Consider the following 57,137-nt stretch of genomic DNA (forward strand, 5'->3'; position numbering starts at 1 on the left):
CGCGATGCGGCGGCTTATTCAGCGGCTGCGATCTTGTCTTGTGTCTTGGTGTCGAAATCGGACGCGTCGTGACGTTCGTGAAGCTGTTCGCTGGGGTCGCCAAAGGCACGGTTGACCATGCGGCCACGCTTGGCTGCCGGGCGCGCGTCAATCGCTTTGGCCCAGCGGATCACGTTTGTGTAGCTTTCGACATCCAGGAATTCGGCGGCGTTGTAGAGCCGACCCAGAACAAGCCCGCCATACCAAGGCCAGATCGCCATGTCGGCGATGGTGTAATCGGGTCCGCTGATGAAGTCGTTTTGGGCCAGTTGGCGGTCAAGCAAGTCAAGCTGGCGCTTGGTTTCCATCGCGAAGCGGTTGATTGGGTATTCCATCGGTTCTGGTGCGTAGGCATAGAAATGGCCAAAGCCGCCGCCCAGATAAGGCGCGCTGCCCATCTGCCAGAACAACCAGCTCAGCATTTCGGCGCGGTTTTCCGGTGCGCCGAGGAAGGCGTCGAACTTTTCGGCCAGATGCATCAGAATCGCGGCGGATTCGAACACGCGCACAGGCGTGTCGCCAGAGCGGTCCATCAGGGCGGGGATCTTGGAGTTCGGGTTGATGTCGACAAAATCAGAGCCGAACTGGTCGCCATCGCCGATCTTGATCAGCCACGCGTCATACTCAGCGCCGGTGTGACCTGCGGCCAGCAGCTCTTCCAGCATGATGGTGACCTTTTGGCCGTTCGGGGTTGCAAGGCTGTAAAGCTGGAATGGGTGTTTGCCGACCGGCAATTCCTTGTCATGGGTCGCGCCTGCAATGGGGCGGTTGGTGCTGGCGAATTTACCGCCGTTTTCCTTGTCCCACGTCCAGACTTTGGGGGGGGTGTAGCTGTCGGTCATGTTGACTGTCCTGATCACTGATGGCTTGACGCCAAACCTAAGGTTTGTTGGCCCACGCTGCCAGTGCAGCCGTGCAGGGCTTTTGTGCGTGTGGGTCAGAGCACGCCGATTTCAGCCAATGCGCCTGCCAGTTCTGGGGGCAACGTGTCGTCATTCAGGCGCGATTTGCCAAGATCGGGTGGCGCGTCTTCGGGTTTGAGATAGCGCCAGCCCTGAAACGGGCGTTTGGGCGCGGTGGCGGTGCGGACCAATTCGGGTGCCAGAACGATACCGCAGCGGCGGATACCGTCGTCGCCAGTGATTTCTTCCAGACCGATGATGCGTTGGCGGGCTTGCAGCAATCCTTTGACAACCCAATAGATCGATCCGCCGTTCAGCAGCTCGGCTTCGCGCTTGGGCCACATGCGTGTGAGGTGGTAATATTGGCCGTTCGCCCGCTGTTTGGAGCGGTTTTGCTGCCAATCCTCGATCTGCTCTACACTGTCGGAGCCGACAGAGAGTTTGATGAGGTGAATTGTGCCTGCCATTTGTCTGTCCCCCGTGGGTCAGATCATAGCGGGCGTGGGGCCGGGTTCAAGCGGCCCAGTCGGCTTTGGACCCGGTTACTCTGGGGTTTTTCGGGTCTTGGTTTTGGTCGCAGGCGTTTTGCCGCTGTCCGTTGCTTCGCGTTCCAACCGCGTCTTGCGCAGGCGTTGGGTTTTCGCTTCGCGTTGTTCGGTTTCCGTGTCGAGCATCTCGCGGACGACGCGAGTGGTCTTGTCCATCACGGTTTCTGCGCGTGTCTGGGGTGCCTTGAAGAGAGTGTCTTTTGTCAACTTTGCCATCATTCAATCTCCTTGACGGTGAGGGGCCATTGGGGGCCCCGTCTTGAGGGGTGACGTCGTCAAACGAAAAAGCGGGCGCTGTCCGAGAACCGCGCCCGCTTAGAAATCAGTCGTAGCTAGGCTTATGCCAGAGCAAGATTTGTCGCGCTTTCGCGGCCATCACGGCCGCTTTCAACGTCGAACGTCACAGCCTGACCATCGTCAAGCTGGTGAATTCCGGCGCGTTCCAGCGCGGAGATGTGTACGAAGATGTCCTTCGAACCATGCTCGGGTGCGATAAAGCCAAAGCCTTTTGTGCCGTTGAACCATTTCACGGTGCCATTTGCCATCGTGTTGTCTCCTAGAATTTTGTCGCCACCCGCAACATGCGATGGCCCGGCTCAGTGTCGTCGTAGGATCGCCTGAGGCCGTTAGGAAACAGAAGGTCGTCGGAAGAATCTTTGCCCGACTGATATGGGGGGGATCAGGTAGGAATACAATGTTTATTCTCGTTATGGGCGAAATAAGCCCTGCATCGCCAAAAACCGAATGCTGGTTTATCCACAGGGTTCTCCACAGGCGGCGCAGGATGTGGTAGGGTGATCGCCCACGCAATCTAGACGTTGTGGATTTGTCGATTTTTGCGCTATCTTGTCTGTCTGCTGCCACAGGGGAATCGCCGCCATGTCTCGCTTTACCGCTCCGATTGCTGAACAGATCTGGGATATGAAATACCGCCTGAAAGAGGCGGATGGTACTGCGCTGGACACCACGGTCGAGGACACGTGGCGCAGGATCGCGCGGTCCTTGGCCGAGGTGGAAGCAGAGCCGAAGGTCTGGGAAGATCGGTTTTACGGCGCGCTTGAGGATTTCAAATACCTGCCCGCCGGCCGCATCACAGCGGGTGCGGGGACGGCGCGTTCGGTAACGCTGTTCAATTGCTTTGTGATGGGCACGATCCCAGACAGCATGGGCGGCATTTTCGAAATGCTGAAAGAGGCTGCGCTGACAATGCAGCAGGGCGGCGGGATCGGCTATGATTTCAGCACGATCCGGCCCAAGGGGGCAGGGGTCAAAGGTGTGGCGGCGGATGCCTCGGGCCCGCTGTCTTTCATGGATGTGTGGGACGCGATGTGCCGCACCATCATGTCGGCAGGGTCGCGGCGCGGTGCGATGATGGCGACGATGCGCTGCGATCACCCGGATATCGAGGATTTCATCGGGGCAAAAGCGGATGCGGCGCGGCTGCGGATGTTCAACCTGTCGGTGCTCGTCACGGATGACTTTATGGAAGCGGTCAAGACGGACGGGTCGTGGGATTTGGTTTTTGACGGCAAGGTCTACCGCACTGTGCAGGCGCGCGATCTGTGGAACCGCGTCATGCGCGCGACCTATGATTATGCCGAGCCGGGCGTGATCTTTATCGACCGGATCAATCAGGCCAACAACCTGAGCTATGTCGAGACAATCGCGGCCACGAACCCCTGCGGTGAACAACCCTTGCCGCCCTATGGTGCCTGTCTGCTGGGGTCGATCAACATGGCGCGGCTGGTGACGGACCCGTTCGAGGATGCTGCGGCATTGGATGTGGACGCGCTAAACGACTTGGTCGCGACCGCAGTGCGGATGATGGACAACGTGGTAGATGCCTCGCGCTTTCCGTTGGAGGCGCAACGGGCGGAGGCACATGCCAAACGGCGCATCGGCTTGGGAGTAACCGGGCTGGCGGATGCGCTTTTGATGCTGGGCCTGCGCTATGGATCGGACGAGGCGGCGCGCCAGACCGAGCGCTGGTTGCACGCGATTGCCCGCGCCGCCTATCTGGCGTCGGTGCAATTGGCCAAGGAGAAGGGCGCGTTCCCGCTCTTCGATGCCGACAAGTACCTTGCCTCCGGCACCATGCAGATGATGGACGAGGACGTGCGCGACGCCATCCGCGAACACGGCATCCGTAACGCGCTGCTCACGTCGATCGCGCCGACGGGGACGATTTCGCTTTACGCTGGCAACGTGTCATCGGGGATCGAGCCGGTTTTTGCCTATGCCTACACTCGCAAGGTCTTGCAGAAGGACGGCACCCGCACCGAGGAAGAGGTGGTCGATTACGCGGTGCAGATGTGGCGCGAGAAATTCGGTGACTGGGCGTTGCCAGAGTACTTTGTGAACGCGCAAACTTTGGCGCCGCTAGAGCATGTGAAGATGCAGGCAGCGGCGCAGAAATGGGTGGACAGTTCGATCTCCAAGACGATCAACTGCCCCGAAGATATCAGTTTCGAGGCGTTCAAGGACGTCTACATGGAGGCGTTCGAGACCGGCTGTAAAGGCTGCACGACCTATCGTCCGAACGATGTGACCGGGTCTGTGCTGAGTGTGTCGGAAGAGAAGAAGGCCGATGCGCCAGAGGTTGTGACGTCTTCGGACGAAGAACCGCAGCAGCCGCATGGTGACGTGATTTACATGTCCGAACCGCTCGATCGGCCCAAGGCGCTGGAAGGCGCAACCTACAAGCTGAAATGGCCCGACAGCGAACACGCGATTTACCTGACGATCAACGATATTATCGTCGGTGGGCACAGGCGTCCTTTCGAGGTGTTCATCAACTCGAAGAACATGGAGCATTTTGCGTGGACCGTCGCCCTGACGCGGATGATCTCGGCGGTGTTCCGGCGCGGTGGCGATGTGTCTTTCGTGGTCGAAGAACTCAAAGCGGTGTTCGATCCGCGCGGCGGCGCCTGGGTGAACGGCAAGTACATCCCGTCGATCCTCGCCGCCATCGGTGGCGTGATCGAACAGCACATGATCGCGATCGGGTTCCTTGCAGGCGAAGGCATGGGTCTGAAGTCCGATCCGCAAGCCCAAGTGGTCAACCTGTCCGGCGGACGCGGTAAGGCGTGCCCAAGCTGCGGACAGTATGACATGCGTATGGTCGAAGGTTGCATGACGTGTGGGTCATGTGGGCATAGCAAGTGTGGGTGAGGGGGGGTCTCTCATTGTTGTCGGACCCACCAATAAATGGCCATTTTCGGGGTTTTTTGACCATCACGACACACTGAAAATGGCCATTCAAAATTGAAGATTTCAATAAATTCATATAAAACAGCGATTTGCCCGAGATCGCCGAGTTTTGGAAGCTGAGGGCCATTAGGTCAGTCGCAGAATAGTCGCGACCTCGGATGGCATACCGCCAGCAAAGACGGCCCGAAGCTGCCGTTCACCCGTTTAGCCATCGCTGCGGCTCGGGTTTCCCGAACTTGACATTCATTGCCGCTGCAGAGTTGAGGGGGCCGATGTGCAGATCCATTTTGACCCGGCGCCTTCGTGACCTTGGCTTGGCATTCCATGGTTTGGTATGGAGATTCCGAGTGACATTTGAAAGGACAGTCGGATGAAACAGCCCGTAACTTCGTTTAAGGAGAACCTTCAGAACCTGCCATCCATTGACGGGATCGAGAGGCTGGAGATGATGGATGCCGCCGGCGATGTGGTCGCGTTCATCGAGAACCAACCGGGCAAGCAAGGGTCCTTGGCGGTCTACCAATATCTGTTCGCGACCTATGGGGTTCTGAATGCCGAAGCGGCGACACATGGATTGGCAGTCTTTTCGGAGCATACCGAGGACGCGCGAAACCGGCCCGGTGCGCATCCGAACATCGACCGCCTGCTTGAGATACAAGGTGGTGGTGCGCCTTTGACCATCCGACTCGTGAAGCAGTAAGCGGCTCTGCTGCCGCTGGTAAAGCACTGACATGGTTTAAGGCTATGATGTAGGGGAGGCCGAAGGCGTGCTGCCCCGTTCGTCCAACAGCACCTCGCGGCATGATCCGGGCTCCTGCCGGGCGCCTTTGATAACCGTTGAACCCGCCGGGCCGGAGATTACCATCGACTTCATGAGAACTCAAAACCAGATGCACGCCTTCTTGCGCAGAGCAGCGGCGCTTGCCGCCTTCGTCGCCCTGCTGTGGGCGATTCAGATCGTCAATTGGATCAGTGGCTATGGCTTGAACCCAGCCTTCGGCCTGGTCCCGCGTCACGTCAGCGGGATGGATGGGATTGTCGCGATGCCCCTGCTGCACGGCAGTTTCGCCCACCTCATAGCAAACACGCCGCCCTTGCTTGTCATGGGGGGACTGCTTATGGCAACCGCGACACGGGCCTTGTTGGCTGTGAACATGATGATAGTCGCGCTCGGCGGCGGCCTCGTCTGGATACTCGGTAGCCCTGCAATTCACGTCGGCGCATCGGGGCTGATCTTCGGCTGGTTCGGCTTCCTGATTGCACGGGGCTTAGTCGATCGTTCACCCGTCACACTGGGCGCCGCAGTCGTCATCGGGGGGCTCTATGGCTCCCTCCTGTGGGGCGTGCTGCCGGGGCAACCCGGAGTGTCTTGGGAAGCTCATCTGTTCGGCGCGCTCGCGGGCGTTGCGGCGGCTCTTCTGCTAAGAAGCCCGGTCCATGCACCACGTCTGCGCGGCGTTGACCGGCCATAGGGCAAGACTTTCTTGGCTCAAAGCTGACATCCAACGACCATCTGGGATGCTGCAGTGCGGTCCGTCGAACCGGCTGTTCGCTGCGACCGCAAAGTCGGGGCACAAGCGAACTCGCGGTCTGCAGGACCGTTCGGAACCAGGCGTTTTTCCGACCAATTGCCGATATTTGCCATATCTCAAACACCGCAAAAACCGGCAATGGCGGAGAGAAGCTGTGGATGCGGGGCAGCCACCAAACATATGCAATGGCACATCAAGCAAGTGAGTTGGCGCATAGGGCATTAGGCTTAACAGCGTCCTTCCACTATCATCGGGTTCTGGAGGGGCCCATGCAGCGTTCATCTCAGAAACCGACGGTACATGTGGGAAAGGTCTGGCGGCTGATGCTCGCCGATCTTGGCCTGAGCGCCACGGCAGTTTTGCGCCGAGCGGGCCTGCCAAGCGGGCTGTTGGACGGTGACGGCAATCGCATCACACTGGATGAATTCTACGCACTTTGGGAAAGCTTTGACGCAGAGGCGCAGTCACCGACATTGGCGCTCAAGCTTGGCCAGATTGAAGCGAGCGAGTTCTTCGATCCTGCTTTCTTTGCGGCCATGTGCGCGCCCAACATGACGGTGGCGGGGCAGCGGCTTGGTGAATTCAAACGCCTTGTCGGAGCCTTCAGCCTTGATGTGGAGGTGATGCCCGCCGCGACCCGATTTACCTACCGGTGCAAGTCTCGACCTGATTTGCCAGCTACGCTTGCGGCAACCGAGATCGTCTTTCTTGTTAATTTGCTGCGCCGCGCCACGCGCAGGCGGGTTGTGCCGCAGGCTGTTGTCCTACCATCGGCACTCCAAGAGACCTCCGCCTTTGAAGACTGGTTCGGGTGTGGGGTCACTTATGGTGACACCGCGTCGTTCAGTCTCGATCCTATCGACGCCATGCGACCCTTCCTGACACATGACACTCAGATGTGGCAGTCCTTTGAGCCGGATTTGCGGCGTCGGATGGACGCCGCCCGCGAAGACCTCGGTATGCGCACCCGCGTCGAGAATGCCCTGCTGGAGCTGCTGCCAAGCGGACGGACGCAGATTGATGACGTAGCCGGTGAACTTGCCGTCAGCCGCCGATCACTCCAAAGGCGACTTTCGGAAGAGGGAACATCGTGGCTGGATGTTCTGAACGCCGCGCGTATGCGGCTGGCGCAGCACTATCTGACGAATACCAAGCTTGGTGCGGCAGAGGTGAGCTTTTTGCTTGGTTTTGAGGACCCAAATTCGTTCTTCAGGGCATTTCGTCGTTGGACAGGCTCTACACCCGAGGCGTGGCGCGAGGCACATCGGCAGAGCGCCTAAATGGCGCAAACCGCAAGTGTTGTGGCACGCCCTGCGAGTGACGCAGTCCGCCTGAGTGTCCACATTCAGATCAACGCAATCTGATCATTGTGAGGACACATGACCACATCTACTGCTATCCGCCGCCACGCCAATTCAAGTATGGCGGGCAAGAAGGTTCTCTATATCGTTTCGAACCCTGCCACCCTTATGGGGTTTCCAGTTGGATTCTTCGCAGAGGAAATGACCGGCCCATTCTTTGACCTGATGCGGGCTGGCTGCACAGTCGATATCGCTTCGCCCAAAGGGGGCAAGGTCGCGTTCGACGGCTTTTCGGACCCCGAAAATGAGGCGACGCAATATCCCAATGACCTGATCACGCTCGGGTTCAAGCACCACGCGACCTTTGGCAAACTGTTGGAAAACACCCCGTCCATCGCTGATCTCGATATCAGCCAGTATGATGCCGTCTGCGTCGCTGGCGGTGGTGGTCCGTTGGTAACGTTCAAAGACGATACCGCGTTGCACAAGCTGATCGCTGATTTCTACGAAAGCGGCAAGATCATCGGTCTGATATGCCACGGCACCTGCCTGATGCTCTGGACGACGCTGAGCGACGGCACGCTGATGGCGGATGGCAAGACTTGGACAGGCTATCCCGACAGCGAAGAACAGATGATGGATGCGGCTTTGGGGACCAAGGTGAACGAATACACCATCGAGACCGAGGCAAAGAAGAACCCCAACACCACATTTGAATCTGCGGCCCCGCTTGCGCCGTTTGCGATCCGTGACGGGCAGATCATCACTGGTCAGCAACAGAACAGCACACGGCTGTTCTCTGATCTGCTGATTGAGGCGCTGGCTGAATAGTCTGCCTAGCCTCTGCCATCATCGAAAACCCCAAGGAGTATTCAAATGACGAAAGTCTTCTTGACCGGCGCGTCCGGTTTCATTGCCAAACACATTCTGCGCGAACTGCTGGAACAGGGTTATCAGGTTCGCGCTTCAATCCGCTCTGACAAACGCAAGGCAGAATTGCAGGGGCTCTTTCCAGACGCGACACTGGAATTCGCCACATTGGACCTGACCAAGGACGAAGGCTGGCAGGTTGCCCTGCAAGGCTGTGATGTCTTGATGCACACCGCCTCGCCATTTCCGCTGACAGAGCCGAAAGATCCTCAAGACTTGATCCGCCCAGCAGTCGACGGCACGCTCCGCGCGATGCGTGCGGCCAAACAAGCCGGAATGACGCGTGTGATTTTGACGTCGTCCTGTGCGGCGATCTACAAGCAGTCGGACAAGCCGAAGATGCATCCGTCAGACGAAACCAACTGGACAACGCCTGAAGATCGTTCGGTCGGGTCCTATGAAGCCTCCAAGACACTAGCAGAAAAAGCCGCCTGGGACTTTGTCGCAGAGAACCCCAATATTGCGCTGACGACAATCAACCCCGGCGCAGTCTTTGGCCCACCGATGGATGCACGTTATGGCGCGTCGCTTGAACTGGTCGAACAGTTGGTGACCGGCAAAATCCCGATGGCGCCACCTGTCGATATGGTGGCCGTTGATGTGCGGGACGTCGCGCGGATGCATGTCGCAGCGATCAACCTTGAGGCGGCCAAAGGCGAACGCTTTGCGGCCGCAAGCGGAACCTATTCCTTGCTCGAATTTGGCAACATGCTGAAAAGCTGGGACGCCAGTCTGAAGACACCTGGCCGTGAGGCCCCCGTCTGGCTGCTACGGATCATGGGGCTGTTTTCCAAGGACGTCAAAGGTGTGCTCGAAAATGTCGGCCGCACCCTCGCTGTGTCTAGCGCGAAGGCCGAAAAGACTTTTGGCTTCACTTTCATCCCGGTCAAGGATGCGCTGGTTGCTTCGGCGACAGCTGTGCAGACTCATAAACTTAAAGGGACGTCAAAATGATCACTTCATATCTGGGGGGCACACCCAAGTGCTACAAAGTGGCCATCGATCTTGAGGAAATCCTCGCGTTCTTAATGTGGTGCTGTCGGTAATTGTGTCGACACCTGAGATATAGACTGCGATATGTCCCCTCTCTTTCTCATTTTTTTGACTCGGAGTGTATGCGGTGTTGCTCAACGTGAAAGCTTGCCTTGTTTATACCGCGCCTCAAGAGTGCGATGCGTTGCTTCAGGTGGAGCCAACGACAGATGGTGGTCAGCGCTGTGACAACCCGCGTCTTTTGCTCTTGTCGGGTTCCACCTTGCGGCTGGTCGAGGGTGAGGAATCGATAGGTATGCGCAGATGGATTACGGTGAGCAACCGGTTGGATTGCATTTTTGAAGCGCAGGTGGATGTGCGCAGAGTCGCTGCTAACCTGGACGAGCTACAGGAAACACCGCGATACCAGCTTCCCAGCGCGGTTTTGCAGTACCTTATGACGTCGCGCTACTGTCAATCGGACCTGTTTCTGGATTTCACAGCTTCCCAATTTGCTGGCTTATCGGGCGGTGCGTTGGTGCGGTCGATGAGCGATTGGGTCAAGTCAAACTTTACCTACGACATTTTCACGAGCAATCCTGGCACCACCGCGACCGACAGTTTCTCGTCCTTGCGCGGGGTGTGTCGGGACTACGCGCATGTTCTGATTGCACTTGTGCGTGCCATGGGCATTCCCGCGCGTTTCGTCAGCGCCTACGCGCCGGGCGTTAGGCCACAGGATTTTCATGCCGTGGTCGAGGTGTTTCTTGACGGCGATTGGCACCTTGTCGATCCGACTGGTATGGCAACGCCGTCGGACATCGTGCGGGTGTGTGTGGGCCGGGACGCAGCGGACGCATCATTCCTGACGTCTTATGGTGCGCTGAACCTGCAAGAGCAAAGCGTTCAGGTGGAGCGCGTGTCGACCTAACGCGCGCTTTTGTTGTCCGTCACGTCACATTGCAGCAGGCTGCGCCGAAAAGCGCGGCACCATTGTTGTATAGTCTATGTTTCGAGACTAGAGCTTACGCGCAGCCTGATGAGCCTGCGTATTCTCTTGGATCAGAAATGACTTATTGCGTCGGCCTCTACTTGAACCGTGGTCTGGTTTTCATGTCCGACACCCGCACCAATGCCGGGGTGGACAACTTCTCGACGACCAAGAAGATGTTCTCTTGGGACGTGCCAGGGGATCGCGCAATCACGATCATGACCGCGGGCAATCTTGCCACGACCCAAGCCCTTATCAGCATTCTTGAGGAACGTTCGAAAATCCCGACCGAACGCAAGCCGACGATTCTGGAATTGCCCACAATGTTCGAGGTTGCGCGTTTTGTCGGCGCGACGCTGAAGCAAGTGATTCAGGGTGGAGGCGAAGACGGCCAGTCCGCAACATCCGCCTTCAAGGCGTCCGTGATCGTGGGCGGTCAGATCAAAGGCGGGATGCCAACGCTGTTTCTTGTCTATCCCGAAGGTAACTTTATCGAAGTAACCGAGGATGCCCCGTTTTTTCAGATCGGTGAAACGAAATACGGCAAACCAATCCTTGTCCGCGCCTATGATCCAGACATGTCTTTCGAAGACGCGATCAAACTGCTGATGGTGTCGTTTGATTCAACCATCAAAGCGAACCTGTCGGTTGGATTGCCTTTGGACATGCAGTTCTATGGCAAGGATAGTTTTGCGCTTGATACCCAACCGCGTGTGACAATCGACGACCCTTATTACCAATCGATCAGCACAAATTGGGGCGACGCGCTGCGCAATGCCTTGATGCATCTGCCGAGCTACCAGCGCAAATAGGGTCGCGTCTTTAGCCCGCTATTGCGACATCCACGGCCTGCGTGTTGCTCTGACCGCCCGACGACCTTAGGTGGCCGCGCACCGGCGCAACATCGGAATAATCGCGACCGTAACCCGCGACGACGTGGTCGGTGCCGACAAGCGTGGCATTGGTTGGATCGTACTCGATCCAGCCCTGTAGCGGCCCGCACCATGCCCGCACCCAAGCGTGCATGGCATCTGCCCCCTCAAGCTTGACGCTACCGGGTGGGGGCAAAGTGCGTAGATAACCGCTCACATACCCCGACGGAATGCCCAGCGACTGGAGGGCAAGGATCATGATATGGGTGAAGTCCTGACAAACCCCGCGCTGGAGGCGGAACGCGTCCGCTGCGTCCGTATCCACAGTTGTCGCAGTTGCATCAAAGGTCATGGTCTCGTGTAGCGCTTTGCCAATGCGGATCACGGTTTCAACGGCACTTGCCTCCGGCTGGTAAAGGTCTTTCGCAAAATCCCGGATTGCGGAGTTCGGTGGCAGACGGGGGCTTGGTCCAAGGAAATGAAGAGGCGACGTTGGACCAAGATCGGTCAGGGTATCGTGGTCAGACCGCAGGCGTTGAATACTCGGAGAAAGATCCTGCCAAAGCGATGGGGCGTCCATTTCGACGTGGCAGGAAAGGCGGATCGACATCTCTTTATGTTGATCTCGGTGCGCGCAAGAATGTGTTGTGTTGCCGAAAAAATCCACCCCCTCAGCCTTTGATTCAGGCTCTGGGAAAACCTCCAGCAGATGGGTTGTCAGTTTTTGCCGCCCCAGCAGAGTTCGCGGCAATACACGGATCAGATGACGGCTGTTTGCAGCCGGGAGGTCGTAGTAATGAGCAATCGTCAGACGGATGCTATACTTCACGGGTCAAGCTAGATGATATTTGTTGAGCGTGTCGGAAATAGACCAAATGTCTTGTTTGAGCCGGTTCAGTCCCTTGGATGATATTGCTTCAGGTTCGCTGGTCGCAAGTTGTGTTTCGAGCAGCAAAACCTGACGCGCCACGTGGCTCATATGGTGGTCTTCTTGTTGGGTGGGAAGTTTGGCGATATGTTCTTTGGTGCGTGTGATGTGATAGCGGACCGCGCGTGGATTGCTTGGGTCAAGGGCCAATAGATCGGTGACGGACCTGGCATTCGCGGCAATTTGGAACCGGGTGCGATGTGAGACAACGCTGTCCCCGACTTCCAAGGCAAGATCCAAAGCGCCACTTGATGGTTCGGTTAACAGGCAAGCGGCCAGCAGGTCACACATGTTCGCTGCACGCTCAAGAGAGGTGCCAATGCTCAGGAACCGCCATCCATCAGAGCGGTACATGTTTTCATGCACAAGACCTGCAAACCCTGTGACCTGGCGCAATAGGCGACTGATCTGAACCGGCGTGTCCTCAAGCTGGACATGCTGTCGATCAAGCATCTTGGCGTCTTGAACAAGCCCACGCAGTGCCATCATCCCATCGGGCGAAAAACGGTCACTAATCCGAGACGCCGCTTGCAGTGCTAGTTCCAATGGTTCGCCAAAGCGTGCGGCGATAGCAGACGCTTTTGGCTCTACACCAGCCATCAATTGGTCGCGGATAAAAGTCGGTATGACGTCTGAGTGATCAACACCATCGCATATCCGCGCGAAATACGCCCTGAATAGCCGCATATTCTGTTCAGAGCGTTCCACGTAGCGCCCTAGCCAAAACAGGTTATCCGCGGCGCGACTAGGCAGGAGCGCATGGGGCAGACTGTGTGGTATGGCTGTTGGGGATACCGACAAAAGGCTTGGCGTCTTGACCTGCCTTGGGCTCGTGACCCAGACATCTGCCACCTTGCCGCCTCGCTGCATTGCAAGCGCTTTGGCATCATCACCAGCGCTGATCCGTGCGTAGCCACCCGGCATCACGGCCCAGCCGTCTTCGGTGCGGACCATGGAGATGCGGATACACATGGGGCGGGCGACCATCTTTCCATCATCCCAGGCCGGGGTCGTCGACAAGGTCACGGCCTCTTGCCCGACAAGGTTATGCCCGCTGGTCTTGATCTTATTTGCTAAGTGCTGTGGATATGAAACGTCGCTAATTTCACTGAAATCTCTTGTCCGCGGGTCAGCCATCAGTGGTGCTGTCGAAAAAGCGTCTCCGACCATCATCCGTTCAATGTTGGTGATGACGTGATCACGTTGGCTGTCTTGGCCGCACCACCATGTCGCAATGTTGGGTAGCGCAAGACCGCGCCCCAAACGAGCCCGCGCGATTTTTGGGATAAAGGCCATCAGCGCGCGCGTCTCAAGCACGCCCGCTCCGACCATGTTCACCGTCCTGAGAGTGCCAGTGCGGATTGCCTCGACCAATCCTGCTGCACCCAGCATGGATGATGAGTCCAACTCAAGCGGGTCGAACATTGTGCTTGGCAGGCGGTTCCAAAGCAGAGCTATGGGTTTCAATCCGCCGACCGTGCGCACCATTGCTTTGCCGTCCTGCACGATCAGGTCTTCGCCTTCGACAAGCAGAAGCCCCAAATAGCGCGCCAGATAGGAGTGTTCAGGGTAGTTTTGATTCATCGGCCCCGGCGACAGCAACGCGACTTCACCGGAGCTGCGTCCGCGCATATTCATCAATGTTTGCTGAAATTCCTGAAAGTACCCCGCCAACCTATGGATATTCGCGCCAGCAAAGAAGTTTGGAAACACGCGGCTCATCGCTATCCGGTTTTCAACGGCAAACCCGACAGAAGAAGGAGCCTCAATCAAATCGCTGATCACCCACCACTTCCCATCGGGGCCACGCCCAATTTCAAAGGACAGGGTATTTAGAAGATGCCCGCCTTGCTTACTGACCCCGACCATGGGGCGCAGCCACGCGGGGTTCCGACTTAGCAGTTTTGCAGGCAATTGACCCGAGGCGACCAACGTATTGTCGCTGTAAAAATCCTGAAGGATGTATTCCAGCAGATCCGCTCGTTCTATCAATCCGTCGGAAATGACCTGCCATTCGTCTTCGCCGATGATTACAGGAATGTGGCTAAGCGGCCATTCGCGTTCCGTCGACAGGGTCTCGTCGTACTGGCGGTACAGGACGCCAGCGTCGCGCAGATACTGGTCCCCGCGCAAAAAGCGTTTGCCCAGCTCATCGGGCGAGAGACGGCTAAGATGGTCAAAGAACGATGCCCAGACGGGTTTGACCGTCCCATCCGGAAGCACCATTTCGTCATTTAGCATTGCACCTTGCGCACAATAGGACGCGAGCAGCTCATGCCCGATTTGTCCGCTTGTGAAAGGCTGGGGTGATTGCATTGCCTACAAGCCCGCCCTGCGGCGCAGGTCCAGCGTCATAGGAAACTCAGGATGCGGCCGCTCGGGAGTCGGAGGCTGTGTTCCGGCGCTATGCCCCATTTTTTCAAACCTGCTCAACCGCCGCGCCTCTGCCTCGTTTCCATTTACGGGGAAGGTCTCAAAATTGCGCCCGCCGGGGTGGGCCACATGATACCGGCACCCGCCCAGCGCCTTTCCCGTCCATGTATCGAAGATATCAAACGTCAGTGGCGCGTCCACCTCAAGAACTGGATGCAGCGACATTGCTGGTTTCCAAGCCTTGTAACGCACTCCGCCGACTTTCGTTCCGTTGGAGGCTGTAGGCGTCAGAGGAACGGTCCGGCGGTTCGCAGTGACGGTGTAGCGATCAGGGTTGGCCCCGGTCAGCGTGACCTGGAGGCGCTCGGTTGAACTGTCGGTATAGCGCACAGTGCCGCCAATCGCACCTGTTTCGCCCATAACATGCCACGGCTCGAGGGCTTGCCGCAGTTCAAGCGTGATACCTTCATAAGTGACCTCTCCGCAGAAGGGAAAGCGGAATTCAGCCTGTGCTTTGAACCAGTCGGGATCAAAGGCCATGTCATGGGCACGAAGGTCCCCAAGCACCTCAAGGAAATCCTCCCAGATAAAGGCGGGCAGCATGAACCGGTCATGCAGAGTGGTGCCCCAACGGGTGAGATTACCGCTGATCGGATCGTCCCAACAGCGTGCGATAATCGCCCGCAGCAACAATTGCTGCGCAAGGCTCATGCGCGGGTTGGGCGGCATCTCGAAACCGCGAAACTCCACAAGACCGAGCCGCCCGGTTGGTCCATCGGGAGAGAACAACTTGTCGATACAAATCTCAGTGCGGTGTGTGTTCCCCGTCACATCGATCAGCGCGTTACGCAGCAGACGGTCTGTCAACCACGGCGGCGGGGGAGTGGCCTCCGTTGGAGGCCAGATCTGATCCAGCGCGATTTCCAGTTCATAGAGCCCGTCATGGCGTGCCTCGTCGATGCGCGGTGCTTGCGACGTAGGACCAACAAATGTGCCAGCGAATAGATAGGACAGACTTGGATGACGCTGCCAGAACAGGATCAGGCTTTTCAGCAGATCGGGGCGCCGCAAGAACGGGCTGTCATTCGGGGTCGCGCCGCCGACAACAACATGGTTACCGCCACCGGTGCCGGTATGTCGTCCATCCGTCATGAACTTATCGGCGCCAAGACGGCATTGACGTGCTTCTTCATACACCGCTTCGGTGGTGTCCACACAGGCTTCCCAACTTGCGGCTGGATGAATATTCACCTCGATCACACCGGGATCCGGGGCGATGCGCATCACCTCGACACGTGGATCGTGTGGCGGGGCATACCCTTCGATCAGGACTTTGCGGCCCAGGGATTTGGCTGCTGCCTCAACGGCTGCGATCAGCTCAAGATAGTCTTCTAGCTTTTCCACAGGGGGCATGAACACGCAGAGCCGACCGTCGCGCGCTTCAACCGAGATAGCAGTGCGCACGCGCCCGCTGAGATCACCAAGGGTTTGTTCGACCTGTTCCTGCCCTGCACTGGCTTGGGTACGTTGTGCGACAGGTTGATCCGGGTTTGCCGGGTGCGGGAGCTGTTCGCGGGGCTCTGTCGGATCTTGGGGGACAATGAAGGGATAATCGCTTTCGGGGATATGTGGCAATGTCCCTAGCGGTAGTCGGTAGCCTACGGGGCTGTCACCGGCCACCAGATACACCTTACCCCGGCGCAATTCCCATACTTCCGACATCCATCGGCTTGATGCACGGGCTTGCCAGCGCTGCACCGGTAAAACGTATCCCGCTGGGGTTGTCAGACCGCGCTCAAACACTTTGGCGATACGTGCGCGCTCTTCCGGATCTGCCAGTTTGGAGTTTTCCGGCGTCACATTTGCGGGCAAGTTGCCTTCCTTGATGATCCACTCGGCTGGGTCTTCGAAAGCTCGCAGCACGTTTTGTATCGGCACCTCAAGACCGGCTGCTATGGCCGACAAAAGTGCCTGTGCGTCGTCTGGACCAACATCTTCATGTGTGTCCTCTTTCGCCAATAGATCCGGATTGTGCCAAATCGGTTGGCCGTCCTTCCTCCAATAAAGTGAAAAGGTCCAACGCGGCAGAGTTTCGCCCGGGTACCATTTGCCCTGACCGTAGTGCAAAAGCCCACCGGTCGAGAACCGGCCCTGCAGGCGGCGCATCAGCTTGTCGGCAAGCCCACGCTTTGCAGGGCCGACAGCGTCCGAATTCCACTCAGCGCTTTCGAAATCATCAATCGAAACGAAGGTCGGCTCACCGCCCATGGTCAACCGCACATCACCCGCTTCAAGCCGTTTGTCGACAGCTTGACCAAGTTTGTTCAAAGCATCCCAAGCGTCATCCGAAAAAGGTTTGGTAATACGAGGATGCTCGGCGGTGCGCGTTACCTGCATGTCGAAAGAAAAATCGACCTCCGCCATGCTGGCGGCGCCCGAAATCGGGGCCGCATGGCGATAATGCGGTGTGGCCGCCAGCGGGATGTGGCTTTCGCCAGCAAGCAGCCCGGATGTCGGATCAAGGCCAACCCAACCCGCACCGGGTAGGTACACCTCGACCCAAGCGTGCAGGTCAGTGAAATCCTTGTCCGTCCCGGCTGGACCATCGAGCGCCACGAGGTCAGGTTTCAACTGGATCAGATACCCGGACACAAATCGTGCGGCGATACCCAAGTTTCGAAGCACTTGGACCAGCAGCCAGCTGGAATCGCGGCACGATCCAGCGGCACGCCCAAGCGTGGTTTCAGCGGTCTGAACTCCTGGCTCCATGCGGATTTCGTAGCCGATTTCATTTGCCAAACGCATGTTCAGCCCGACGAGAAAGTCGATCGTCACCATTGGCTCGCGCGAGATGGTCTTGAGGAATTGCCCGAGCAGAGGGCCAACGGGATCGCGCTGCAGATAGATGCTCAGGTCTGGTGCGATGTCGTCATCATACCTGAACGGAAAGTCCTTTGCGCTGTCTTCGACAAAGAAATCGAACGGATTGTAGACGGACATATCCGCGACCAAGTCGACTTCGATTTTGAACTCGCGCACGGGCTCGGGGAACACGAACCGGGCAAGCCAGTTGCCGTATGGGTCTTGTTGATGATTGACGAAATGATTTGCCGGCGAAACGCGTAGGCTGTGCGATATGACCCGCGTCCGCGAATGTGGCGCTGGGCGCAGGCGGATCGATTGCGGGCTTAGCGTGACCGGACGATCATACTTGTAATGCGTCAGATGGTAGATGCTTGCGGTGATTGACATGAAGGCACTCCTTAACCTTACCATGGTGAGTACGCCGCATCGCAGCAACCATGAATCCGTTGGCGTACCGGTCTTTTTCAACAAACGGCAGCGCAAGGATCGGACAATTGTACTCTTGATCTCTCTCGGCGCGCGTCAATACTCGCAGGAGTAGGTTCCACCAGCGCCCCCTGACAAAGTGCTGCGGGGCTGATCAAATTCTGCTTTGGGAAACCTAGATCGTCGCGCCGTGTCCATTGATTGGAACTGTCGCGGTTTCGTGCAGTCCCAAGTGCTCGCATAGCCAACTTTCATTTGAAAGCGCCGGGGCTTTTCCAGCGAAGAGCAGAGTGACTGTGGGCCTGTCTTTGGCGTTAGATGAACAGTTGAAATCGGTAGTCGATGAGAGTGCGTAGCCGGTTCGCCCGAAGCTTCATAAGACAATCCAATCGACAAAGACCAAAGGGCCTGCCACTTTCCTGGAACAACTGGGTGTTCCACTGGGGGAGCTATGGCAGAAATCTGGGAATGGACGGCGACCCAAATCGCGGAGCAGGTTAGGGCGCGTAGGGTGTCTGCTGTCGAGGTAACGCAGGCGCATCTTGATCGGCTGACAGCCGTGAATCCGTCCATAAATGCTGTGGTACAGGAGTTTCCCGAAGAGGCACTTGACGCGGCCCGGCTGGTTGATGCCGCCCTCCGCCGGGATGAAGACCCCGGAGTGCTTTGTGGTGTTCCTGTTACAATCAAGGTCAATGTCGACCAGAAAGGCCATGCCACGACCAACGGCCTGCGGATACAGGCGGATGTTGTTGCGTCTGACGACAGTCCAGTGGTGTCCAACATCCGCAGGGCAGGCGGGATCATTCTGGGCCGGACGAACACGCCTGCATTTTCTCTGCGCTGGTTTACGAATAACGCCTTGCATGGCCAGACCCTGAACCCGAGGAACCGCGAGATCACTCCTGGTGGGTCTTCGGGGGGAGCCGCTGCTGCAGTTGCAGCAGGGATCTGCGCCATTGGGCATGGCACCGATATCGCCGGGTCCATCCGGTATCCCGCCTATGCCTGTGGCTTGCACGGGCTGCGTCCAACCACGGGCCGCGTGCCTGCCTATAACTCCAGTGCGCCAGACCGCTTTATCGGCGCCCAGCTCATGGCGGTGTCTGGGCCGCTGGCCCGGAGCATCGACGATCTCGACATCGCATTGGCCGCCATGTCGGCGCCCGATCCAAGAGACCCGTGGTACGTGCCTGCACTGGCGACCAGCATGGATTTCCCAAAGCGGGTGGCGCTTGCGCTTGCGCCCGATGGCATGCCGGTATGTGGCGAAGTGGCCGCCGCCTTGCAGGATGCAGCTGCCCGGCTCAAAGATGCGGGATGGATCGTGGAAGAGGTGGCGTGTCCACCTATGCGCCGGGCTGCTGCGATCAATGCCTGTCTCTGGATGGCCGAAACACAGTTTGGTGCCGCTGACCTATTGGCGCGCGAAGATGAAGCGGACTCGCAGTTTGTTTTTGAATGCATGTCCGAGGATGCGGGCGAGGTCGGTTTCACGTCGCTGATGCAGGCGCTGCAGGCCCGTGCAGCCCTCGTGCGCGAGTGGCAGATGTTCCAGGAAACCTATCCCGTACTCCTATGCCCGGTCTCGGGCGAACTACCCTTCGACCAACAGATCGACGTCCAATCTAAGGAAAGCTTTGCCCGTGTGTTCGAAGCGCAGCTGACGCAGCGCGCGCTTCCGACGCTCGGTATGCCAGGGCTTGCTGTTGCGACCGGGGAGGAGATGGGCCGCCCCGTGGGCGTTCAGCTTATCGGCCCGCGGTACCGCGAGGACATCCTGCTTGCCGCTGGACGCGATATCGAGGCTGTGGGCAACCCGATTGCTGTGTCCGATCCGTCTTAAGAAAGGGGCGTTGCGTCCAGTTTGCTGATGCAAATCAGAACCCCCAAACAGGGCCGAGCCGAACTACGCGGACAGGGCCTCAAGCCGGTTTGGCGCGTCGTCGCGGGTCCAGCCATTGCGGCAGGATGTCGGCGATCAACACGTACAGCACGCAAAACGCGACGATCTGGAACTGGTCTAATAGCCCAGTGAACTCCTTGTTGCAGGCGATGGCTACAGTTGTCGCGTTCCAGATGGCGCAATGAATGCGGTAGACACACGACCGGACCGCAAGGACGATCAAGCAGACGGCCAAACCGAAATCGCAGCTTTCAGCGTTTAAAGGCACTCGCAAGACCTGTGTGCCAACGGAATGACCAAGCTGAATCGTCAGAAAGTTTGTGACAGAACTCTTGACAGAGGAGTGAAGCTGTTGATTGTTTGGTCGCTCGTCGTACGGGGAGGTGCGGCGCAATCGGAAAAAAGAAAAGACCTTTGGGAGGAGGAAACCATGAAACATCTGCTAGGCGGTCTTGCCGCTGCGGCTATGCTGTATGTCAGCCCCGCATTCGCAGAGACGACTTTGCGCATTACCTTGCAGCTACCGCTTGCAAGCCATCTTGGCCAGAACCTGCTCATGTTCAAGGAAGAGGTTGAGGCCAATTCCGATATCACCGTCGAGATCTATGACAGTGCACAGCTCTACCGCGACAACGAAGTGCCGGAAGCGGTTGGCGCAGGTGAGATTGAAATGGGCGTTGCTTCGCTGACCCGATATGTCGGTGAAATCCCGGCTGTTGATATATTTTACATGCCCTTTGTTCTGAATACCGAGGCAAAGGTCCGCGCGGCAGTGGCTCCCGGCTCGCCCGTACGCGAACCGCTTGATGCGGCAATCCGCGAAACCGGATCGCACGTTCTGTGGTGGCAGGCGTATGGTGGCTCGGTTCTGCTGAGCAAGGACGAACCCCTGCGTGGCCCCGAGGACATGGAGGGCAAGAAAGCCCGCGTGTTCGGTAAGTGGCTGGGTGAATGGGTCAGCGTTCTGGGCGGCGCACCGACTCTGATTTCCGGATCTGAACAGTTTCTGGCCTATCAGCGTGGCACGGTCGATATCGGCATGACCGGTGTGTCTGGTGTTGTCTCGCGCAAGCTTTGGGAAGTGATGGACGCCATCACTGTCGTGAACAACGCGGATATCGAATTCATCGTCGTGATCAATGAAGATGTCTGGGAAGGCCTGACTGAAGAACAGCGCACAGTTCTGACAACGGCTGCCCGCAACGCCGAATCCGCGGTTCGCGATTACATGTCGGAATTCGAAGCCGATGCATTCAAGCAGGCCGAAGCCAATGGCATGACCGTCTACTATCCGTCTGACGAGGAAATCGCCCGGTGGAAGGAAGCCTCTGCTCCGACGATCGACGCTTGGCTGGCCGAGTCCGGTGATCTGGGCCGTCAACTGCTTGACGCTGCAGAGAATTTCTGACCGCAATGCAGTCAGTCGCGTCTTTTTTCGATTGGCTTGCCGATCGGTTGGCCCAGCTTTGCGGCTGGGCCTACTTTGCCATTGGGCTGATGCTCGGGTTTGAGGTGGTTGCGCGCTACTTTTTCAACGCGCCGACCATTTGGGCCGAGGAACTGTCCCGCCTTCTGTTTATCTTTGCGACCCTTTTGGCGGGTCCAGCCTTGCTGCGCCACAACCAGCACATCCGCGTAACGGCGCTGACCGCGTTGATGGGACCGGGTGCACAGCGCGCGGCGCGTCTTGCGGCGCTGGCCTTCGTGGTCGCGTTCTGTTGGGTGTTGGTCTGGTACGGCAAAGACGCACCTCTTAATTCGTTCGAGCGCGGCCGGTCCTCGGGCAGTATGCTCGACATCCCGGCTTGGTGGGCCCAGTCCGCCGTCCCCTTGGCTTTTGGCCTTCTTGGCATTCAAGCCATTATCGAATTCATCCGCTGCGCGCTTGGCGCGCCGCTCCCCGCCGACGCTCATGCACCGGAATAATCCCACGTGACTGTTATATCCATTCTGTTGGCACTTTTCGTGCTGCTGCTGATCGGAGTGCCCGTGGCCTTTGCCTTGGGCGGACTTGGGGTTGTGTTGCTCATCCTCGGGGATTTTGCCCCACGCATTGCGGCAACCGGGCTTCTGTCCTCATTGGACAGCTTCATCCTGATCGCAGTGCCATTGTTCTTGCTGATGTCGAACATCCTGCTGCGCGGTGGCGTCGGACGCGACCTGTTCGCGGCGGTGCAAGCCTGGGTCGGACATTGGCCCGGTGGGTTGGCCGTCGCGACCGTGATTTCATGTGGGTTGTTTTCGGCTATCTCTGGCTCGTCGGTTGCAACTGCGGGCACCATCGGGTCGGTTGCTATTCCCGAGATGACAAAGCGCGGCTATCCGCGTCCTTTCGTGTTCGGATTGCTCGCAGCTGGTGGCACTCTTGGCATTCTGATCCCGCCGTCGATCATTCTGATCGTCTACGGGGTGATCACTGAATCCTCGATCCTTGATCTTTTCATGGCCGGGATCGGACCAGGCCTTTTGTTGATGGCGCTCTTCATTGGCTATTCGATGCTCTACGCGCGGTTCTCGTCGCAATACACCGCATCCCCCAAAGCCGATTGGGCCGAGCGCCGCAGAACTGGCCTCCGGGCGCTGCCGACCGTTGCGCTGGCCGGATTGGTTATCACGGGAATTTATGCGGGTTGGTTCACACCGACTGAAGCGTCAGCCATCGGCTTTCTGGGCGCGCTGTTTCTGACATTCGTTGTGTTGCGCAGCCTAGATATGGCTGGGCTAAAGGAGGCGGTCATGGACGGTCTTCGCGCGTCGGCGGCGATCTTGCTGATCGTTGGGTGCGCAAAGGTCTTTGGGAAAGCCATTGCGCTTTGGCGTATTCCGCAGGATGTCTCGGCCTTCATAACGTCCAATATCGACACGATGGGTCTGTTCATCATCGCAGTCGGTATCGCGCTGCTGATCATGGGTCTGTTCATGGAGGCGCTTTCGATGATGCTGATCATGATGCCGGTGCTGGCAGGTGCGGTCATGGCCTTGGACATCGACCCGATCTGGTTCGGCATCTTCTTTGTGCTGATGGTTGAATGTGCGCTGATCACCCCGCCTGTTGGGTTGAACCTCTACGTCATTCAAGCCATCGGTCGTGCCAGCCTTGGCGAGGTGGCGCGCGGTGCCGCGCCCTTTGTCGCAATGATGCTGGCGACTGTCTTTATCATCTACTGGTTCGAGGATATCGCCCTATGGCTGCCACGGGTTCTATGACCGCCGCTCCGCAACAAACCGCCGCCGCACGGCTTCGGGCACGGCTTGAGACGGGTCGCCTGTTGGTCACGCCCGCCTGTGGCGATGCCTTGTCTGCGCGGCTGATTGAGGATGCCGGGTTCGACGCCATGTTCATGTCAGGCTTTGCTGTCTCAGCCCATCGTATCGGAGCGCCGGATGCCGGCCTGATCTCTTACGGCGAAATGCGCGATGCGGTGCGGGATATTTGTGCGGTGACGCAACTGCCCGTGCTGGCCGATGGCGATACTGGCTACGGGAACGCGATGAACGTGCGCCGCACGGTGGCAGGCTACGCGCGCGCCGGCGCTGCTGCGGTCATGATTGAGGATCAGGTCGCCCCAAAACGATGCGGCCATACCAAGGGCAAACTTGTCGTCGACCGGGCTGAAGCCGTGGATCGCATACGTGCTGCTGATGATGCTCGACGCGAGAGCGGGCAAGACATTCTCATCATTGCGCGCACGGATGCAAGACACGGCCACGGGTTGGACGAAGCCTTGGCCCGCGCCGAGGCATTCCATTCCGCAGGTGCCGACATCCTGTTTGTCGAAGCTCCGCATTCAGAGGCTGAGATGCGCCGCATTTGTTCTGAACTGCCAGGCTGGAAGATGGCAAATATGGTCGAGGGTGGCACCACGCCTATCCTCCCGCCCGACCAATTGGCTGAGATCGGCTATAACCACGCAGCCTACCCGCTGACCCTGATGTCTGCTGCGATGCGCGCCATGCAAGAAGCGCTGGCTGCACTGCGTGATGGTCACCCTCCAAAAGGGCTTTTGCCGTTCGAAGAGCTGCGTCGCCTTGTGGGTTTCAATGACTACTACGATCTCGAGACATGTTATTCCGACCGCAGACCCGAGTGAGCCGGCACTTGCTTCAGGTCCTTACGAAGTAGAAATGCGACTTCGGGTGGCCACGAAATTTGTATCGTCAATGACTCAGAGTACTCCAGACAAAGCGTCATATGCACCGCGAGCTATCGGAATTCATTCGTACGTTTCGGTCTCATAGTTCGTCTTTTTTGTTGCCGTAAATATTCTCAATAGAACGGCATCAAACCGCGAAAGGTACGGTAGCCATCAGTCGCAGGCTTTCACACATCCCCATCGCGTGCGCGTGTCCAGCGATACAGCCAAACTGGGCTCGCAGCTGCACCAGTGTTGTCCCTTAGAACAAGACGCAAGTCGATGGTATCGACGTCACCGGGAGTGAGCAGGAAGGTCATCCGTGTCCCGCGATCATCCGGCAAGATGAACAGGCTTTCCCCGGATATTTCACCATCGGTGGCCGAGAGGTCCGGCCACAAGCGAGCCTCGTTGCCTGCAAAATCAACGACGAAGCGCCGTGTGCCCGGACGGTCGTGTTCGCGCCCGCTTCGGCTTTGTCGGATCGGCATGGATGAGATGACTGGCGACGGACTCCGCGTCCAGGTCAGCCGATAGTCGAAGCTGTGTTCGGTTCCGGCAGCCAACGGTTCCAAAGGTCGCCAGAAGGCGACGATATTGTCCATGAATTCATCGCCGGTGGGGATCTCGACCAAGATGACAGCGCCGGGACCCCAGTTGTTCAGGGGTTCGACCAAGGCGGAAGGGCGATCATGATACCGCGCTTCGCTGTCTTCGAAATCCTCGAACATTCGGGCGGTTTGCCAAAAGCCGAAGGCAGCGGGACTGTCGTCAAGGAATGCCGAGGTTTCAACGCGCGCGGGGTTGGCGATCGGTCTCCAGACCTGCTCGCCACCACCTGTCTTGATCACCAGAACGTCGCTGTCGTGCACGCGCGGGCGGAAATCGTCCGACACGGCAGAGCGCATCGGACCTTTGAGATACATCGAGGTCAGCGGAGCAACACCGATATCGGCAATCTCGCGCCGTGGCATAAGCGTGACCGTAAGGTCCATCATCGTGTCTGTGCCCGGCCGCAGTGTCATGTCCAAATGGCCGGCAAGAGACGGGCTATCGATCACCGCCTCCATACGGACGGCCCCGTCTTGTTCGCCGTGAAGGCGCAACCGGGTGAAACGGGGAAATTCTTCGGGCACAGATCCACCCGTGCCGATAGCGACGGCACGCGCTGAAAGGCCATAGGCCATGGCTTGCCCGATGGCGCGGAAATAGCTGGCTCCCTGCACGACCAGCACTTCGTCCAGGACGCCAGTCGTGTTCAGAGGATAGCGCAGGCGGAGCCCGGAAAAACCTGCTTCTGGTGATGTGTCGGGAATTGAATCGAAATAGCGTGGCTCAAACGAAAAAAGGTCCGGCGACACTGGCAGCCGCGCGAAACCGGTTTCGGTCGGCAGCTCGATTTCGACCGGGTCGGGAAAATAAAGACCCGGTGGCAGCAAATCGACAGCGTAGTCCGCGCCGAGGGGCAACATCGCAGCCTTTCCAGGCACCGGACGTATTCCCCTGTAGGCATCATAGCTCAGCCCATCAAAGGGCGGCGGTAGCTCGCTTGAAGGTGGCACGTAGATCGATGCGGCAAGGGCGCGGGCTTCGGCGAGCAGGGAGTCAGGTGCCTCTTGCGCTGAAGTGCGTTTCGAACCCAAGGCCAAAGCTGCGACAGACGATGCCAGAAATCCGCGCCGTTTCATCATCTTGCGCCCCGATCAAGCCAGCCAAGCAGGATCGGTGCGCTCAACATCGGTAGAGCGACTGGCAAAAGCCAGAGGGCTGATGAAGCTGGCTCCGTCAGGAAAGCCAAGCCCACCAGTGCAGCGCCGAAGGCAACCTCGGGCACACCGCGCCATATCCGCAGACGCGCGCGACCTGGCGATTTCCATCCGCAATCCTGACCAGCAAGGACGGACAGGACCGAACCGCTTTGCCGAAGCATCATCACGGGCGCGATCAGCGTGGAGAGTAGCAGTTCGACGAAGCTTGCCCGTAGAACGAGGCGACGTCGCGCAAAGGTCCGGGCACGCTTCATCCAATGGCTGAGTGCGCAAAGCTTCGGGAGGAGAATAATTGCTGTGACCACAAGGTAGGGCAGGGCACCTTCGACCCGAACTGCGCCGGTTGCAACCAGTAGCACCAATGCGAGCCAGACCGGCGCAGCAAGATAGCTTGCGATGCCAGAGGCCAAGTGAAGTCTGCTGACCACGTCTAGGCCCGGTTCGGTGATCAGGCGAATATGTTGCAGATTGCCTTGGCACCAGCGGCGGTCACGCTTGTGAAATTCTGCCAAGGTCTGCGGGCCGTCCTCTGCGCTGCCCCACGTTTCTGGATCAAGCTCGATTGCCCAGCCTGCCCGCCGTATCCAAGCTGCTTCTATGAAGTCGTGGCTTAGTGGTGGTCCACCAAAGGGTGCAGGTCCGGACAGGACCGGAAGCTGTTTGGCGCTGCGAAAGGCGGAAATCCGCATGATTGCATTATGACCCCAGTAATTCCCAGCTTCCCCTGACCACGCGGCCAGACCGCGCCCGAAATTCTGTGACAAAAGACGTGAAGCCACCCGCTGATGCCTGCCGAAATGGCTGCGACCGGGCAATAGTGTCATGCCTGCCTGCAAAAGACCCAGACGCGGTTTACTCTCCAAACGGTAGATCAAGCTCATGATACGTGATGCCGACATCCGACTGTCTGCATCTAGAACGAGCATGAAGCCATAGTCGCTAGAGTGCTCGGTGAACCAATCAGCGATGTTGCCGGGCTTGCGGCCTATGTTGTTGGCACGTCGTCGGTAAGTGACCGTGCCAGACGCGATAAGTGGTGCGAGCACAGATTCTTCTGCGTCTATCCTATTGGGGTCACTTGTGTCGGACAGCACAAAGATATTGGTCGCCTGATCGCACCCCTGATCGTTTAACATACGATGCAATCCCGAAAGATACCTTGCCAAAGGCCGTGCATCCTCTTCGCAAAGGAGGACAAGGACAGCCGTTTTTTCCAGAGGCCGCCAATCTTTGGGCGGCGAAACGGGTGCCGTCCGCCGTTGCAGCAATCCCAAGACAGAGGTTGCTGCTCCGCCGGAAACCCATATCCCACCAAGGCCAATCAACACCAAAGCGACCAAGGACGCGCCTGTCCATTCCACAAGATTTACTGCGAAGATCGTTGAAATGCAGGCTGCACCAAGCAACGTCAGGACCAACTGCGCGACAAGCCATCCAACACCCGGGCGTTCGAGCTTGTCGGATGGGGTCAAGTTGGCGCGCGCAATGATCTCTGCCACGGACATTTTTAGGTCAGGTTCCTTTGTCGGATTGAAAAACTTGCGATTGGTGACGTGCACGACTTTTTCACGCTGTTCCGCAGGAGATCAGGTTCAACTGCGGCACTGATTAATTACCGCGTGCCGCCGCCAACTGGTGGCCACATGCGTGAAAAAACGCCATCCTGCTTCACCACTCCATGAAATAAGGCCGCGCCGATGTGCATCGCAATCAAAGCAATCAACAAAAGCCCGGCACCGTAATGCACCGTTTTCGCTATCTCAGCCAGTGCCTCTGATCGTGGAACCAGCGATGGAATGCTCAAGGCATCCAGGCTCTCGATTGGAAAGCCGCCGGCTTTGACACGCACATAACCGGCGATCGGGACCAGGAACAGCAAGGCATACATCGCGATGTGGGTAAACTCCGCGATGCGTGCCTGAATTGGTGAAAGGCTAGATGGCTTTGCGGGAGGCGGATTTCTCAGACGCCAGACCAGCCGCACAACGATTAGAATGAGCAGCAAGACGCCTATGTTTTTGTGGTAGATGAACAGCCCATTCTGGAGGCTGCGGTCGAGCCCGGGCTGCACCATGATCAGCCCTGCCGGGATGGTAAGTAGGATGAACACAGCCATAAGCCAATGCAATCCGCGCGCCGTTCCCGTATATCTTGACTGGGTCATGCCGTTCGCCTTTTTTGCTCTGAAACGAAGTAGGTCCAGGCGTCTGCACTTCAAGCGGGTCTTCAATGGCTTGACTGGCGATATTGCACGCTACAATCATCTGAATGCGCAGGATGCAGCCTTACAGTTTTGCTTCGTATCACGCCCCGCTCATTTCGTTGACGCGGGGGGCGGGTGGTCAGTTTGTTCTTGCTGCATTGTGTCTCGGTCTTTTGTTGTGCGTGCTGACTGGGGTATTGGTCGGTCCGGTGTTTGCCGCGGTTGCGCTCACTGCGATGAGTTTTGGCGCTTCACTGGCTGCCGCACTTATGCGACGCGGCTATCCGCATCGTGATCTTGGCCTGTGCAACCTTGTTACGCTTCTAAGGCTGGCGCTTACATCCACTCTTGTTGCTGCACTTGTCGTGTCGATTTCTGGATGGATTGTGCTTGGTATTGCGCTTTTTGCCTTGGCTCTCGACGGAATTGATGGATGGTTGGCGCGCCTTGGCGGTCATGTTTCGGATTTCGGCGCACGCTTCGACATGGAGGTCGATGCAGCGCTTGGATTGGTCCTTGCACTTTTGGCTTGGTCGTCTGGAGCCGTGGGGGCGGTTGTGCTGTTGCTCGGTCTGCCTCGATATATTTTTGTGGCTGCCTCGGCAATCTGGCCCTGGATGGCGAACCCGCTGCCCGAAAGGCTGGGACGCAAGGTTGTGTGCGTGATCCAGATTATGGCCTTGGTGATCCTACAGGCTCCGGTTGTCGATGATCCCTTGGCATTGGCAATCCTGATGTTCGCGTCAGTCGCGCTTGTCTGGTCGTTTGGTCGCGACGTGCTTTGGCTATGGCGGGCGCGCCCATGATCAGCCCGATCTGGCGGCCGTGCGTTGCGGCGGCGGTCCTTTACCTTATCCTGATCCAGCCAAATCATCCTGATGCCATGACTTGGGGTGCCCTGCTTGCTTTTCCTTTGGAATGGCCTGCGATCCTTTTGGGTCTTATGGCATTCGGTGCAAGCCGGGCGGGTCACGTTTTGCGCGGTATACTGGTCGCGGTCTTGGTTCTGATCGCTGTTCTTAAAGCTGCTGATTTCGCAATGTTCTCTGCCTTGTCCCGGGGTTTCAATCCGGTTTCAGACCTCGCTCTGGTTGAGGCAGGCGCAAGACTGTTGACCGGTGCGGTTGGACCTGTCCTTGCTGTTCTCGCGCTTGTTGCTGCCATGGTGGTGATCTGCGCGGTCGTTGCATTGCTTTGGTGGTCGACGGGTGTCTGGGCCGCCATAGGATCAAGTAAACTGTTCTTCCGAGGCCTGACCGGAAGTGCTGCACTGCTGTCGGCTGGAGTTGCGGCCGCGGAGGTCGGCGACACGCTTGGACGGTGGACTCTTCCTGCCCATATCCCCGGCTCTGCGTTTTCGGCGCGGGTCGGCATTGAACGCATTGAGATGATACGCTCGACGCTCATCGACTTGAGGAAATTCTCGGAAGCCGCTGCAAATGATCCGTTTGTCGGGGTCGGCGGCATGCTGACTGCAATCGACAGGGACGTCATTGTCGTTTTCGTCGAGAGCTACGGTCGCACAAGTTTCGACACGCCTTTGTTTTCGGACCTCCACCTCCGGACACTTGAACGCGGTCAAGAGGACCTTGAATCGCGAGGGTTGTCCATGGCTTCGGGTTTTCTGGCCTCGCCAACCAAAGGTGGGCAAAGCTGGCTTGCACATGCGACATTGGCCAATGGGCTTTGGGTCGACGGCCAGACACGCTACGGTGCGGTTTTGGCATCAGAGCGGAAAACCCTGTTTCACTTTGCTGCCGAGGCGGGCTTTCACACGGCGGCGGTCATGCCGCAAATCACGCTTGATTGGCCTGAAAGTTCGGTCATGGGCTTTGAGACCATCCTTGCCGCTGCAGACCTCGGATATAAAGGGCTGAGTTTCAATTGGGTGACAATGCCTGACCAGTTCACATTTGCCGCCATGGACCGACTTCTGCGGGCCGAACGCGCTGATGAAAGGCCGGTCTTCGTACAGATGGCCACTGGGACTTCGCATGCCCCGTGGGTGCCGGTGCCAGACCTTGTTTCCTGGGACAGCATCGGTGACGGCAGTATCTTTGACCCGATGGCGTTGGCGGGTGAGTCGCCGGACGTTGTGTGGCGTGACCGCGATCGGGTGCGGGCACAGTACCGTCTTGCAATCGACTATGCCTTGGAGGTCGTGCTGTCATACGCCGCGCTTCATGCCAAAAATCCCCCTTTGATGATTGTCGTGGGTGATCATCAGGCTGCTGGGTTTGTCGCCCTTGACGAACGGCCGGATGTGCCGATCCATGTCATTGGCCCCAACAATCTGGTGGACCGCGCAGCTAAGGATTGGGGGCTGAGCCAAGGCCTTATTCCGTCACCCGATGCACCTGTGGTTCCTATGGACCAGATGCGGGACCGTATTCTGCAGAGTTTCACCGATCCTGTGCCCGACGGAAGAGGCTAGCGAATGGGACGTGTCCTGAGCGTTGGCCTTCAGTTTGCTGTCGCCATTGGGCTGCTGGTTCTGCTGTGGCAGGTGGCGGACGGACAAAGCGCGGTTGACCATCTGGTCAATGCAGAGCTTGCTTGGCTTTTGGCAGCCTTGGTCGCAGTGACTGGGCAGCTTGTGCTCTCCGCGCTGCGCTGGCAACTGACGGCGGCGCAACTGGGCCTTGTTCTGACCAAACAGCAAGCGGTTCGGGAATATTATCTTTCTCAGGTCGTGAACCAGCTACTGCCCGGAGGTGTGCTCGGCGATGTGGGTAGGGCTGTTCGCGCACGCGCTCAGGCGGGATTGGTGATTTCAGGCCAAGCCGTGCTTTTCGAGCGGCTGGTGGGGCAGGTCGCGCTTGTCCTGCTTTTTGGTGCTGCGGTTTTTGGCACATGGGCCGTTCCGGGTGGGTTCGACTTGCCAGCTTCGCTCCAGTTTTCGGTTTTTGTGACTCTGGCAGCGGCGATCCTGATCGCGACGGGCGCGGCAATCGCAGGTCCAAGCCTGCCGGGAAAGATGGGCACAGCATTCGCAAACTTTATCGCGAACTTATGGCGGGCGGTGTGCGCTCGCGAAGTCCGGCACCGACAAGTCTTGCTGAGCATTGGCACGGTGGTTCTGAATATTGCGGCTTTCGCCTGTTGCGCCGCAGCCGTTGGCGTGATGCTCGCACCTGCCACAGCCATGGTCTTGGTTCCGCTGATCCTGTTCACGATGCTGATCCCGATCACCGTAAGTGGCTGGGGGCTGCGCGAGGGTGCGACAGCAATGCTTCTGCCACTTGCAGGTGCAACCGCAGCCGAGGGTTTTGCAGCAAGCGTTGCGTTTGGCCTTGTCGTTCTTTTCTCAGCCCTTCCTGGGGTTGTAGTTGCCGCGCTCTCGACCGTCACCAAACCTGTCCGCCCTTAGCATCACGCACACCTCTTGCTGGTCGCGGTGGAAACACAGGCCATATCCCTGACCCAGAAGACTATGGAGCACAAAGACCATGCCCCTCCGAACTGCCGCATTTGCTGTTCCAGGTGACCTGCAGACTCTGACTGGGGGATATATCTATGATTTGCGCTTGCTGTCGGGGCTGCGCGCTCTTGGGTGGGACATCACACATATCCCGCTTGGCGCAAGCTTTCCTGACCCATCGAAAGAAGACATGCGAAATGCTGCGCAACAGCTTGCCATGGTGCCGCCGACGGCACCGGTCATCATCGATGGGCTGGCCATGGGTGCGATGGACCATGATGTTTTGACCGGCATGTCCGCGCCCATCGTTGCACTTATCCATCATCCGCTGGCGCATGAAAGTGGTCTGCCTCAGGACACGCGTGACACACTGTTCCGCACGGAGCGCGACAATCTCGCTCTTGCCTCTCATGTTCTGGTCCCAAGTCCACACACGGCGGGATTGCTCATTTCGGATTATGATGTTCCTTCCGATCATATCACGGTTGCGCGTCCCGGCACGGATCGTCCGCTTGGTCAGCTTGCAAAGACGCAACCCCCGTTGATCTTGTCAGTTGGGATTCAAGTCCCGCGCAAGGGCCATGACGTGCTCTTGCGGGCCTTGGCCAAAGTGGTTGATAGGCCATGGCAGGCCGTGATTGCAGGATCGGCTCTGGACGCAGATCACGCGTCACTTCTCTTGCGACTGGTGGACGAGCTCGGCTTGTCGCACAGGGTCCGTCTCGCAGGCCGTGTCTCGGGTGAGGAGTTGGCACGGCTGTACGGGCAGGCCAGCGTGTTTGCCCTTGCGACGCGTTACGAGGGTTACGGCATCGTTTTCGATGAGGCGATGGCCCACGGCCTGCCCATCATCAGCTGCGCAACGGGTGCTGTGCCAGAGACTGTCGCACCCGGAGCAGGTCTTCTCGTGTCGCCAGACGATCACAAGGCCTTTGCCAATGCACTGGCGCAGGTGCTTGACGGGCATGAAACACGTGACCGGATGGCCACCGCATCGAAAGCGGCCGGTGCAGCGCTGCAAAATTGGGATGGCACAACGCGCTTGGTGGCTGACGTGCTCGACCGCATTGCGAAGGATGCCCAAGATGACCGCTGAGGATGACATGGCGCTTGCCACAAGGCTTGCGCATGAGGCTGGTGAGATCCTGCTAGGATACTGGGCCGCCCGTGATGGGCTGACCATCGCGACCAAACGCGCCGGTGATTTCGTGTCTGAAGCGGATCGTTCAGCTGAGCAGCATCTGCGGGATGGTTTTGCAAAGGCGTGTCCGGGCGACGGCTGGCTGGGAGAGGAAACCGGCGCAGCACCCGGCCATAGGCGCCGATGGATCGTCGACCCGCTTGACGGGACAACAAACTTCCTTCGTGGGATCGGGCATTGGGCCGTGTCCATCGCGCTGGAGGATGCTGGAGAGTTAGTTCTTGGCGTTGTCCATGATCCGGTTAAAGGCGAGACATTCGCGGCAGGCAAAGGCACTGGTGCCAAACTGAACGGACAGCCCCTTTTGATAGCACAAACAGCGGACCTTTCCTCAGCGCTGTTCGGCACCGGCATACCGTTCGGCAACATGGCGCATATCGACGATCATGCTGGCGATATCGCAAGATTGATGCCGAAATGTGCCGGTGTCCGCCGCATGGGCGCTGCAGCGCTTGATCTTGCCTATGTCGCTTCTGGCCGTCTGGACGGGTTTTGGGAAAGACGGTTGCAGCCGTGGGACATCGCAGCCGGTCTGGTGCTTCTGCGTGAAGCCGGTGCAATCGTGGAAGGTTGGGATGCCGGGGAACGCCCTGAAGACACGGGCACTGTGGTCACAGCCACGAAAGCGTTGTTCCTGGAGTTTGCCAAGACCCTGCGCAGTTAGGGCAGGCGCGCGAACAGATCGCCTGATGGCGCGTCAGCTGGAAGAGCGGACAGCCAGTCTCGCAACGCATCCCCATCGCGCCAGTCGGACCACAGGAAGCCAGAACGCTCACCGACAACGGGATTGAACCGGTACGGACCAAGCTCTTCGATACGGGTGATCACGGCCTCGGTCAGATGCACGAACTCGGGAAGATACTCTACCGAGAGCATCGGTATTGCTTGTGACAGGCCTGAAAGCACATCAAGCTCGAAGCCTTCGACATCTATTTTGACGTAAGCGGGCACGCCGTGCGTCGCGATGAGGCTGTCAAGCGTGAGCATCCTGACTGTTTCCGTCTGATCCCAGCGGACATGGGCGAAACCGAGCGCTGCGTGGGCATCCGCGACAAAAGTTGATTGAAGCGAGGACACCGTTGGGTGGCGCGAGGACACGGACATTTCTGCCATGGCCTCGGCACCGCCCGCTGCAGCTTCGATCAGAACCACGTCCTTGGGCAGTGTAAGGCGAAGATAGCGCGCAAAAAGCGGTTGTGGCTCAAGGGCGACCACCCGTGCTCCGACGCGCCGCATCGCCCGCGTCCGCGAGCCAACATGAGCACCCACGTCAAACACCAGATCACCGGAACGCAAGGTTTGCGCGTAAAAGCGCCGCCACGCGCCGACCGTCAAAGGATTGTGGTATATTACAAGGGATCTCATGAGGCCGAGCCAGCGCTGCATACCTTCAGCCTTTCCGAAATGTCCCGTTAAAAGATAGCGCGCCCGCGCGTTCGTCCAGTCACAGGCCTTGCCTGCGCTGCAACCGCTCTAAGTTATGATGCCTGAACGAAATTACAGGTCACCAATGCCGTCAAGCCCGCTTGTCTCATCCGCGGCCGCAATAAAGCGGTCTGACCCACCCGAAGAAAGCCCCTTTCCCCTTCCGCTTGCGCCGCGCGGGATCGAGATCCTGTTGCGCATGCAAAGCGACCTTAGACTGGGGCTTCCGGTCATCCTCAAAGACGGCGAGAGCCATACGTTGGTCGCTCTTGTCGAAAGCCTCACCGACGCGCGTTACGTCGCGATGACGGAAATCGGTCATCCCGAATTGGTTTTGACCCGGCGCCGCGCCGAAGCACTGGGCATCCAACAAACAATGCAGAGCGATAGCTTGTGGTTTCGGGTGCCGGCGGGAAAGGATCTTGGCTGGATAGCACGTGTCGCAGGTCAAAATGGGCTGGATGGTGCTGGCCATTTCAGCAGTCTGCCCATCCCAAACATTGGGAAATCAATTCATCAAACTGCGATTGCGCTTGCGAAGACTGTTAAGGCCATACCGGCAATCCTGTGTGTGCAATTGAACGGTCACGACATGGGCAGCATTTCCGAACTTGGCCTGACGACAATGCCCATCGACCTTGCGATCAAGGCGTTGGATGCGGCGGGCACGCAGTCCCAAGTCAGTTCGGCGCAGTTGCCGATGGACGCTGCATTAGCTGGACGCGTGCATGTCTTTCGGCCCGATAACGGTGGGCCTGAGCACTATGCCATCGTAATCGGGCAACCCGACTTGTCCGGCTCTGTCACGGTTCGTCTGCATTCGGCCTGTTTCACCGGTGATGTGCTGGGCAGTCTCAAATGCGACTGTGGTCCGCAACTGCGCGCGGCTATGACGAAGATGGCATCTGGCGGAGGCGGGGTGCTTGTCTACCTCAATCAGGAAGGTCGTGGCATTGGGCTTGCCAACAAGATGCGCGCCTACGCGCTGCAGGATGCGGGCCTCGACACGGTCGAGGCGAACCATTGGCTTGGCTTTGAAGACGATCAACGCGATTTTCGGACCGGTGGCCAAATTCTGCAGAACATGGGCATCAACCGCGTTCGGCTGATCACGAACAATCCGGCCAAAGTGGCAAGCCTTGCTGCTCAGGGAGTTGAGGTAACAGAGCGGGTGCCGCTGAACGTCGGCCAGACAGCGCAGAACGCGCATTACTTGTCCACCAAGGTCCTCAAGTCAGGCCACCTGCTGTGACACATGCTCTTGCACTCTGGTGTGTGGGCATGGGCACTGCCGAGATTCGTCCCGGCAGCCTCGGCGACGGCGTGCTGGTTGAAACTCTGTTTTCCGGCATCAGCCGCGGCACGGAGCGTTTGGTGTTCGAAGGACGCGTCCCCGCTTCGGAATATGAACGCATGTGCGGCCCGGCCATGGAGGGTGCTTTCCCATTTCCCGTCAAATACGGTTACAATGTCGTTGGCCGTATCGCGGAGGGTCCGAATAAGGGACAATTGGTCTTTGCGCTGCATCCTCACCAGTCGTGCTTCCGTTCGTCCGAGTCCGCCTTGGTCCCTTTGCCCCAGAATGTCCCTCCTGATCGCGCCGTGTTGGGCGCAAACATGGAAACGGCTCTCAACCTTCTGTGGGACAGTGGTGCCGCCGCAGGAGACCGTATTGCAGTAATCGGGGCGGGGGTTGTCGGCGCGCTTGTGGCCTACCTTGCGTCGCAGCTGCCGGGGGCCGAGGTCACGTTGGTTGACCTGAATCCAGAACGATCTTCACTTGCCGAGGGTCTGGGGTGCCAGTTTTCTCTGCCAGAACATGCCCCGAAGGATTGCGACGTGGTGTTCCACCTGTCGGCCAGTCCTGCGGGCCTTGCCACGGCAATCGATTGCGCGGGGATGGAGGCGACTGTTGTCGAAGGAAGCTGGTACGGTGATACGAAGACATCAGTACCGCTCGGGGGCGCGTTCCACTCTCGGCGTCTGCGGATTTGCAGCTCGCAGGTGGGGCACATTCCCCCGAAGCGTGCCCCGCGCTGGAGTTACGGGCGCCGAATGGCCAAGGCTCTGGAGTTGCTCGCTGATCCAGTTCTCGACACGCTTATTTCAGGCGAAACATCACTCAACGAGTTGCCCGATCACTACGGCGGGATTTTGTCTGACCCCGCTACGCTCTGCCACCGTATTCGCTATGACTTACCCTGAGGAGTTACCATGTTCGCTGTAGAAGTCCGAGACCACATCATGATCGGCCATTCGCTGCCATCGCCCGTATTCGGCCCTGCGCAGGGCATGCACGGTGCGACGTTTACGGTGGATGCCGCGTTTTTCACTGACGATATCGACGAGCATGGTTTGGTCGTGGATATCGGTCTTGCGACCGAAGCTTTGGCCGAAACGCTGGCACCGCTACGCTACAAAAACCTTGACGAGGTGCCTGAATTCAAGGGCAAGTTCACGACCACTGAGTTTCTGTGCGGTCACATTTTCAAGACTCTGGCGGATCACGTCAGAACAGGAAAGCTGGCCGACAATTCTCGGGTCAAGAAAATCCGCATCATGCTTCATGAAAGCCATGTGGCCCGGGCCTGGTACGAGGCAGAGGTCTGAGCCATGGGATTTTCTGCCGAATGGTTGTCCCTGCGCGAACCCGCTGATCGCGCTGCGCGCGATGAGGCGCTCGCACGGCAGGCGGCCATGGCGGCAGGTCCCAACCCACTTGTGGTGGATTTAGGATGTGGGACAGGCGCAACTTGGCGCGCGCTTGCGCCTTATTTTCCATCTGAGGCGCGTTGGCGCTTTATCGACAACGATCCCGCACTGCTGGCCGAAGCGGGCCGTGTTGCCGGGGGAAACGCTGACTTGGTTGAGGCGGATCTTGGCCAGATGAACACAGTGCCTTTGGATGGGGCTTCTCTTGTCACCGCATCCGCATTGTTGGACCTCATGCCAGAGGCTTGGGTGGCGAACTTGGCAGGGCGGCTGAACGTCCCGTTCTATGCGACCCTCAACTATGATGGGCGCATGTCGTGGGATCCTGAACATCAAGATGATGCCGCGGTGACTGCAGCCTTCAATCTGCATCAGGTGGGTGACAAAGGCATAGGACCGGCGCTTGGACCACATTCAGTCACGCGGACAATGGCGCTCTTCGAGGCGGCGGGTTTCACGGTCTTGCGCGCAGACAGCGCTTGGGTGCTTGGACCCGACATGGCGCCGTTGCAGCGTGAACTGACAGATGGGATCGCTCAGGCCGCTGCCGAAGCGGGCGCTCGAGACACCGCCGCATCTTGGGGGGGTCACCGCCATGCCAGGGCTGATCGCACGCAGTGCCGTATCGGCCATATCGACATTCTGGCCCTACCATCCGGGAATTTGCAGGAGAGCACCCATGTCCTTCGTTGACGTCACGCCACGGGTTTGGCAGCGCTTGCTGGACGTCAGGTACGGACTTGCGTGCCCGTGCTGCGGGCGCTGGAGCCCCGGCGAGAAAGCGGCACTGGAGCTCTACGGTCCTCTTGCGCGACGTGACATCGGGCCGATGACCATAGGCCAGATCGGCCAGTCACTGGACGGTCGCGTGGCAACCATCTCAGGCGACGCCCGGGATGTGTCTGGCCCTGACGGGTTGGCACATCTGCACAGGATACGCGCACTAGTCGATGGTGTGGTCATCGGCGTTCGGACAGCGCTGCACGATTCACCAAGGCTGACGGTTCGCCTCTGTGAAGGACAAAACCCGGCCCGCGTGGTGATTGATCCGCAAGGACGGCTGTCTGATGACGCGCCGGTCTTTGCCGATGATGGAACTCGAAAGTTCGTGATACAAGGGGTCGACAGGGCTCGGCCCACAGGCGTCACCGTCATTCGGCTGGATGCACATGATAACAAGTTCGATCCTCGACAGATCTCGGTCGCGCTGCGCGCTGAGGGGCTGCGGAACCTGCTTGTCGAAGGGGGATCTATCACGATTTCCCGATTTCTCGAGGCAGGGCTTCTGACCCGACTTCAGGTGGCTGTGGCTCCGCTTCTCATTGGTGGAGGCCCCCAGGGTCTGACAATGCCTTCGCCAAGCGAGAAACTCTCGGATGCGATCCGCCCGGATATGCGCGTGTTTTCGATTGGCTCGGATGTCGTTTTTGACTGTGGTCTCACGGCTGAGGCTGCTGCTGCCAAAGAGCCAATGCACGCAATTCAGGGAAGCGCGGTGCGTTGAACGGATCGTGGGCAGATTTCGCGCTTAGCCTGCTGTCAGTTTCGTGGACAGAGGGCTAGGTTTGCATAATTTGGTCCTTCAACGCCATGGGGTCTAGGTCGCCCAGCTTTGAATGGCGTGGCCTTAGATTGTAGAAGCGCTCGATGTGGTCGAGCAAATTGCCATGAGCGCTCGTCGCGCGTCTGGTAGACCTTGCGGGTGGTGCGCTCGATTTTCAGCGACGAGATGAAACTCTCCATTGCCGAGTTATCCCACACGTTGCCCGCCCGGCTCATTGAGCAGGTGACCTAACGAACCATTACGCTGGGTGCGGCGAGACCTGCACTGCAACCTGTGCGGCGATCCGGTTCTGCAGATCAAATAAGTCACCAGAGGAGAAACCCGATGCACCGCATTTGCATCAGCCAAAACTGGTAATCTTCCCGACCAATAGGCGGCTTGATGCTGGCGGACATGCCCCGCGCTGCAATACCATCAACGGCCAGAAAGGCGTGCCCATGGGCATCGGAAGCATCCGAGGGGCCTGACTGGCACGTGGGAGAAAGGCCCGGTCGGGATCAAAATACCTTGCCGCAAATGCTGCCCGCCATTCGGTCTGCTGCTCACGCTGGCGATTTTTGGACCATTGTCGCGCGGATCATTGGTATTCTCGACATAGGTTTCCGTAAAAAATGCAGTTATTCGCACCTTATCGCTTTGCTGTTTTAGTAAATTACCTGTCTAATGTTGATCAATTCCAGCCTTGAACTTCTGTTTCGTAGCTGCATAGCTGTTCTGGTGCCGGAAAATATGCAGTCATAGGGAATATCTTGCAAAGTATTTGGGAAGCATTGAGCCTTGCAGTTGCCCTTGTGTTGTCTGGCGATGCGGATTTGCTCGAGATCGTACTGCTCTCGCTCCGGGTCAGTCTTACGGCAACGGCGATCGCGTGCCTGATCGGACTGCCGATTGGAGCGCTTGTGGCCATAGGTCGGTTTCGGGGGCGCAGTGCGGTTTTGATTGTGATGAATGCTCTGATGGGGCTGCCGCCGGTTGTTGTGGGTCTGCTGGTTTACCTGCACCTGTCGCGGTCAGGACCTCTGGGTTTCCTTGGTTTGCTGTACACACCGACAGCGATGATTATCGCGCAGACCATCCTCATCGCGCCAATCGTGGCGGCGTTGTCGCGGCAAGTGCTGGAAGACCTGCATGCGGAATATGCCGAGCAGTTCCGTTCTCTTTGTCTGACGCGGCTGCAGACGGTGCAGGCGCTTTTGTGGGATGCACGTTACTCACTCCTGACCGTCGGTCTGGCCGGGTTCGGCCGTGCCGTCGCAGAGGTCGGGGCGGTGATCATCGTTGGCGGCAATATCGACCACCTGACGCGCGTTATGACGACGGCGATTGCGCTGGAGACATCCAAGGGCGATCTGGCGCTGGCGCTGGCGCTTGGTATCATTCTTCTGGTGATCGCGCTTGGCGTGAATGCGGCGGTGCAATCGGTCCGCATGACGGCTGCAAGGCAGGCCTATGTCTGACGCAATGACCATGACAGGCGTTGCAGGGGCTGCCGATACGCAAAGTTCGCCCATCCTGCCGCTTTCGGTTCGAGATGTCGTGTTGCGTTTCGGCGATGTGACCGTGCTTGATGGCGTGTCTCTCGATCTTGGCACGTCTGGATGCACAGTAGTCATGGGGCCAAATGGGTCTGGAAAAAGCCTGCTTCTCAAATTGCTCCACGGACTGATCCAACCATCCGAGGGCCAGCTACTTTGGGGTCGTCATTCGGCGACGGAAGTCACCGCGCGGCAAGCGCTGGTGTTCCAGAAGCCGGTCCTGTTGCGCCGGTCCGTGGCTGCCAACATCGACTTTGTTCTGAACGCGCGTGGCAAGGCGCGTGCCCGGCGCGATGCGCTGCTTGATCATGTGGGTCTTGCGCACAAGGCGGACCAACCAGCGCGTCTGCTGTCTGGCGGTGAGGCGCAGCGCTTGGCGTTGGCACGTGCGCTTGCCACCGATCCGGAGGTTTTGTTCCTCGATGAGCCAACAGCCAGCCTCGACCCGGCTTCAGTGCTTGCAATCGAACGGATCGTAAGTGACGCGCGCGGGCGCGGTGTTCGCATCATCTTCGTAACCCATGACATGGGGCAGGCCCGGCGCATGGCCGATGATGTCGTCTTCCTCCACAGGGGGCGTGTGGCCGAGCATAGTACGGCGGCTGAGTTTTTCCCCAAGCCAAGCTGTGCTGCGGCGCGGGAATACCTGAACGGCGGGATCGTCGTCTGACACAGGCACAATAAACCAAAAAGGGAGAGACCAACGTGCTTAATCAACACCTGACTGCGACCACAATCGCCCTGTTCATTGGTGGCGCAGTATGGGCGCAGGATCAGTCCATCATCGTCCAGTCGACCACATCGACTGCGAACTCGGGTCTCTATGACCATCTTCTGCCGATCTTTCAGGCGGAAACCGGCATTCAGGTCAATGTCGTGGCCGTGGGCACCGGACAGGCGATCAAGAACGCCGAAAACTGCGATGGCGACGTGTTGCTTGTTCACGCGAAGGCATCCGAGGAGAAATTCGTCGCCGACGGGTTTGGCACGAAGCGGACGGATCTGATGTATAATGATTTCGTTGTGGTTGGCCCCGCTGCAGACCCGGCGGGCGTCGCCGGTATGAATGATGTGCAGGGTGCGCTGGCCAAAATCGCTGACGGAGGCGCGTTGTTTGCATCACGCGGCGACGACAGTGGGACGCACAAAAAGGAAATGGCGCTTTGGGCGGACAGCGGTGTCGACCCGAGTGCAGCCAGTGGCGGATGGTATCGTGAAACCGGCTCGGGCATGGGTGCAACGCTCAATGCTGGGATTGGCATGGGGGCCTATGTCATGACGGACCGTGCCACCTGGATCAGCTTCGCGAACAAGCAGGACTACCAGATTGCGGTTCAAGGCGATGAGGATATGTTTAACCAGTACGGCGTAATCCCCGTGAACCCCGCGAGATGCCCATCAGTGAACGTGGATGCCGCGCAGACCTTTGCCGATTGGCTGGTTTCGGACGAAGGACAGGACGCCATTGCAGGTTACAAAGTGGCTGACCAACAGCTGTTCTTCCCCAACGCGCCTGACAGCTGATGACTGCCGGGGCGGATGTTTCAGATCCGCCTCGCATGATTATCGAAGGACGCCTGTTGGCTGCTTTGGGACGTGTCTCAGATCATCCTCAAGGGGAGGTGATCGGTGGGGGTTTTCGTCTTTTGCCGGAAAGCGCATTTCCGGCAATCGCGGCAAGCAAAACAAGGCCGCCGAGCAGAGTATTGACGGTCGCGGTTTCGCCCAGAAACAGCCAGACCCAGAACGGACCAAGAAGCACCTCTGCCAAGGACAGCAAAGCAAGCTCCGCGGCAGGCAGGCTGCGTGATCCCAGCGTATAGAGGATCAGCCCCGCCCCGACCTGGAACACTCCCATACCCATCGCAATGCCCCCATCGCGAGCGCCGATCATCAAGGACAGCCCCTGATATTGGCAAACTCCGATCGTGATCACTATGGCGAACAGGCCGGACACAAACACGGAAGGTAGCATTTCCCCTGTTTTTCCCCAGCGCAACGCCACTGTGAAGATTGCGAACCCCAGTGCCGATCCAAGGGCGGCGAGGCTTCCCATCAGGGCGACGTTGCCGGATTTGTCAGCGACCATGATCGCGATCCCTCCGATGGCAACGGCGATCGCCACCCAGGTTGCTCTGCGCACCGGTTCGCGAAGAACGATCCATCCCAGAACCGCCGCCATAAACGGCGCTGTCGCAAATAGCAGCATTGCATTCGCAACCGAGGTGTTCTGTATCGCGTAAATTCCACCGGAATAGGCGGCGACCAAAGACAGACCGGCGATGATTGCAGGCACGCCCACACGACGGATTTGCACAAAAGGACTTTCCCCGGATCGGATGCGAATGACCAGGTATAGAAACACTGACATGCTGATCGAACGATATAGCAGGATCTGCCAAACCACAGCCTCTTCGATCAGCCGGATGCCAAGACCCACAGTCGACCAGAGAACGCCAGCCGCAAAAACGAAGAGCACTCCGTGCTTGTGTGCATCGGCTGGTTTTACTGAGGTCACAACCGTCATCAGGTCTCTTCGATTGGTATTTACGGGGGCAGGATAGCCGGAACATCATAAGTGTAGACTGTCGTTTGCGACATTTCCCTGCAGTTTCGGGGCCTTTTGCCTGTCATGTGCCTTCTGGTGGGGCGCACATAGTTCGGGAATATCTACCGCGACGTCTTTCAAACGTAGCCCTGTCTTTCGATGATATTGCTGCGGCCTTCGCGTCATGGGTCAACTTGGCCTTGTATTTATCATGATGAATGGGTTTGCTGTAGGGCACAGCTTTTTGCGCGGCCCAGATCGAAAGCAGGACAATGCCCGCCAGCGGACCATCAGATCCAAACATACGCGCGCGTCGGTCGCGCCCTTTGCGTGTGGCCGAAGAGATCAAAGATTGGGTTGTGGAACGAGGGCTACAGCCCGGTGACCGGCTGCCGGGCGAGGCAGAACTGATTGACCTCTTTGGTATGTCGAAGGGGACGATCCGCGAAGCGATGCGTCTTTTGCAAGCACAGGGACTGATTGAAACCAAGACAGGTCCCGGCGGAGGAAGCTTTGTCGGTGAGGTGACGCGTGAGAGAGCTGCCGCGCTGTTGGCCAACTACTTTTATTTTCGCGACGTGACCATTGATGACATCTATCAGGTCCGCATCGCGCTTGAGCCCGAACTTGCGGCCAGTCTTGCCGGACGCCTATCCGAAGCGCAAATCGCGGAACTTGAGGTGATCATGGAAGGCTATGCTCATGCGGCGTCTGACGCAGAGGAAGAGCGCAATCAGCATATCGCGTCGTTGAAGTTTCATGCGCGTCTGTCGGACTTCGGAGGCAATGCGTTGCTTGGGTTCTTCATTGGCTTCATGGCGCAAATCCTTACCGATCTGACAGTCTACAAGCGTCTGTATGCAGCGCCCAATCATGACCTGTGGCGGACAGGCCGCCAGCATCAGATAGACCTGATCTCGGCACTGCGGCGCGGTGATGTGGACAGCGCGCGCGAGATCATGCGCAGCCATATGGAAATGGCCCGCGAGCAAATGGAGATGCAGCAAGCCGAGGTCATGAAACGGTTTATTGCAGAATAGTCAGCCGAGAAACGGGGTTGATCGCTCGGGATCGGCGAGTGTCGGCACGTGGCTGGCCCAGTTTGCGTAGGCGCCGCTTGTCGCGTGCCTGTGCAGGTTGGCAAGCGCGTCCAAAGGCGCATCGGAATGGTCGATACGCAAGCTTAAGGGCGGGCGGTCCGAACCCACCACCAGCATGGCGGCAGACAAGAGTCCGCGGCTGTCACCGCCAACATCCGCAGCCTTGTTGAGCGCGTTCAGCAAGCGGACATCCATAGCCCCGTCACTGCCCAGGAAGCCATCGAGACAGGCATCCAGAACTGCCTCGGAGGCCAGTAGGTTTCCGGCCACAATGACACCCGGCGCACTCCGCACACCGGCGGTTGGGATGCTGTTGGCACCGGTGAAAAACCCGGTGCTTCCGCGAGGGTCGAGTGCGGAAAGTTGACGTTCATCGCGACCACCATCCGCTGTGACGATCTGCTGAACAGCGACTTCGGCCGACGCTCCATCGCGCATGAGGGACAAGACATTCTGGCCCCACATGGTGCTGGGCAAAGAACCTTGCGAGGCCGACAGCCCCGATTCGGCGTCTCCACGCAGCACCCAACCTCCGACGCAGAGGCTTCCGGTCATTGCGGCGCCGCCATAAGTGCCTGTTTTCTCGTCAAGTGCGAGTATGGAGATCGTCATATTTGGCCCCGCTCAGTCTTGGACTTGAATTTATCATGAAAATTTGGCCTGATGCAATTTATCATGATAAATAAAATCCGATACAACAGGAGAGGAAGCTGTCATGTCGCTCTTTCACGTCACTCGCCGGGGCCTGCTGGCCACCGGTACTGCGCTTGCCCTGACACTCGGGGTCATCAGCGGCGCGCAGGCGCAAACCCCGACCGACGTCTTGATCGTTGGACAGATCGCCGAGCCCAAAGCGCTTGATCCGGCGGCGGTCACAGCCGTCAACGATTTCCGGATCCTGATGAATGTCTACGATGGCCTCGTGCGCTATAGGGATGGAACGCTTGAGGTCGAACCCGCGCTGGCAGAAAGCTGGGAGATTTCCGAGGACGGTACGGAATACACCTTCACGCTGCGCGAGGGCATCAAATTTCATGACGGTTCCGACTTTGATGCAGAGGCGGTGAAGTTCAATTTCGACCGCATGCTGAACGAAGATCACCCGTATCACAACACCGGTCCGTTCCCCTTGTCCTTCTTCTTCTCGTCGATTGAATCGACCGAAGTTGTCGATGCGAGGACTGTCCGGTTCACTCTGAACGGGCCCTATGCGCCGTTCCTGTCTAACCTTGCCTACCCCACTGGCCTGATCGTATCGCCCGCCGCAGTGATGGAGCACGGCACAGAGTTCGGGCGCAACCCGTCTGGCACCGGAGCCTTTACGTTTGGAGAGTGGCGGTCCAACGAGGCTGTCGTGATCGAAGCGAACCCCGACTATTGGGATGGCGCGCCCGAGTTGCAGGCCGTCGTCTTTCGTCCGATCACCGATGCCAATACCCGCACTGCAGAGATGCTCGCAGGTGGGATCGACCTGATGGTGGAAGTGCCGCCCGTGGCACTGAGCGAGTTTCAGGGCGACGCCTACACGGTCCATGAACAGGCAGGTCCACATGTCTGGTTCCTAATTCTGAACGCAAAGGAAGGCCCTTTTGCGGATGTGCGCGTGCGCCAAGCGGCCAACTATGCGGTGAACAAGGAGGCTTTGGTTAACGAGGTTCTGGAAGGCACGGCTGAGGTTGCAGCAGGACCGACGCCGCCAGCTTTTGCATGGGCGTACAATCCTGACCTCGAACCTTATCCCTACGACCCGGATAAGGCGCGCGAGTTGATCGCAGAGGCAGGTGCCGAAGGGGCAGAGCTGACCTTCTTCGTCACCGAAGGTGGTTCGGGAATGCTTGACCCGATCGCCATGGGCACGGCCATTCAAGCCGATCTGGAAGCTGTCGGTTTCGATGTGAAGATTGAAACTTATGAGTGGAACACTTTCCTTGGTGAAGTGAACCCCGGTCTTGAGGGCAAGGCGGACATGGCTGAAATGGCATGGATGACCAATGATCCGGACACGCTTCCGTTTCTTGCATTGCGCACAGCGGCATGGCCCGATCAGGGCGGGTTTAACTCGGGTTACTATTCGAACCCCGAAGTCGATGCACTGTTGGAGGCGGCGCGCGTCGCCACCGATCAGGACGAACGCGCACGGCTTTACAAAGAAATGCAGGTGATCGTTCAGGAAGACGCGCCGTGGGTGTTCGTGGCGAACTGGAAGCAGAACGCCGTGACTTCCGACCGGGTCGAGAACTTTGCACTTCAGCCGTCGTTCTTTCTCTTGCTCGACGACGTCGTGAAGAAATAAAGATCTTGGTGGGGCGTGCCTGACCGCGTGCCCCACCCATCACATGCACCCGCGGGGCGACTGTGACCGGCTATATTCTGAAGCGACTACTTTCTGCGGTTCCGGTTCTGATCGGGATCACTATCATCGTGTTTCTGATCATGGCGATGATCCCCGGAGACCCCGCCACCGCTATTCTGGGCAGCTACGCCACGCCAGGCAACGTGGAAAAGCTCAATCGTGACCTGGGTCTCGATAAGCCATTGGTGCAGCAGTATGTCATCTGGCTTGGTAATATGCTGACAGGAGATTTCGGAACGTCTTTCGCACTGAACCGACCTGTCCTCGACGAGGTTCTTGAACGTTTTAATGCAACCCTGGTGTTGGCGGGCACAGCCTTCGTTTTGTGTTCGTTCCTTGGTGTGATCGCGGGTGTGATTTCTGCGGCGAACCAATATGGCGCGGCCGACAAGGGCATCACGTTTGTGGTGCTTCTTGGGATTTCGATTCCGTCCTTCTTTCTTGGGATGATGATGATCCTGTTCTTTGCCGTGAATCTGCGATGGTTTCCGGTTTCGGGCATGTGGCCTATCTATGGAGATCGCACCTTGGGTGTGTTGCTGAGCCATCTTGCCATGCCTGCAACGGCATTGGCCGTCGTGGCTACTGGTGTCATAGCGCGGCTGTCGCGGTCAGCGATGCTCGAAGTGCTGCGGCAGGATTTCATCCGCACGGCCCGTGCCAAAGGCGTGCATGAGCGCGGTGTGATCTGGCGTCATGCGCTCAAGGCGGCGTTGGTTGCGATCATTCCCGTCCTTGGCATTCAGGCGGGTTTCGTGCTGTCCGGCGCAGTCTATATCGAGATCGTTTTTCAGTGGCCGGGCGTGGGACGGATGCTGGTCGATGCTATCCTGAAACGTGACATCCTTTTGGTGCAGGGTGGGGTTGTTTTCGTCGCCGCCTGCTATGTGGTGTTCAATATTGTGGTGGACGTGGCGCAAAGCCTTCTCGATCCACGGATCAAGACATGATCGCCTTCATCGCTTTGCTTGCGCGCAACCGGCTCGCGCTGGTGGGTGGTATTGTGCTTGTGCTGGTCGTGTTGCTGGCCCTGCTGACGCCACTGCTGCCCTTGGCTGACCCAGATGTGACGAACACGTCCAATCGCTTCCAGCCGCTGTTTTCCGAAGGCGCGCTTATGGGCACGGACCATCTTGGCCGGGATCTGCTATCGCGTCTTATGTGGGGGACACGATTGTCGCTTGCGGTGGGGTTTGCCGCCGCAATTGTTGCGGCCACCATCGGTGCGGCAGTCGGGATCATTGCCGGCTATTACGGCGGACGCACCGACAACATCATCATGCGCGGTGTCGATATGCTGATGGCCTTCCCCTACATCCTGCTGGCGCTGGCGATCGTTGCGGCGTTGGGGCCGGGCCTATTGAATGCGCTGATTGCGGTTGCTGCGGTAAACGTGCCATTCTTTGCCCGCAACATCCGAGGCATCACTGTCGGTATCGCCAACAAGGAATTCGTCGATGCCGCGCGTCTTGCCGGACTATCCGACAAGCAGATCATTCTGTCCGAAGTCCTTCCCAATGTGGTCCCAGTTATCGTCATCGCCATGTCCACGACGATTGGCTGGATGATCCTTGAGACCGCAGGGCTGTCTTTCCTTGGCCTTGGTTCTCAGCCGCCGCAAGCCGATCTTGGCTCGATGCTGGGCGAAGCGCGGTCGGCGCTGATCACTAACCCGCACACATCTATCGTTCCGGGTATGATGATCCTGATCATCGTGATGTCGATCAACCTGCTGGGCGACGGCGTGCGCGACGCGCTTGACCCCCGGTTGAAATCTGGCGCTTTGTCACGCCCAATGGCGGCGACGCGTGTCGACAGGGCGCACCAGCCACCAGAGGCAGAGGGAAAAGGACTACTTGAGGTCAAAGCACTGGAGACCCAGTTTCATGTCAAGGATCGTATCTATCGTGCCGTGGGTGGTGTCGATCTACATGTGGACAAGGGTGAATGCCTTGGCATCATCGGCGAAAGCGGGTCCGGGAAGTCGGTCACGGCGCTGTCGATCATGGGGCTTGTCGCTTCGCCTCCCGGTATGATCACCAATGGTGCGGCCTATTTCGACGGTGAAGACCTGATCGGCATGCCATACGGCCGTTTGCGTGACATGCGTGGTCGGACTGTCTCGTATATTTTTCAAGATCCGCTTGCCACGTTGCACCCGCTCTACCGGGTTGGTGACCAGTTGATCGAGGCGATCCAGGCCCACCGTCGCATCGACAAGGTTGCAGGGCGCGACAAGGCGATTGACCTTCTGAAAGCCGTGCGCATCCCTAATGCTGAGAAGCGCATCTCGGACTATCCGCACGAGATGTCGGGTGGGATGCGTCAAAGGGTCGGGATCGCAATGGCATTGGCCAATGATCCCGACATCATCATCGCGGATGAGCCTACAACCGCGCTGGACGTGACGGTGCAGGCGCAGGTTCTTACAATCCTTGACGACTTGCGCCGCTCGCGTGGGTTGGCGATCGTTTTCATCACCCATGATTTTGGCGTGGTCGCACAGCTGTGTGATCGTGTGGCAGTGATGTACGCTGGTCGGGTTGTCGAAGAGGGCACGACCACAACCATTCTCGATGCGCCCCGCCATCCTTATACCGCGCGGTTGATGGCGTGTGTTCCGGAACTGGGCGGCGGCAAACGTCGGCTCGAAGCGATCCCCGGCCTGCCGCCCGTTGTCGACAAACTGCCCGAGGGCTGTGCGTTCGCGGATCGCTGCGACCGGGTGCAAGAAGGGTGTCGTGAGGGAAACATAACGTTGGACCGAGTTGGAGGTCATGGGGTGCGGTGTCTTTATCCTGTGGGACAAGACAGGGAGTTTGCGGAGTGACCGAAGCACTGAAACTCACCGAGCTTTCGAAAACCTTTCCGGTTGGCCGGTCGCTGTTCGGCAATTCGACAGGGTCGGTCAAAGCAGTGAACCCTTTGAATCTGTCGGTGCAGAAAGGTGAGACTCTTGGCCTTGTCGGAGAGTCGGGCTGTGGCAAGTCGACCCTCGCGCGGATGCTCGTCGGTTTGCTTGAGCCGACCACTGGACAGATCGAGATCGAGGGTGAGGCGCTTGACACGGCTGACCCTGCAGCGTTCGGCAAGCGCATCCAGTACGTTTTTCAGGATCCGATTTCCTCGCTCAATCCGCGCAAGACAATCCGGCAGATTATGGAAGCGCCCCTGAAACATCTTTACAAGATGCCTGCGATCGACCGCCGCCTGCGCATCAACGAGATATTCGAGAGCGTGAACCTGCGTGAAGAATTCCTCGATCGCTACCCTCACGAGTTTTCGGGAGGACAGGCGCAACGGATCGGGATCGCACGTGCGTTGGCGGCCAATGCCCGCATTCTTATCCTCGATGAGCCTGTCTCTGCTCTTGATGTATCCGTGCAGGCTCAGGTGCTGAACCTACTGGCCGATCTGCGCCGGACCTTCGATCTGACCTACCTGTTCATCAGCCACGATCTTGCAGTGGTAGAGGCCGTCAGTGACAGGATCGCGGTTCTTTATTTCGGGTCCGTGGTCGAAATTGGCCCGGCCGAAGAGGTCTTTGCGGCACCGCGGCATCCCTATACCAAGTTGCTGGCTGACAGTGCACCCGTGGTTGGCAGGCCACTGACACCGCCGGAAGCGGAAGGCACGGAATTGCCCGATCCTTTGAATCCGCCCAAAGGATGCGCTTTTGCTGCACGCTGCCCAAGTGCCACGGACATTTGCCGCAAGGAGACACCGCGACTGTCGCCAATCGGTACAGCATCGGAAGTGGCCTGCTTTCATCCGCGGTCTGCTTAAGGGCCACTCTCCGTGGAATGTCCGGGTATCGTTTTTGGCGCGGACAACAACGACGTCGCCTGCAAGCTGTTCGAGACGGTCAAGAACTTTGGGCAGCGAAAACACTTCGTTTGATGTCCATTTTAGAAAGATGCTGCCCTTCGATGGCTTGACGATCACCAGCCCTTCAGCGGCCAAGGTGCACAGTGCTTTGCGGAAAGGGATGCGGGACACGCCTGTTTGATCCCTGCGGGATCGCCCTCGGTGCTCGGGTGTCCAGTGCACGCTTGCAGCCACTTCGATACGCGCCGGTAGACGCCTGCATCGATCCCAGCCAAAGCGCAGGCCTGTGTCTGATTATGTCGATTGTCTTTCATGCTCAGGTCGCAGTGGTGCCTCGAGATCTGGGCCTCGAAAGTTTTTTCCAAGCATGCCCTTGAGCGTCGACACATCCATCATTTGCTCTGCCAGTACCCTTTTGAGCTAGGCATTCTTTGCTTTAAGTGAATTCGACTTTTTGGCGTCAGACATTTCCAGACCGCCGTACGTTGACCGCCATTTTTAGTACGCCGCGTCGCTTACACCGTGCTTGCGGCATAGCCCTTTCGCGCCAAGCCCGGTCTGATGCTCTTTTAATATCCCAATGATCTGTTCATCGCGGAAACGGCTTCTCTTCATTGTCTGTCTCCTTGTTGGAGAACAGGCCAACTCAAAACACCGGTCTTTTGAAGGGGGGCGGTTACCCTTGATCCCATTGCGGTGTTTTGCGCGTCCCCGGCACGGGTGAAACCTGCGTAGACGCCTTATATGAGGCATTCCGTATATCTGGCCGGCACCCGGGTGTGTTCAGCTTCATCCAGTTCAGTGCGCGCGATGTCGGTAAGATGTCGATCCTTCGGGTTCTGCGGCCGGTATGCGATCGGAACCAGCCCGACGTGCTGCTCCCCGTTGTTGCGTGAGGCAGGCTAAGACGCTTGCGACGTCAAGACCGATGGACAAACAGTCCCTTCGTCTGCAATGGTTTAACGGCAGATGCCTGCGGTCAACATGTGTTTGTGTGACGGCAAGGTGGCGAGGCGTGTCGAAGCGTTTTGCGCATAGCGCGATATCGACGCGGATTTGGCAATCATGGGCTCTGCGCCGTGATGAGTGCACCGGCCGTATCCCGTAAGATCACCCGGCGTTTCCCGTTCATTGTGAACAGTCACCAGACGGATGGTTTTGCGCGTGTCACGGGTGGGTGGCGTGCAGCCTTGGTTTCTTGACGTGTAAACAGGATGGCCTTGCGGCCTGAAAAGGAGAACAGCCATGGCGTTTGGGCGGGCGCATCGTGTCGGAACCATGCCGAAATCGACCTCGGTCAAGCCTCCGGTGGTGCCGGAAAAGCCGGACACTGACCGGTCTGCCACATCTGCCTCGAAGGAGAATAACGAACTTTATGCCATTATGGACGAAGTGCGCGGCGCCTTGGTCGAAATCATCGATGCCAAAGAGCTTGACCATCTGGCCGCTCAGGACGCTCGGGTCGAGATCGCAAAAGCAATCCGCAGAATTCTCGCGCGGCGGCCAGCGCCCTTGCCGTCATTCATGGTGGACCGGGTCGTTGATGAACTTGTCGATGATGTTCTGGGCTTCGGTCCATTGGAGCCGTTGCTTGCGCAGGATGATCTGACCGACATCATGGTGAACGGCCCGAAGGACGTTTATGTCGAGTTGGGCGGGCGCATCCAGAAGGTCAATGTTCAGTTTCGCGACGAAACCCATCTTCTGAACATCTGTCAGAGGATCGTGTCTTTGGTTGGGCGTCGTGTCGATGAATCCTCACCAATATGCGACGCGCGCCTACCGGATGGATCGCGGGTCAACGTGATCGCGCCGCCGCTTTCGCTCAAGGGGCCAACGCTGACGATCCGCAAGTTCAAGAAAGACAAGCTGACGCTCGAAGACCTTGTACGCTTTGGGTCGATCACGCCGGAGGGTGCCGAGCTCATTCGCGTGATCGGTCGCACGCGCTGCAATCTGATCGTTTCGGGAGGGACCGGTTCGGGGAAAACCACCTTGTTGAATTGCATCGCGGCTTTCATCGATAGGGATGAGCGCGTCGTAACCTGCGAGGATTCCGCGGAACTACAATTGCAGCAACCGCATGTTGTGCCTTTGGAAACCCGCCCGCCCAATCTTGAAGGTGAGGGTGAAATCCGAATGCGGGATCTGGTGAAGAACTGTCTGCGGATGCGCCCGGATCGGATCGTCGTCGGCGAAGTGCGCGGCGGCGAGGCCTTTGATCTTTTGCAGGCTATGAACACGGGCCATGACGGGTCCATGGGCACGGTGCATGCCAACTCTCCGCGCGAGGCGATGCGTCGGCTTGAGACCATGATCACCGGCGGCGGGTTCAATCTTCCAGCCCGCAACATCCGCGAAATGATCGCCAATTCGATTGACGTGATCATTCACGCGTCGCGCCTGCGCGATGGGCGCCGGGTGATCACCGACATTACCGAAGTGCTCGGGATGGAGGAGGATACCATCACCACACAGAGCCTGTTCTCCTATCAGATTGAAGGAGACGACGGGGAGGGCCATGTCGTCGGTCGGCATGTCGGCGGAGGTGTCACACAGCCAAATATCTGGCCACGAGCGGTTTATTATGGCGAACAACAGCGCCTTGCGGACGCGTTGCAAGTTGCGAATGCGCATGTGTCGCCAGACAAGTCTTTCGGGATGGTGTGACGCAATGGGCCAATTGCAGTTTGATCTTTACAACCTTTTGACCAGCCTTGTTGTATTCCTGACCGCGCTTGCCGTGCTCTGGATCGCGATGTCCAGCAGGCGATCATCCTCTGGGCAATTGGAAGAGCGGCTGAACCGCTTGGGTTTCTTGACGGACCCGGTAGAAGGTGATGAGACCCAAGAACAATTGCATGCACGCGAAGCAATGCAGCGGGCCTTGGCTGAACTCGATACGTTAAAAAATCGCGATGGCCGGTTCTTTCTCACCCGTCTTTTGACCCGGTCCGGAACCGAGCGCACTCTGGTCCGGCATATTATTCTCAGCTTATCCATTGCGGTGGTACTGCAGCTTGTTCTTATGCTTTTTGACGTTCCTACGCTCCCTGCAGTGGGTATCGCTTTCGCAATCGGGATCATTGGACCGATCCTGCATCTGCGACGTCTTTCAAAGCGGCGCATGCAGGTTTTTGCAAATGAACTGCCCGGAGCTCTGGACCTCATCGTTCGGGGTATTCGGGCTGGGTTACCATTGCTGGAATGTCTGCAAATGGTGGTCGAGGAATGGAACGACCCGTTGAAGCGGGAATTCATGCGCGTCACGAATGATATGGGTATGGGGTTGAGCATCCGAGATGCGATCGTGCGATTTGCCGATCGGGTGCCTGTGCCGGAAGCCCGATTGTTTGCCATCGTGATCTCGTTGCAGGCCCAATCTGGCGGCAACCTGTCCGAGGTGCTTTCGAACCTTGCGGACATGCTGCGGGAAAAGGCCAAGCTGCAAAGCAAGATCCGCGCGATGACGTCCGAAGCACGGACCTCTGCGTGGATCATCGGATCAATTCCGATCTTGCTCATCGGCGCTGTCTCTGCCTTGTCCCCGGATTTCCTCGCGCCGCTGTTCGAAACAGAGACCGGCAATGTCATTCTTGTTTTCTGTGTCGGTTGGATGGTCACAGGGTTCGTCGTGATGCGTGGCATGATGCGGGTAGAGATATGACCGCTGCATCAAACATGCAGATGTGGTTTGGCGGTTTGTCCGTCATCAATCTCGGCGTGGCTCTTGCCGTCGCTATGGCGATTGCTGTTGTGACATTGACGCTTTCTGCGCGTCCGAGGTTGGACCACAAAGCACGCGCCATAAGTCAGAAAAACACGGTAACCAAGCCTGTGGACATCTTGCTGCGCCATCCGGTGCAATGGTTGGCGGCGCAGGCCGTCTTCGTCGAACTGCGCCGTTCGGTCATTGACTGGATTTCCGAGCACGCGATCCTTGGCGAAGCCGAGTTGCTTCGATTGCGGCAGGCCGGCCTTCGAAACCGCAGAGCCACGATCATCTATTTTGAAGGCATGCGGATAGTTCTTGCCCTTGCCGCTGCAGTGGTCAGCCACGAGGTGGCCGCGGGTTTTGGCATCTTGGACAGAAATCCGCTATTTGGATACGGGTTGATATTGTTTGCTTCGGTGGTCTGTCTTTTTCTGCCCAGTCTTTACCTGCATGTGCGTACCCGCCGTCGCCGACGGGAGTTCGAGATGTACTGGGACGATGCTATCGGGCTATTGATCATTTGCCTTGACGCCGGTTTGTCGATCGAAGTCGCCTTGCGTCGCATCGCGCGGGAGTTGGCGCCAACAGCGCATGTGCTTGCAGAAGAGCTGATCATTACTGTTACTGACCTCGCGCTTCTATCAGAGCGCAGACATGCCTACCTGAACCTGTCCCAACGGATGGACCTTCCAAGTGTGAAATCCGTGGTTATCGCTCTGATCCAAGCCGAAAAGCAGGGGGCTTCCATCGCCAATTCTCTGCGCGTCATCTCAAGCTCGAGCCGCCAGGTGCGGATTGCCAATGCCGAGGAAAAGGCCGCGGCTTTGGGGCCCAAGATGACCGTGCCAATGATCGTTTTCTTTCTTCCGGTGATCTTTGTGGTCATCATTGCGCCGATCTTCCTTTCTTCAGAATTTTGAAAGACACCATGCTGCGACGTTTCCTGACATCCGAAAAAGGCGCGACGGCGGTTTATTTTGCATTGCTCGCACCGGTTCTCATTGGTTTTGCCGGGCTTGGCAGTGAGGCGGGACTGTGGCTGGTGACCGAACGCAAATTGCAACATGTGTCTGATCTTGCCGCTTATTCTGCAGCGACGCGGGGGATTTCGACCAACGATACCGCTGTGATCAGGGCGTCAGCCGAGGCCCGCGCGCAGTCGTCCGGGCTAAGAGCCACGGATACAATGGTGATCAATATTCCTCCGGCGACCGGGCCCAATGCCGGTCGGCCCGGTTTTGTCGAGGTGACGGTCGAGAGGACGGTCAGCCGCTATTTGACCGCGATTTTCCCCGGGCAGGACGAAACCGTGACGATCGGCACCCGCGCCGTTGCGGGCGCCATCCCCGGAAGCGGTGAACCTGTATGCATGCTGGCCCTGTCGCCTGCCGCGAACCCGGCCTTTCAGGTCGGCGGTTCGGGTTTGGTGAACGTGGTCGGCTGCGGATTTGCGTCCAATTCAAATGCCGATACAAGTTTTGAAATGCAGGGTGCCAAAGTCGAGGTGACGGGGTCGTGTCTTTACGCAGTCGGCGGTGTGGATGTGACCGATGGCCTGACATTGACCGACTGCGACGAGCCGCAGCTCTTGCAGCGCCCCGCCCCTGATCCCTATGCGAACTTGCCCATGCCGACATCGGCGGATGTCGCGAGTTTGACCCGGTTGTCGTCCTCCGCCATTGGTGCAGGCACCTTCACTCCGAGTGAGTATCTTCTGGCGTACCCGGACCTGCCGGTAGCACTTTTCGATGGTGGCCTCACACTGAACGACACCACGACACTGAGCGCTGGCCTTTATATCATCGATGGGGGCACGTTTCGCATCAATTCCAAGGCAGAGCTGACCGGAACAGGGGTCACGTTCTATCTGATGAACGGGGCGAAGTTGGTGGTCAATGGAGGGGCGGATTTGGACCTGACCGCCTATGATCCGCTTGATCCCGGTGTGCGTCCCGATCCCTTTGCCGGTATTCTGTTTTTCTCGGATCGTAGTGGAGCGTCGGTGTCTCATTCGATGTCAGGCAATTCGGATTCTGCCATCAATGGCGTCATCTATTTTCCGAGTGACACGCTGACTTACACTGGAGATTCCAGTTCGTCCTACCCTTGTCTGCAGATCATCGCGGGCGTTCTGGAAGTCTCGGGCAACGGGACGGTCACGATAGGCTGTCAACCGAACAGACCACCGGGTGCGCCACCGGTTGAAGCCGCGCTGCGGGTTCAGTTGATTGAATGATCAGTTGGCTACAATCACAGTGCGCTCAAAGCTGAGTGGAACGGCGTCGATGACCAGCTCTGGAACCACACTTTGAAAATCGTAGTCCACTGTCAGACGAATGGTCTGAAAGCTGTTTGTTCCTGCCTGTGCGGCGACCGCGCCGACGGTGACGGTGAGGCGCAGTGGGTCGCCAAGAAACAGGTCGTCGACAATTGCTGAAGACAACGTGGCTGTGGAGGTGGACGGTACTATGTAGAGCTGCCGCGCTGCTGCATCGGTTGCATAGGTCAACTGCTGTTGCATGAAGAGCAGACGGCCGATTTCGATGATGCCGAACGTGAACATCAGAAGTGGAATCGCAATTAGCGCAAATTCAAGCGCTGCCGCGCCTGATGTATCTTTGATGAACCGTTTGCGTGCGTTGCGTATCACCTGACCTGCACCCGCAACGTGCTTGCGATCAGACCCTCGGTCCCGAAGCCCGGCAACAGTGGCTGGTAATTCATCTGGACGTCAACCTCGATCACGACCTCCCAAGGCAGACCGGTCGAGATGCAGAGCGCGGCCTGCGAGGTGGTACAATTCTCGATTTCCGCTTGGCCGGGGCACAGGCACAAAAGCCGTACTGTCCCGGCATATGTGTCGCCACTGATCGGTGCGCCAAGGTCTGTGATCGCGGCTTGCAACGTGGTGTCCAGTACCGTCAGGCTTTGTGTGAACAAGGCCGCTTCAGCGGTTTCGCGGGCGACCTGGTTCAGCCGGGCCTCTTCGATCGCCCGAACGCCAAGATTTGCCATGCCGACAAACATGAGCAGCAAAACGGGTGCAATCAATGCAAACTCTATCGCCGCAGCGCCGGACTCGCGCCGCAGCGCTATCCAAATCCAACGAAAGGTCATGTCTGCTTTCGACCGAACAGCGAGGTCCAGAACTGTTTTACTTTGCGGTCCTGTTGTTTTCGCCGCACCCCGGCAAGGCCTTCGACAAAGCTGAAGAGGTCTTTGAGGTCGCTTGGAAATGGGGTCGTTTCCGCAACTGCCTTGCCGGCTTCGGCCGCTGCTATGGCCGTTTTTCCGAAATCGCCAACCTTAACGAGGTGACCGCCTTTGGCTGTTTCCGAGAAAAGCCTGGATGAGATCAACGACTCTGTGGCAGGTGACCATCGATTGATCACGATGTCAGCGGGTGGCAGATTTTGCCGCAGGTTTGCAGCGAGCGTTTCGATGTTGTGCAGGGTTTGGTAACTGCCCAGATCTGCCATCGAGACCAGCATCGTGTGTTCGCTCATTGCCAGTAATTTGCTGTGAAGCAGGCTCCAACCACTTGGCATGTCAACAATGATGAAATCCGACAGGGTCCGCGCCTGGTCAAGAATGTCCACAAAGTGATCCATGTTGACCGAAAAACCCGGCTCCAGACTTGGAGGTGAACACAAGATTTGCAGGCTGGTCGATCTTTCATGAGCCAGCTTGGTGATTTCCTTGGGGCTGATCGACTTTGGGTCACGCAATAGTTCGCGAAGGCCACGTACCGGACTGAGATCAAAGGTCAGGGTGGTTGTTCCGGTGAACAGATCGAAATCCAGCAGTAGGGCTCGCTTTTCTGGAAGCTGTGATA

At 58.0% G+C, this 57,137-nt stretch carries 52 protein-coding genes and 2 pseudogenes (1 of these 54 cut by a window edge); 35 read left to right on the forward strand and 19 right to left on the reverse strand.

The window, feature by feature from the left end; translation table 11 throughout:
• Positions 1-14 precede the first annotated feature (14 nt).
• The 4 genes from yghU to MCRY_RS15525 form a co-directional block, all read right to left on the reverse strand.
• Entirely contained in the window at positions 15-881 is an 867-nt protein-coding gene (yghU, locus tag MCRY_RS15510; protein WP_085631519.1) for a glutathione-dependent disulfide-bond oxidoreductase, read from the reverse strand.
• A gap of 95 nt (positions 882-976) precedes the next feature.
• A complete protein-coding gene (locus MCRY_RS15515) occupies positions 977-1,408 on the reverse strand; it encodes a DUF1489 family protein (protein ID WP_085631521.1) in 432 nt (143 codons plus the stop codon).
• 75 nt (positions 1,409-1,483) lie between these two features.
• The gene (locus tag MCRY_RS15520) at positions 1,484-1,705 is read right to left on the reverse strand and encodes a hypothetical protein (protein ID WP_138487523.1); all 222 of its coding nucleotides are present in this window, start codon (positions 1,703-1,705) and stop codon (positions 1,484-1,486) included.
• 122 nt (positions 1,706-1,827) lie between these two features.
• Positions 1,828-2,034 (reverse strand): cold-shock protein, encoded by a 207-nt coding sequence (locus MCRY_RS15525; RefSeq protein ID WP_085631526.1) that lies wholly within the window; start codon positions 2,032-2,034, stop codon positions 1,828-1,830.
• Positions 2,035-2,368: 334 nt separating this feature from the next.
• Between MCRY_RS15525 and MCRY_RS15530 the strand changes: the two genes are divergently transcribed.
• The 8 genes from MCRY_RS15530 (at position 2,369) to MCRY_RS15565 (ending at position 11,237) form a co-directional block, all read left to right on the forward strand.
• The gene (locus MCRY_RS15530; protein ID WP_085631528.1) at positions 2,369-4,660 is read left to right on the forward strand and encodes an adenosylcobalamin-dependent ribonucleoside-diphosphate reductase; all 2,292 of its coding nucleotides are present in this window, start codon (positions 2,369-2,371) and stop codon (positions 4,658-4,660) included.
• A 409-nt stretch (positions 4,661-5,069) separates the two neighbouring features.
• Positions 5,070-5,399 carry a DUF2322 family protein gene (locus MCRY_RS15535; RefSeq protein ID WP_085631530.1) on the forward strand — a complete coding sequence of 110 codons (330 nt, stop codon included), beginning with the start codon at positions 5,070-5,072 and terminating at the stop codon, positions 5,397-5,399.
• Between the two features lie 190 nt (positions 5,400-5,589).
• Positions 5,590-6,171: a rhomboid family intramembrane serine protease gene (locus MCRY_RS15540; protein ID WP_085631645.1), complete on the forward strand. Its 582-nt coding sequence runs from the start codon at positions 5,590-5,592 to the stop codon at positions 6,169-6,171.
• Between the two features lie 329 nt (positions 6,172-6,500).
• Positions 6,501-7,511, forward strand: coding sequence for an AraC family transcriptional regulator (locus tag MCRY_RS15545; RefSeq protein WP_171046001.1), 1,011 nt, complete (start codon positions 6,501-6,503; stop codon positions 7,509-7,511).
• 99 nt (positions 7,512-7,610) lie between these two features.
• On the forward strand, positions 7,611-8,363 hold the full coding sequence (locus MCRY_RS15550) for a type 1 glutamine amidotransferase domain-containing protein (protein ID WP_085631534.1): 753 nt from the start codon (positions 7,611-7,613) through the stop codon (positions 8,361-8,363).
• Positions 8,364-8,408: 45 nt separating this feature from the next.
• Positions 8,409-9,416: an SDR family oxidoreductase gene (locus MCRY_RS15555; protein WP_085631536.1), complete on the forward strand. Its 1,008-nt coding sequence runs from the start codon at positions 8,409-8,411 to the stop codon at positions 9,414-9,416.
• A 334-nt stretch (positions 9,417-9,750) separates the two neighbouring features.
• Positions 9,751-10,365, forward strand: coding sequence for a transglutaminase-like domain-containing protein (locus tag MCRY_RS15560; protein WP_238939738.1), 615 nt, complete (start codon positions 9,751-9,753; stop codon positions 10,363-10,365).
• A gap of 137 nt (positions 10,366-10,502) precedes the next feature.
• Positions 10,503-11,237, forward strand: coding sequence for a proteasome-type protease (locus MCRY_RS15565; protein WP_085631538.1), 735 nt, complete (start codon positions 10,503-10,505; stop codon positions 11,235-11,237).
• Positions 11,238-11,247: 10 nt separating this feature from the next.
• Here MCRY_RS15565 and MCRY_RS15570 read toward each other — a convergent pair whose 3' ends face one another.
• From MCRY_RS15570 to MCRY_RS15580, 3 genes are all read right to left on the reverse strand, one after another.
• Positions 11,248-12,126: a transglutaminase family protein gene (locus MCRY_RS15570; RefSeq protein WP_085631540.1), complete on the reverse strand. Its 879-nt coding sequence runs from the start codon at positions 12,124-12,126 to the stop codon at positions 11,248-11,250.
• 3 nt (positions 12,127-12,129) lie between these two features.
• On the reverse strand, positions 12,130-14,466 hold the full coding sequence (locus MCRY_RS15575) for a circularly permuted type 2 ATP-grasp protein (RefSeq protein WP_138487522.1): 2,337 nt from the start codon (positions 14,464-14,466) through the stop codon (positions 12,130-12,132).
• Positions 14,467-14,544: 78 nt separating this feature from the next.
• On the reverse strand, positions 14,545-17,850 hold the full coding sequence (locus MCRY_RS15580; protein WP_085631544.1) for a transglutaminase family protein: 3,306 nt from the start codon (positions 17,848-17,850) through the stop codon (positions 14,545-14,547).
• A 490-nt stretch (positions 17,851-18,340) separates the two neighbouring features.
• Here MCRY_RS15580 and MCRY_RS15585 point away from each other — a divergent pair, with 490 nt between their 5' ends.
• Complete coding sequence (locus tag MCRY_RS15585; protein WP_085631546.1) at positions 18,341-19,735, forward strand: amidase family protein; 1,395 nt, start codon at positions 18,341-18,343, stop codon at positions 19,733-19,735.
• A gap of 79 nt (positions 19,736-19,814) precedes the next feature.
• On the opposite strand, the gene MCRY_RS15590 is transcribed toward MCRY_RS15585, so the two are convergent.
• Positions 19,815-20,063 (reverse strand): hypothetical protein, encoded by a 249-nt coding sequence (locus tag MCRY_RS15590; protein WP_085631548.1) that lies wholly within the window; start codon positions 20,061-20,063, stop codon positions 19,815-19,817.
• Positions 20,064-20,225: 162 nt separating this feature from the next.
• Between MCRY_RS15590 and MCRY_RS15595 the strand changes: the two genes are divergently transcribed.
• The 4 genes from MCRY_RS15595 to MCRY_RS15610 are packed head-to-tail and all read left to right on the forward strand — an operon-like array spanning position 20,226 to position 23,886.
• On the forward strand, positions 20,226-21,203 hold the full coding sequence (locus MCRY_RS15595; protein ID WP_085631649.1) for a TRAP transporter substrate-binding protein: 978 nt from the start codon (positions 20,226-20,228) through the stop codon (positions 21,201-21,203).
• Positions 21,204-21,208: 5 nt separating this feature from the next.
• Positions 21,209-21,721, forward strand: a complete 513-nt coding sequence (locus tag MCRY_RS15600) for a TRAP transporter small permease subunit (protein WP_085631550.1) — start codon at positions 21,209-21,211, stop codon at positions 21,719-21,721.
• A 6-nt stretch (positions 21,722-21,727) separates the two neighbouring features.
• Positions 21,728-23,002 (forward strand): TRAP transporter large permease, encoded by a 1,275-nt coding sequence (locus MCRY_RS15605; RefSeq protein ID WP_085631552.1) that lies wholly within the window; start codon positions 21,728-21,730, stop codon positions 23,000-23,002.
• The gene (locus tag MCRY_RS15610) at positions 22,981-23,886 is read left to right on the forward strand and encodes an isocitrate lyase/PEP mutase family protein (RefSeq protein WP_238939737.1); all 906 of its coding nucleotides are present in this window, start codon (positions 22,981-22,983) and stop codon (positions 23,884-23,886) included. Before MCRY_RS15605 ends, MCRY_RS15610 begins: the two co-directional genes overlap by 22 nt.
• 230 nt (positions 23,887-24,116) lie before the next feature.
• On the opposite strand, the gene MCRY_RS15615 is transcribed toward MCRY_RS15610, so the two are convergent.
• The 3 genes from MCRY_RS15615 to MCRY_RS15625 form a co-directional block, all read right to left on the reverse strand.
• Entirely contained in the window at positions 24,117-25,619 is a 1,503-nt protein-coding gene (locus MCRY_RS15615) for an OpgD/OpgG family glucan biosynthesis protein (protein WP_238939736.1), read from the reverse strand.
• Positions 25,616-27,202, reverse strand: coding sequence for a glucans biosynthesis glucosyltransferase MdoH (gene mdoH, locus MCRY_RS15620; RefSeq protein WP_085631557.1), 1,587 nt, complete (start codon positions 27,200-27,202; stop codon positions 25,616-25,618). The genes MCRY_RS15615 and mdoH overlap by 4 nt, the downstream gene beginning before the upstream one ends.
• 107 nt (positions 27,203-27,309) lie before the next feature.
• On the reverse strand, positions 27,310-27,861 hold the full coding sequence (locus tag MCRY_RS15625) for a cytochrome b (protein ID WP_085631559.1): 552 nt from the start codon (positions 27,859-27,861) through the stop codon (positions 27,310-27,312).
• Positions 27,862-28,082: 221 nt separating this feature from the next.
• Between MCRY_RS15625 and MCRY_RS15630 the strand changes: the two genes are divergently transcribed.
• The 5 genes from MCRY_RS15630 (at position 28,083) to MCRY_RS15650 (ending at position 33,186) form a co-directional block, all read left to right on the forward strand.
• The gene (locus MCRY_RS15630; protein WP_171046000.1) at positions 28,083-28,706 is read left to right on the forward strand and encodes a CDP-alcohol phosphatidyltransferase family protein; all 624 of its coding nucleotides are present in this window, start codon (positions 28,083-28,085) and stop codon (positions 28,704-28,706) included.
• Positions 28,703-30,334, forward strand: coding sequence for a sulfatase-like hydrolase/transferase (locus tag MCRY_RS15635; protein ID WP_085631651.1), 1,632 nt, complete (start codon positions 28,703-28,705; stop codon positions 30,332-30,334). The genes MCRY_RS15630 and MCRY_RS15635 overlap by 4 nt, the downstream gene beginning before the upstream one ends.
• Positions 30,335-30,337: 3 nt before the next feature.
• Entirely contained in the window at positions 30,338-31,270 is a 933-nt protein-coding gene (locus MCRY_RS15640; protein WP_085631563.1) for a lysylphosphatidylglycerol synthase transmembrane domain-containing protein, read from the forward strand.
• Between the two features lie 79 nt (positions 31,271-31,349).
• Positions 31,350-32,417 (forward strand): glycosyltransferase family 4 protein, encoded by a 1,068-nt coding sequence (locus tag MCRY_RS15645; protein WP_085631565.1) that lies wholly within the window; start codon positions 31,350-31,352, stop codon positions 32,415-32,417.
• On the forward strand, positions 32,407-33,186 hold the full coding sequence (locus tag MCRY_RS15650; protein WP_085631567.1) for an inositol monophosphatase family protein: 780 nt from the start codon (positions 32,407-32,409) through the stop codon (positions 33,184-33,186). Before MCRY_RS15645 ends, MCRY_RS15650 begins: the two co-directional genes overlap by 11 nt.
• On the opposite strand, the gene MCRY_RS15655 is transcribed toward MCRY_RS15650, so the two are convergent.
• The gene (locus tag MCRY_RS15655) at positions 33,183-33,887 is read right to left on the reverse strand and encodes an FkbM family methyltransferase (RefSeq protein WP_238939734.1); all 705 of its coding nucleotides are present in this window, start codon (positions 33,885-33,887) and stop codon (positions 33,183-33,185) included. The genes MCRY_RS15650 and MCRY_RS15655 overlap by 4 nt on opposite strands.
• Before the next feature lie 145 nt (positions 33,888-34,032).
• On the opposite strand from MCRY_RS15655, the gene ribA reads away from it, so the two are divergent.
• Genes ribA through MCRY_RS15680 form a run of 5 tightly spaced genes read left to right on the forward strand, consistent with a single transcriptional unit; the run spans position 34,033 to position 38,163 of the window.
• Complete coding sequence (gene ribA, locus MCRY_RS15660) at positions 34,033-35,199, forward strand: GTP cyclohydrolase II (protein ID WP_085631571.1); 1,167 nt, start codon at positions 34,033-34,035, stop codon at positions 35,197-35,199.
• A complete protein-coding gene (locus MCRY_RS15665; protein WP_244897921.1) occupies positions 35,196-36,152 on the forward strand; it encodes a zinc-dependent alcohol dehydrogenase in 957 nt (318 codons plus the stop codon). Before ribA ends, MCRY_RS15665 begins: the two co-directional genes overlap by 4 nt.
• A gap of 9 nt (positions 36,153-36,161) precedes the next feature.
• Positions 36,162-36,557 (forward strand): 6-pyruvoyl trahydropterin synthase family protein, encoded by a 396-nt coding sequence (locus tag MCRY_RS15670; RefSeq protein ID WP_085631575.1) that lies wholly within the window; start codon positions 36,162-36,164, stop codon positions 36,555-36,557.
• Positions 36,558-36,560: 3 nt separating this feature from the next.
• Positions 36,561-37,352, forward strand: a complete 792-nt coding sequence (locus MCRY_RS15675) for a class I SAM-dependent methyltransferase (RefSeq protein ID WP_085631577.1) — start codon at positions 36,561-36,563, stop codon at positions 37,350-37,352.
• On the forward strand, positions 37,339-38,163 hold the full coding sequence (locus tag MCRY_RS15680) for a RibD family protein (protein ID WP_085631579.1): 825 nt from the start codon (positions 37,339-37,341) through the stop codon (positions 38,161-38,163). The genes MCRY_RS15675 and MCRY_RS15680 overlap by 14 nt, the downstream gene beginning before the upstream one ends.
• Positions 38,164-38,218: 55 nt before the next feature.
• Here the strand turns inward: MCRY_RS15680 and MCRY_RS23420 are convergent.
• Positions 38,219-38,450 (reverse strand): annotated as a pseudogene (locus MCRY_RS23420) (integrase core domain-containing protein); the annotation flags it as partial.
• 522 nt (positions 38,451-38,972) lie between these two features.
• On the opposite strand from MCRY_RS23420, the gene MCRY_RS15685 reads away from it, so the two are divergent.
• Genes MCRY_RS15685 through MCRY_RS15695 form a run of 3 tightly spaced genes read left to right on the forward strand, consistent with a single transcriptional unit; the run spans position 38,973 to position 41,282 of the window.
• Complete coding sequence (locus MCRY_RS15685) at positions 38,973-39,680, forward strand: ABC transporter permease (RefSeq protein WP_085631581.1); 708 nt, start codon at positions 38,973-38,975, stop codon at positions 39,678-39,680.
• Entirely contained in the window at positions 39,673-40,428 is a 756-nt protein-coding gene (locus tag MCRY_RS15690; protein WP_085631583.1) for an ATP-binding cassette domain-containing protein, read from the forward strand. Before MCRY_RS15685 ends, MCRY_RS15690 begins: the two co-directional genes overlap by 8 nt.
• Before the next feature lie 35 nt (positions 40,429-40,463).
• Positions 40,464-41,282 (forward strand): ABC transporter substrate-binding protein, encoded by an 819-nt coding sequence (locus MCRY_RS15695; protein WP_085631585.1) that lies wholly within the window; start codon positions 40,464-40,466, stop codon positions 41,280-41,282.
• Positions 41,283-41,370: 88 nt separating this feature from the next.
• Here the strand turns inward: MCRY_RS15695 and MCRY_RS15700 are convergent, their stop codons facing one another.
• A complete protein-coding gene (locus MCRY_RS15700) occupies positions 41,371-42,285 on the reverse strand; it encodes a DMT family transporter (RefSeq protein WP_085631587.1) in 915 nt (304 codons plus the stop codon).
• 293 nt (positions 42,286-42,578) lie between these two features.
• On the opposite strand from MCRY_RS15700, the gene MCRY_RS15705 reads away from it, so the two are divergent.
• The gene (locus tag MCRY_RS15705; RefSeq protein ID WP_238939733.1) at positions 42,579-43,346 is read left to right on the forward strand and encodes a FadR/GntR family transcriptional regulator; all 768 of its coding nucleotides are present in this window, start codon (positions 42,579-42,581) and stop codon (positions 43,344-43,346) included.
• Here MCRY_RS15705 and MCRY_RS15710 read toward each other — a convergent pair whose 3' ends face one another.
• On the reverse strand, positions 43,347-44,018 hold the full coding sequence (locus MCRY_RS15710; RefSeq protein ID WP_085631589.1) for a DUF1028 domain-containing protein: 672 nt from the start codon (positions 44,016-44,018) through the stop codon (positions 43,347-43,349).
• Positions 44,019-44,121: 103 nt separating this feature from the next.
• Here MCRY_RS15710 and MCRY_RS15715 point away from each other — a divergent pair, with 103 nt between their 5' ends.
• The 4 genes from MCRY_RS15715 (at position 44,122) to MCRY_RS15730 (ending at position 49,545) form a co-directional block, all read left to right on the forward strand.
• Positions 44,122-45,699 (forward strand): ABC transporter substrate-binding protein, encoded by a 1,578-nt coding sequence (locus MCRY_RS15715; RefSeq protein ID WP_085631591.1) that lies wholly within the window; start codon positions 44,122-44,124, stop codon positions 45,697-45,699.
• Between the two features lie 62 nt (positions 45,700-45,761).
• Entirely contained in the window at positions 45,762-46,709 is a 948-nt protein-coding gene (locus MCRY_RS15720) for an ABC transporter permease (protein WP_085631593.1), read from the forward strand.
• Positions 46,706-48,589 (forward strand): dipeptide/oligopeptide/nickel ABC transporter permease/ATP-binding protein, encoded by a 1,884-nt coding sequence (locus MCRY_RS15725; protein WP_171045999.1) that lies wholly within the window; start codon positions 46,706-46,708, stop codon positions 48,587-48,589. Before MCRY_RS15720 ends, MCRY_RS15725 begins: the two co-directional genes overlap by 4 nt.
• Entirely contained in the window at positions 48,586-49,545 is a 960-nt protein-coding gene (locus tag MCRY_RS15730; RefSeq protein ID WP_085631595.1) for an ABC transporter ATP-binding protein, read from the forward strand. Before MCRY_RS15725 ends, MCRY_RS15730 begins: the two co-directional genes overlap by 4 nt.
• A 269-nt stretch (positions 49,546-49,814) precedes the next feature.
• On the opposite strand, the pseudogene MCRY_RS23425 reads toward MCRY_RS15730, so the two are convergent.
• Positions 49,815-50,202: pseudogene (locus tag MCRY_RS23425) on the reverse strand (transposase); the annotation flags it as partial.
• 630 nt (positions 50,203-50,832) lie between these two features.
• Between MCRY_RS23425 and MCRY_RS15740 the strand changes: the two are divergent.
• From MCRY_RS15740 to MCRY_RS15755, 4 genes are read left to right on the forward strand one after another with little or no spacing between them, the layout of a single operon-like run.
• Entirely contained in the window at positions 50,833-52,257 is a 1,425-nt protein-coding gene (locus MCRY_RS15740; RefSeq protein WP_085631599.1) for a TadA family conjugal transfer-associated ATPase, read from the forward strand.
• A 4-nt stretch (positions 52,258-52,261) separates the two neighbouring features.
• On the forward strand, positions 52,262-53,254 hold the full coding sequence (locus MCRY_RS15745) for a type II secretion system F family protein (protein ID WP_171045997.1): 993 nt from the start codon (positions 52,262-52,264) through the stop codon (positions 53,252-53,254).
• On the forward strand, positions 53,251-54,222 hold the full coding sequence (locus tag MCRY_RS15750) for a type II secretion system F family protein (protein ID WP_085631602.1): 972 nt from the start codon (positions 53,251-53,253) through the stop codon (positions 54,220-54,222). Before MCRY_RS15745 ends, MCRY_RS15750 begins: the two co-directional genes overlap by 4 nt.
• 8 nt (positions 54,223-54,230) lie before the next feature.
• Positions 54,231-55,538 (forward strand): pilus assembly protein TadG-related protein, encoded by a 1,308-nt coding sequence (locus MCRY_RS15755; protein ID WP_085631604.1) that lies wholly within the window; start codon positions 54,231-54,233, stop codon positions 55,536-55,538.
• Here the strand turns inward: MCRY_RS15755 and MCRY_RS15760 are convergent, their stop codons facing one another.
• The 3 genes in view from MCRY_RS15760 to MCRY_RS15770 are tightly spaced (each overlapping or abutting the next) and all read right to left on the reverse strand, a layout consistent with a single transcriptional unit that may run on beyond the window.
• Positions 55,539-55,952, reverse strand: coding sequence for a TadE/TadG family type IV pilus assembly protein (locus MCRY_RS15760; RefSeq protein WP_085631606.1), 414 nt, complete (start codon positions 55,950-55,952; stop codon positions 55,539-55,541). It abuts the gene before it with no gap.
• On the reverse strand, positions 55,949-56,419 hold the full coding sequence (locus MCRY_RS15765) for a TadE/TadG family type IV pilus assembly protein (protein WP_085631608.1): 471 nt from the start codon (positions 56,417-56,419) through the stop codon (positions 55,949-55,951). Before MCRY_RS15765 ends, MCRY_RS15760 begins: the two co-directional genes overlap by 4 nt.
• A protein-coding gene (locus MCRY_RS15770) for a CpaE/TadZ family protein (RefSeq protein WP_085631610.1) crosses the window boundary here: on the reverse strand, positions 56,416-57,137 show its 3' portion. 484 nt of this gene lie beyond the right edge of the window; 722 of the gene's 1,206 nt are visible here — the last part of the coding sequence; the start codon falls outside the window, past its right edge; the stop codon is at positions 56,416-56,418. The genes MCRY_RS15765 and MCRY_RS15770 overlap by 4 nt, the downstream gene beginning before the upstream one ends.

Source organism: Marivita cryptomonadis, from assembly GCF_002115725.1.
GTDB classification, from domain to species: Bacteria; Pseudomonadota; Alphaproteobacteria; order Rhodobacterales; family Rhodobacteraceae; genus Marivita; species Marivita cryptomonadis.

What these genes read in the sequence shown, in the direction of transcription:
- MCRY_RS15560 (WP_238939738.1), top strand. Translation starts at nt 9,751, where the DNA reads ATGCGCAGATGGATTACGGTGAGCAACCGGTTGGATTGCATTTTTGAA.
- MCRY_RS15725 (WP_171045999.1), top strand. Translation starts at nt 46,706, where the DNA reads ATGATCGCCTTCATCGCTTTGCTTGCGCGCAACCGGCTCGCGCTGGTG.
- MCRY_RS15555 (WP_085631536.1), top strand. Translation starts at nt 8,409, where the DNA reads ATGACGAAAGTCTTCTTGACCGGCGCGTCCGGTTTCATTGCCAAACAC.
- MCRY_RS15710 (WP_085631589.1), bottom strand. Translation starts at nt 44,018, where the DNA reads ATGACGATCTCCATACTCGCACTTGACGAGAAAACAGGCACTTATGGC.
- MCRY_RS15565 (WP_085631538.1), top strand. Translation starts at nt 10,503, where the DNA reads ATGACTTATTGCGTCGGCCTCTACTTGAACCGTGGTCTGGTTTTCATG.
- MCRY_RS15595 (WP_085631649.1), top strand. Translation starts at nt 20,226, where the DNA reads ATGAAACATCTGCTAGGCGGTCTTGCCGCTGCGGCTATGCTGTATGTC.
- MCRY_RS15600 (WP_085631550.1), top strand. Translation starts at nt 21,209, where the DNA reads ATGCAGTCAGTCGCGTCTTTTTTCGATTGGCTTGCCGATCGGTTGGCC.
- MCRY_RS15645 (WP_085631565.1), top strand. Translation starts at nt 31,350, where the DNA reads ATGCCCCTCCGAACTGCCGCATTTGCTGTTCCAGGTGACCTGCAGACT.
- MCRY_RS15545 (WP_171046001.1), top strand. Translation starts at nt 6,501, where the DNA reads ATGCAGCGTTCATCTCAGAAACCGACGGTACATGTGGGAAAGGTCTGG.
- MCRY_RS15635 (WP_085631651.1), top strand. Translation starts at nt 28,703, where the DNA reads ATGATCAGCCCGATCTGGCGGCCGTGCGTTGCGGCGGCGGTCCTTTAC.
- MCRY_RS15700 (WP_085631587.1), bottom strand. Translation starts at nt 42,285, where the DNA reads ATGACGGTTGTGACCTCAGTAAAACCAGCCGATGCACACAAGCACGGA.
- mdoH (WP_085631557.1), bottom strand. Translation starts at nt 27,202, where the DNA reads ATGTCCGTGGCAGAGATCATTGCGCGCGCCAACTTGACCCCATCCGAC.
- MCRY_RS15690 (WP_085631583.1), top strand. Translation starts at nt 39,673, where the DNA reads ATGTCTGACGCAATGACCATGACAGGCGTTGCAGGGGCTGCCGATACG.
- MCRY_RS15705 (WP_238939733.1), top strand. Translation starts at nt 42,579, where the DNA reads ATGCCCGCCAGCGGACCATCAGATCCAAACATACGCGCGCGTCGGTCG.
- yghU (WP_085631519.1), bottom strand. Translation starts at nt 881, where the DNA reads ATGACCGACAGCTACACCCCCCCCAAAGTCTGGACGTGGGACAAGGAA.
- MCRY_RS15550 (WP_085631534.1), top strand. Translation starts at nt 7,611, where the DNA reads ATGACCACATCTACTGCTATCCGCCGCCACGCCAATTCAAGTATGGCG.
- MCRY_RS15680 (WP_085631579.1), top strand. Translation starts at nt 37,339, where the DNA reads ATGTCCTTCGTTGACGTCACGCCACGGGTTTGGCAGCGCTTGCTGGAC.
- MCRY_RS15530 (WP_085631528.1), top strand. Translation starts at nt 2,369, where the DNA reads ATGTCTCGCTTTACCGCTCCGATTGCTGAACAGATCTGGGATATGAAA.
- MCRY_RS15610 (WP_238939737.1), top strand. Translation starts at nt 22,981, where the DNA reads ATGGCTGCCACGGGTTCTATGACCGCCGCTCCGCAACAAACCGCCGCC.
- MCRY_RS15585 (WP_085631546.1), top strand. Translation starts at nt 18,341, where the DNA reads ATGGCAGAAATCTGGGAATGGACGGCGACCCAAATCGCGGAGCAGGTT.
- MCRY_RS15520 (WP_138487523.1), bottom strand. Translation starts at nt 1,705, where the DNA reads ATGGCAAAGTTGACAAAAGACACTCTCTTCAAGGCACCCCAGACACGC.
- MCRY_RS15755 (WP_085631604.1), top strand. Translation starts at nt 54,231, where the DNA reads ATGCTGCGACGTTTCCTGACATCCGAAAAAGGCGCGACGGCGGTTTAT.
- MCRY_RS15675 (WP_085631577.1), top strand. Translation starts at nt 36,561, where the DNA reads ATGGGATTTTCTGCCGAATGGTTGTCCCTGCGCGAACCCGCTGATCGC.
- MCRY_RS15540 (WP_085631645.1), top strand. Translation starts at nt 5,590, where the DNA reads ATGCACGCCTTCTTGCGCAGAGCAGCGGCGCTTGCCGCCTTCGTCGCC.
- MCRY_RS15745 (WP_171045997.1), top strand. Translation starts at nt 52,262, where the DNA reads ATGGGCCAATTGCAGTTTGATCTTTACAACCTTTTGACCAGCCTTGTT.
- MCRY_RS15765 (WP_085631608.1), bottom strand. Translation starts at nt 56,419, where the DNA reads ATGACCTTTCGTTGGATTTGGATAGCGCTGCGGCGCGAGTCCGGCGCT.
- MCRY_RS15580 (WP_085631544.1), bottom strand. Translation starts at nt 17,850, where the DNA reads ATGTCAATCACCGCAAGCATCTACCATCTGACGCATTACAAGTATGAT.
- MCRY_RS15740 (WP_085631599.1), top strand. Translation starts at nt 50,833, where the DNA reads ATGGCGTTTGGGCGGGCGCATCGTGTCGGAACCATGCCGAAATCGACC.
- MCRY_RS15625 (WP_085631559.1), bottom strand. Translation starts at nt 27,861, where the DNA reads ATGACCCAGTCAAGATATACGGGAACGGCGCGCGGATTGCATTGGCTT.
- MCRY_RS15575 (WP_138487522.1), bottom strand. Translation starts at nt 14,466, where the DNA reads ATGCTAAATGACGAAATGGTGCTTCCGGATGGGACGGTCAAACCCGTC.
- MCRY_RS15715 (WP_085631591.1), top strand. Translation starts at nt 44,122, where the DNA reads ATGTCGCTCTTTCACGTCACTCGCCGGGGCCTGCTGGCCACCGGTACT.
- MCRY_RS15670 (WP_085631575.1), top strand. Translation starts at nt 36,162, where the DNA reads ATGTTCGCTGTAGAAGTCCGAGACCACATCATGATCGGCCATTCGCTG.
- MCRY_RS15650 (WP_085631567.1), top strand. Translation starts at nt 32,407, where the DNA reads ATGACCGCTGAGGATGACATGGCGCTTGCCACAAGGCTTGCGCATGAG.
- MCRY_RS15525 (WP_085631526.1), bottom strand. Translation starts at nt 2,034, where the DNA reads ATGGCAAATGGCACCGTGAAATGGTTCAACGGCACAAAAGGCTTTGGC.
- MCRY_RS15515 (WP_085631521.1), bottom strand. Translation starts at nt 1,408, where the DNA reads ATGGCAGGCACAATTCACCTCATCAAACTCTCTGTCGGCTCCGACAGT.
- MCRY_RS15615 (WP_238939736.1), bottom strand. Translation starts at nt 25,619, where the DNA reads ATGATGAAACGGCGCGGATTTCTGGCATCGTCTGTCGCAGCTTTGGCC.
- MCRY_RS15750 (WP_085631602.1), top strand. Translation starts at nt 53,251, where the DNA reads ATGACCGCTGCATCAAACATGCAGATGTGGTTTGGCGGTTTGTCCGTC.
- MCRY_RS15535 (WP_085631530.1), top strand. Translation starts at nt 5,070, where the DNA reads ATGAAACAGCCCGTAACTTCGTTTAAGGAGAACCTTCAGAACCTGCCA.
- MCRY_RS15640 (WP_085631563.1), top strand. Translation starts at nt 30,338, where the DNA reads ATGGGACGTGTCCTGAGCGTTGGCCTTCAGTTTGCTGTCGCCATTGGG.
- ribA (WP_085631571.1), top strand. Translation starts at nt 34,033, where the DNA reads ATGCCGTCAAGCCCGCTTGTCTCATCCGCGGCCGCAATAAAGCGGTCT.
- MCRY_RS15655 (WP_238939734.1), bottom strand. Translation starts at nt 33,887, where the DNA reads ATGAGATCCCTTGTAATATACCACAATCCTTTGACGGTCGGCGCGTGG.